At 71.3% G+C, this 56,225-nt stretch carries 55 protein-coding genes and 1 pseudogene (1 of these 56 running past the window's edge); 37 read left to right on the top strand and 19 right to left on the bottom strand.

What is annotated here, in order from left to right:
* The 4 genes from ACF1CT_RS00560 to mutM all read left to right on the top strand — a co-directional run.
* On the top strand, positions 1–478 hold the 3' portion of the coding sequence (locus ACF1CT_RS00560) for a YceD family protein (RefSeq protein WP_391781543.1). 194 nt of this gene lie to the left of the window's left edge; 478 of the gene's 672 nt are visible here — the last part of the coding sequence; the start codon falls outside the window, past its left edge; its stop codon occupies positions 476–478.
* A 2-nt stretch (positions 479–480) separates the two neighbouring features.
* Positions 481–654: a 50S ribosomal protein L32 gene (rpmF, locus tag ACF1CT_RS00555; protein WP_003965982.1), complete on the top strand. Its 174-nt coding sequence runs from the start codon at positions 481–483 to the stop codon at positions 652–654.
* A 19-nt stretch (positions 655–673) separates the two neighbouring features.
* Positions 674–1,498, top strand: coding sequence for a ribonuclease III (gene rnc, locus ACF1CT_RS00550; protein WP_391781542.1), 825 nt, complete (start codon positions 674–676; stop codon positions 1,496–1,498).
* A 129-nt stretch (positions 1,499–1,627) separates the two neighbouring features.
* Entirely contained in the window at positions 1,628–2,488 is an 861-nt protein-coding gene (gene mutM, locus ACF1CT_RS00545) for a bifunctional DNA-formamidopyrimidine glycosylase/DNA-(apurinic or apyrimidinic site) lyase (RefSeq protein ID WP_391781541.1), read from the top strand.
* Between the two features lie 34 nt (positions 2,489–2,522).
* On the opposite strand, the gene ACF1CT_RS00540 is transcribed toward mutM, so the two are convergent.
* Together ACF1CT_RS00540 and ACF1CT_RS00535 are read right to left on the bottom strand one after the other, a co-directional pair.
* Entirely contained in the window at positions 2,523–2,711 is a 189-nt protein-coding gene (locus ACF1CT_RS00540) for a hypothetical protein (protein WP_391781540.1), read from the bottom strand.
* 27 nt (positions 2,712–2,738) lie between these two features.
* A complete protein-coding gene (locus ACF1CT_RS00535; protein ID WP_391781539.1) occupies positions 2,739–3,665 on the bottom strand; it encodes a CAP domain-containing protein in 927 nt (308 codons plus the stop codon).
* Positions 3,666–3,872: 207 nt separating this feature from the next.
* On the opposite strand from ACF1CT_RS00535, the gene ACF1CT_RS00530 reads away from it, so the two are divergent.
* From ACF1CT_RS00530 to ACF1CT_RS00515, 4 genes are all read left to right on the top strand, one after another.
* The gene (locus tag ACF1CT_RS00530) at positions 3,873–4,154 is read left to right on the top strand and encodes an acylphosphatase (protein WP_391781538.1); all 282 of its coding nucleotides are present in this window, start codon (positions 3,873–3,875) and stop codon (positions 4,152–4,154) included.
* A gap of 437 nt (positions 4,155–4,591) precedes the next feature.
* The gene (locus tag ACF1CT_RS00525; RefSeq protein WP_391781537.1) at positions 4,592–4,804 is read left to right on the top strand and encodes a hypothetical protein; all 213 of its coding nucleotides are present in this window, start codon (positions 4,592–4,594) and stop codon (positions 4,802–4,804) included.
* Positions 4,805–5,150: 346 nt separating this feature from the next.
* A complete protein-coding gene (locus ACF1CT_RS00520; protein WP_391781536.1) occupies positions 5,151–8,894 on the top strand; it encodes an AAA family ATPase in 3,744 nt (1,247 codons plus the stop codon).
* Positions 8,895–9,025: 131 nt separating this feature from the next.
* Complete coding sequence (locus ACF1CT_RS00515) at positions 9,026–10,444, top strand: sugar porter family MFS transporter (protein WP_391781535.1); 1,419 nt, start codon at positions 9,026–9,028, stop codon at positions 10,442–10,444.
* Positions 10,445–10,471: 27 nt separating this feature from the next.
* On the opposite strand, the gene ACF1CT_RS00510 is transcribed toward ACF1CT_RS00515, so the two are convergent.
* On the bottom strand, positions 10,472–11,437 hold the full coding sequence (locus tag ACF1CT_RS00510; protein WP_391781534.1) for an LLM class flavin-dependent oxidoreductase: 966 nt from the start codon (positions 11,435–11,437) through the stop codon (positions 10,472–10,474).
* A 211-nt stretch (positions 11,438–11,648) separates the two neighbouring features.
* On the opposite strand from ACF1CT_RS00510, the gene ftsY reads away from it, so the two are divergent.
* Complete coding sequence (gene ftsY / locus ACF1CT_RS00505) at positions 11,649–12,860, top strand: signal recognition particle-docking protein FtsY (protein ID WP_391781533.1); 1,212 nt, start codon at positions 11,649–11,651, stop codon at positions 12,858–12,860.
* Between the two features lie 240 nt (positions 12,861–13,100).
* Here ftsY and ACF1CT_RS00500 read toward each other — a convergent pair whose 3' ends face one another.
* A complete protein-coding gene (locus ACF1CT_RS00500; RefSeq protein ID WP_391781532.1) occupies positions 13,101–13,760 on the bottom strand; it encodes a bifunctional DNA primase/polymerase in 660 nt (219 codons plus the stop codon).
* Between the two features lie 445 nt (positions 13,761–14,205).
* Between ACF1CT_RS00500 and ACF1CT_RS00495 the strand changes: the two genes are divergently transcribed.
* The 6 genes from ACF1CT_RS00495 to ftsH all read left to right on the top strand — a co-directional run bounded on the left by ACF1CT_RS00495 (position 14,206) and on the right by ftsH (position 24,300).
* Positions 14,206–15,681 carry a hypothetical protein gene (locus ACF1CT_RS00495; RefSeq protein WP_391781531.1) on the top strand — a complete coding sequence of 492 codons (1,476 nt, stop codon included), beginning with the start codon at positions 14,206–14,208 and terminating at the stop codon, positions 15,679–15,681.
* A 440-nt stretch (positions 15,682–16,121) separates the two neighbouring features.
* Positions 16,122–17,486, top strand: a complete 1,365-nt coding sequence (locus ACF1CT_RS00490) for an ammonium transporter (RefSeq protein WP_391781530.1) — start codon at positions 16,122–16,124, stop codon at positions 17,484–17,486.
* Positions 17,483–17,821 (top strand): P-II family nitrogen regulator, encoded by a 339-nt coding sequence (locus ACF1CT_RS00485; protein WP_391781529.1) that lies wholly within the window; start codon positions 17,483–17,485, stop codon positions 17,819–17,821. Before ACF1CT_RS00490 ends, ACF1CT_RS00485 begins: the two co-directional genes overlap by 4 nt.
* 208 nt (positions 17,822–18,029) lie before the next feature.
* Positions 18,030–20,513: a [protein-PII] uridylyltransferase gene (locus ACF1CT_RS00480; RefSeq protein WP_391781528.1), complete on the top strand. Its 2,484-nt coding sequence runs from the start codon at positions 18,030–18,032 to the stop codon at positions 20,511–20,513.
* Positions 20,514–20,661: 148 nt separating this feature from the next.
* Positions 20,662–22,209 carry a signal recognition particle protein gene (gene ffh, locus ACF1CT_RS00475; RefSeq protein ID WP_391781527.1) on the top strand — a complete coding sequence of 516 codons (1,548 nt, stop codon included), beginning with the start codon at positions 20,662–20,664 and terminating at the stop codon, positions 22,207–22,209.
* Positions 22,210–22,386: 177 nt separating this feature from the next.
* On the top strand, positions 22,387–24,300 hold the full coding sequence (gene ftsH, locus ACF1CT_RS00470; protein ID WP_391781526.1) for an ATP-dependent zinc metalloprotease FtsH: 1,914 nt from the start codon (positions 22,387–22,389) through the stop codon (positions 24,298–24,300).
* A 99-nt stretch (positions 24,301–24,399) separates the two neighbouring features.
* Here the strand turns inward: ftsH and ACF1CT_RS00465 are convergent, their stop codons facing one another.
* Complete coding sequence (locus ACF1CT_RS00465) at positions 24,400–25,272, bottom strand: class I SAM-dependent methyltransferase (RefSeq protein ID WP_391781525.1); 873 nt, start codon at positions 25,270–25,272, stop codon at positions 24,400–24,402.
* Positions 25,273–25,850: 578 nt separating this feature from the next.
* Here ACF1CT_RS00465 and ACF1CT_RS00460 point away from each other — a divergent pair.
* From ACF1CT_RS00460 to ACF1CT_RS00380, 17 genes are all read left to right on the top strand, one after another.
* Entirely contained in the window at positions 25,851–26,444 is a 594-nt protein-coding gene (locus tag ACF1CT_RS00460; protein WP_072487235.1) for a hypothetical protein, read from the top strand.
* A gap of 158 nt (positions 26,445–26,602) precedes the next feature.
* Positions 26,603–27,040 carry a 30S ribosomal protein S16 gene (rpsP, locus tag ACF1CT_RS00455; RefSeq protein WP_391781524.1) on the top strand — a complete coding sequence of 146 codons (438 nt, stop codon included), beginning with the start codon at positions 26,603–26,605 and terminating at the stop codon, positions 27,038–27,040.
* Positions 27,041–27,042: 2 nt separating this feature from the next.
* Entirely contained in the window at positions 27,043–27,282 is a 240-nt protein-coding gene (locus tag ACF1CT_RS00450) for an RNA-binding protein (RefSeq protein WP_005311361.1), read from the top strand.
* Positions 27,283–27,360: 78 nt separating this feature from the next.
* Positions 27,361–27,975, top strand: a complete 615-nt coding sequence (rimM, locus tag ACF1CT_RS00445) for a ribosome maturation factor RimM (protein ID WP_391781523.1) — start codon at positions 27,361–27,363, stop codon at positions 27,973–27,975.
* Positions 27,975–28,796, top strand: coding sequence for a tRNA (guanosine(37)-N1)-methyltransferase TrmD (trmD, locus tag ACF1CT_RS00440; RefSeq protein ID WP_391781522.1), 822 nt, complete (start codon positions 27,975–27,977; stop codon positions 28,794–28,796). The genes rimM and trmD overlap by 1 nt, the downstream gene beginning before the upstream one ends.
* Positions 28,797–28,957: 161 nt before the next feature.
* The gene (gene rplS, locus ACF1CT_RS00435) at positions 28,958–29,308 is read left to right on the top strand and encodes a 50S ribosomal protein L19 (protein ID WP_391781521.1); all 351 of its coding nucleotides are present in this window, start codon (positions 28,958–28,960) and stop codon (positions 29,306–29,308) included.
* 45 nt (positions 29,309–29,353) lie between these two features.
* Positions 29,354–30,124: a signal peptidase I gene (lepB, locus tag ACF1CT_RS00430; RefSeq protein ID WP_391781520.1), complete on the top strand. Its 771-nt coding sequence runs from the start codon at positions 29,354–29,356 to the stop codon at positions 30,122–30,124.
* The gene (lepB, locus tag ACF1CT_RS00425) at positions 30,117–31,217 is read left to right on the top strand and encodes a signal peptidase I (protein ID WP_391781519.1); all 1,101 of its coding nucleotides are present in this window, start codon (positions 30,117–30,119) and stop codon (positions 31,215–31,217) included. Before lepB (ACF1CT_RS00430) ends, lepB (ACF1CT_RS00425) begins: the two co-directional genes overlap by 8 nt.
* Positions 31,117–32,010: a signal peptidase I gene (lepB, locus tag ACF1CT_RS00420; RefSeq protein WP_391782144.1), complete on the top strand. Its 894-nt coding sequence runs from the start codon at positions 31,117–31,119 to the stop codon at positions 32,008–32,010. The genes lepB (ACF1CT_RS00425) and lepB (ACF1CT_RS00420) overlap by 101 nt, the downstream gene beginning before the upstream one ends.
* Positions 32,011–32,060: 50 nt before the next feature.
* Positions 32,061–32,798 (top strand): signal peptidase I, encoded by a 738-nt coding sequence (gene lepB, locus ACF1CT_RS00415; RefSeq protein WP_391781518.1) that lies wholly within the window; start codon positions 32,061–32,063, stop codon positions 32,796–32,798.
* Positions 32,788–33,276, top strand: coding sequence for an NUDIX hydrolase (locus tag ACF1CT_RS00410; protein WP_391781517.1), 489 nt, complete (start codon positions 32,788–32,790; stop codon positions 33,274–33,276). Before lepB (ACF1CT_RS00415) ends, ACF1CT_RS00410 begins: the two co-directional genes overlap by 11 nt.
* A 63-nt stretch (positions 33,277–33,339) precedes the next feature.
* Complete coding sequence (locus ACF1CT_RS00405; RefSeq protein ID WP_043444228.1) at positions 33,340–33,648, top strand: DUF2469 domain-containing protein; 309 nt, start codon at positions 33,340–33,342, stop codon at positions 33,646–33,648.
* 127 nt (positions 33,649–33,775) lie between these two features.
* Positions 33,776–34,132, top strand: coding sequence for a YraN family protein (locus ACF1CT_RS00400; RefSeq protein WP_391781516.1), 357 nt, complete (start codon positions 33,776–33,778; stop codon positions 34,130–34,132).
* Entirely contained in the window at positions 34,132–35,754 is a 1,623-nt protein-coding gene (locus tag ACF1CT_RS00395) for a YifB family Mg chelatase-like AAA ATPase (RefSeq protein ID WP_391781515.1), read from the top strand. Before ACF1CT_RS00400 ends, ACF1CT_RS00395 begins: the two co-directional genes overlap by 1 nt.
* Positions 35,751–37,091 carry a DNA-processing protein DprA gene (gene dprA, locus ACF1CT_RS00390; protein WP_391781514.1) on the top strand — a complete coding sequence of 447 codons (1,341 nt, stop codon included), beginning with the start codon at positions 35,751–35,753 and terminating at the stop codon, positions 37,089–37,091. Before ACF1CT_RS00395 ends, dprA begins: the two co-directional genes overlap by 4 nt.
* A gap of 251 nt (positions 37,092–37,342) precedes the next feature.
* Positions 37,343–38,179, top strand: a complete 837-nt coding sequence (gene whiG / locus ACF1CT_RS00385; RefSeq protein WP_391781513.1) for an RNA polymerase sigma factor WhiG — start codon at positions 37,343–37,345, stop codon at positions 38,177–38,179.
* 119 nt (positions 38,180–38,298) lie between these two features.
* On the top strand, positions 38,299–38,865 hold the full coding sequence (locus ACF1CT_RS00380; RefSeq protein WP_391782143.1) for a TetR/AcrR family transcriptional regulator: 567 nt from the start codon (positions 38,299–38,301) through the stop codon (positions 38,863–38,865).
* A gap of 272 nt (positions 38,866–39,137) precedes the next feature.
* Here ACF1CT_RS00380 and ACF1CT_RS00375 read toward each other — a convergent pair.
* A pseudogene (locus ACF1CT_RS00375) lies at positions 39,138–39,728 on the bottom strand (peptidoglycan DD-metalloendopeptidase family protein); the annotation flags it as partial.
* Positions 39,729–40,005: 277 nt separating this feature from the next.
* On the opposite strand from ACF1CT_RS00375, the gene rpsB reads away from it, so the two are divergent.
* The 5 genes from rpsB (at position 40,006) to ACF1CT_RS00350 (ending at position 44,640) form a co-directional block, all read left to right on the top strand.
* On the top strand, positions 40,006–40,929 hold the full coding sequence (gene rpsB / locus ACF1CT_RS00370) for a 30S ribosomal protein S2 (protein WP_391781512.1): 924 nt from the start codon (positions 40,006–40,008) through the stop codon (positions 40,927–40,929).
* 99 nt (positions 40,930–41,028) lie between these two features.
* Positions 41,029–41,865 carry a translation elongation factor Ts gene (tsf, locus tag ACF1CT_RS00365; protein ID WP_391781511.1) on the top strand — a complete coding sequence of 279 codons (837 nt, stop codon included), beginning with the start codon at positions 41,029–41,031 and terminating at the stop codon, positions 41,863–41,865.
* A gap of 160 nt (positions 41,866–42,025) precedes the next feature.
* The gene (gene pyrH, locus ACF1CT_RS00360) at positions 42,026–42,802 is read left to right on the top strand and encodes a UMP kinase (protein WP_391781510.1); all 777 of its coding nucleotides are present in this window, start codon (positions 42,026–42,028) and stop codon (positions 42,800–42,802) included.
* A gap of 180 nt (positions 42,803–42,982) precedes the next feature.
* The gene (gene frr / locus ACF1CT_RS00355; RefSeq protein WP_391781509.1) at positions 42,983–43,540 is read left to right on the top strand and encodes a ribosome recycling factor; all 558 of its coding nucleotides are present in this window, start codon (positions 42,983–42,985) and stop codon (positions 43,538–43,540) included.
* Positions 43,540–44,640 (top strand): phosphatidate cytidylyltransferase, encoded by a 1,101-nt coding sequence (locus ACF1CT_RS00350; RefSeq protein ID WP_391781508.1) that lies wholly within the window; start codon positions 43,540–43,542, stop codon positions 44,638–44,640. The genes frr and ACF1CT_RS00350 overlap by 1 nt, the downstream gene beginning before the upstream one ends.
* Before the next feature lie 206 nt (positions 44,641–44,846).
* Here the strand turns inward: ACF1CT_RS00350 and ACF1CT_RS00345 are convergent, their stop codons facing one another.
* The 13 genes from ACF1CT_RS00345 to ACF1CT_RS00285 all read right to left on the bottom strand — a co-directional run bounded on the left by ACF1CT_RS00345 (position 44,847) and on the right by ACF1CT_RS00285 (position 55,581).
* The gene (locus tag ACF1CT_RS00345) at positions 44,847–46,109 is read right to left on the bottom strand and encodes a tyrosine-type recombinase/integrase (RefSeq protein WP_391781507.1); all 1,263 of its coding nucleotides are present in this window, start codon (positions 46,107–46,109) and stop codon (positions 44,847–44,849) included.
* 70 nt (positions 46,110–46,179) lie between these two features.
* Positions 46,180–46,422, bottom strand: coding sequence for a helix-turn-helix transcriptional regulator (locus ACF1CT_RS00340; RefSeq protein ID WP_391781506.1), 243 nt, complete (start codon positions 46,420–46,422; stop codon positions 46,180–46,182).
* Positions 46,423–46,888: 466 nt separating this feature from the next.
* Positions 46,889–48,370, bottom strand: coding sequence for an ATP-binding protein (locus ACF1CT_RS00335; protein ID WP_391781505.1), 1,482 nt, complete (start codon positions 48,368–48,370; stop codon positions 46,889–46,891).
* 3 nt (positions 48,371–48,373) lie between these two features.
* Complete coding sequence (locus tag ACF1CT_RS00330) at positions 48,374–49,228, bottom strand: bifunctional DNA primase/polymerase (RefSeq protein WP_391781504.1); 855 nt, start codon at positions 49,226–49,228, stop codon at positions 48,374–48,376.
* 195 nt (positions 49,229–49,423) lie between these two features.
* Entirely contained in the window at positions 49,424–49,891 is a 468-nt protein-coding gene (locus ACF1CT_RS00325; RefSeq protein ID WP_391782142.1) for a hypothetical protein, read from the bottom strand.
* 177 nt (positions 49,892–50,068) lie between these two features.
* A complete protein-coding gene (traB, locus tag ACF1CT_RS00320; protein WP_391781503.1) occupies positions 50,069–52,075 on the bottom strand; it encodes a plasmid transfer protein TraB in 2,007 nt (668 codons plus the stop codon).
* Between the two features lie 68 nt (positions 52,076–52,143).
* The gene (gene traA / locus ACF1CT_RS00315) at positions 52,144–52,725 is read right to left on the bottom strand and encodes a plasmid transfer protein TraA (protein ID WP_391781502.1); all 582 of its coding nucleotides are present in this window, start codon (positions 52,723–52,725) and stop codon (positions 52,144–52,146) included.
* Positions 52,726–52,741: 16 nt separating this feature from the next.
* Entirely contained in the window at positions 52,742–53,134 is a 393-nt protein-coding gene (locus ACF1CT_RS00310; protein ID WP_391781501.1) for a DUF3307 domain-containing protein, read from the bottom strand.
* Entirely contained in the window at positions 53,124–53,474 is a 351-nt protein-coding gene (locus ACF1CT_RS00305; protein ID WP_391781500.1) for an RRQRL motif-containing zinc-binding protein, read from the bottom strand. Before ACF1CT_RS00305 ends, ACF1CT_RS00310 begins: the two co-directional genes overlap by 11 nt.
* Complete coding sequence (locus ACF1CT_RS00300) at positions 53,471–54,508, bottom strand: DUF2637 domain-containing protein (protein WP_391781499.1); 1,038 nt, start codon at positions 54,506–54,508, stop codon at positions 53,471–53,473. Before ACF1CT_RS00300 ends, ACF1CT_RS00305 begins: the two co-directional genes overlap by 4 nt.
* On the bottom strand, positions 54,505–54,786 hold the full coding sequence (locus ACF1CT_RS00295; protein ID WP_391782141.1) for a DUF6303 family protein: 282 nt from the start codon (positions 54,784–54,786) through the stop codon (positions 54,505–54,507). The genes ACF1CT_RS00300 and ACF1CT_RS00295 overlap by 4 nt, the downstream gene beginning before the upstream one ends.
* The gene (locus ACF1CT_RS00290; protein WP_391781498.1) at positions 54,786–55,109 is read right to left on the bottom strand and encodes a hypothetical protein; all 324 of its coding nucleotides are present in this window, start codon (positions 55,107–55,109) and stop codon (positions 54,786–54,788) included. The genes ACF1CT_RS00295 and ACF1CT_RS00290 overlap by 1 nt, the downstream gene beginning before the upstream one ends.
* Before the next feature lie 19 nt (positions 55,110–55,128).
* Positions 55,129–55,581 carry a protein kilB gene (locus ACF1CT_RS00285; RefSeq protein ID WP_391781497.1) on the bottom strand — a complete coding sequence of 151 codons (453 nt, stop codon included), beginning with the start codon at positions 55,579–55,581 and terminating at the stop codon, positions 55,129–55,131.
* Positions 55,582–56,225: the final 644 nt, after the last annotated feature.

Below are 56,225 nucleotides of genomic sequence, written 5' to 3'. Positions count from 1 at the left end.
GCTCCGCCTCGAATCGGTCATGGAAGGGGTGCTTGTCACAGGCACCGCCCGTGTGTCGGCCGAGGGGGAGTGCGTAAGGTGTCTGGAGCCGCTGCGCCAAGAGGTCGTGGCGGAGTTCCAGGAGATGTTCTCGTACCCTGACGCCGACGACCGGGGCCGTGCGATCAAGCCGGAACCGGGCGACGACGCCGAGGACGACGAGGACAGGCTCTTCGTCGAGGACGGCTTGTTCGACCTCGAACCCGTGCTGCGTGACGCGGTGGTGCTCGCACTGCCGATGCAGCCGGTGTGCCGGGAATCCTGTGCCGGTCTGTGTTCCGAATGCGGAATCAGGCTGGACGAGAACCCCGGTCATCACCACGATGCCGTCGACATGCGTTGGGCGGCATTGCAAGGACTCGCCGACACCGTTCAGGACGGCGAGAAGGACAACATGGGCGGCGCCGAAGCGGGCGTCGACGAGAAGCAGGAGAAGTAGCCGTGGCTGTTCCGAAGCGGAAGATGTCGCGCAGCAACACGCGCCACCGCCGGTCGCAGTGGAAGGCTGCGGTCCCCACCCTGGTTTCGTGCGAGCGTTGCCAGGAGCCGAAGCTGCAGCACATCGCGTGCCCCAGCTGCGGCACGTACAACAAGCGCCAGGTCCTCGAGGTCTGAGCGGCTGGTGAGAGGCTCGATGTCTGAGTTGTCCAACGGCAAGAAGCAGGCAGACAACGTCAACACAGCCTCGTCCCACACGCTTCTGGAAGGGCGGCTCGGGTATCACCTTGAGTCCGCCCTTCTGGTGCGTGCGCTGACCCATCGCTCGTACGCGTACGAGAACGGCGGTCTGCCCACCAACGAGCGGCTCGAATTCCTCGGGGACTCGGTGCTCGGCCTGGTGGTCACGGACACGCTGTACCGAACCCACCCCGACCTGCCCGAAGGCCAACTGGCCAAGTTGCGGGCCGCGGTGGTCAACTCGCGTGCGCTTGCGGAAGTGGGCCGCGGCCTCGAACTCGGTTCGTTCATCCGGCTCGGCCGCGGTGAAGAGGGCACGGGTGGCAGGGACAAGGCGTCCATCCTCGCCGACACGCTCGAAGCGGTGCTCGGCGCGGTCTATCTCGACCAGGGCCTCGACGCGGCCTCGGAGCTGGTTCACCGGCTCTTCGACCCGCTGATCGACAGGTCCTCCAACCTCGGTGCCGGCCTGGACTGGAAGACCAGTCTCCAGGAGCTCACCGCGAGCGAGAGCCTCGGCGTCCCCGAGTACCTCGTCACGGAGACCGGCCCGGACCACGAGAAGACCTTTACTGCTACCGCTCGCGTCGGTGGTGTCTCGTACGGCACCGGCACCGGCCGTAGCAAGAAGGAAGCGGAGCAGCAGGCGGCGGAGTCCGCCTGGCGCGAGATCAGCGCCGCCGCGGAAGCGCGGGAGACGGCGGCGAAGGCCGTCGCCGACGGAGGGGCCGCCGACACCCCTGCCGACCCGTCGTCGTCCGCGGACGTCGCTCCGGCCTGACCCGAGAACCCCCCGGTGCCCCGCGCACCGGGGGGTTTTCCCTGCCCGGATATTCTTTTCGTCCCACCGGTCCACCGGTCGGGCGGTTCTTTTCGCCGCCCCCTTCCGTCCAGTCCCAGGAGCGACGCCGTGCCCGAGCTGCCCGAGGTCGAAGTCGTCCGGCGGGGACTGGAGCGCTGGGTCTCCGGCCGTACGGTCGCGGACGTCGAGGTACTGCACCCGCGTGCCGTCCGCCGTCATCTCGCGGGCGGCGTGGACTTCGCGGCCCGGCTCCGCGGTGCAGGGCTCGGGACGGCCATGCGCCGGGGCAAGTACCTGTGGGTGCCGCTGAACGACGCGTCCAGCTCGCTGCTGGGGCACCTCGGCATGAGCGGCCAGCTCCTCGTGCAGCCGCAGGACGCGGCCGACGAGAAACACCTGCGCGTCAGGATCCGCTTCGACGACGCGCTCGGCACCGAGCTGCGCTTCGTCGACCAGCGCACCTTCGGGGGCCTCTCGGTCCACGGGAACACCTCCGACGGACTGCCCGACACCATCGCGCACATCGCCCGCGACCCCCTGGACCCGGCCTTCGACGACGCGGCGTTCCACGCCGCCCTGCGGCTGCGCCGCACGACGATCAAGCGCGCCCTGCTCGACCAGTCGCTGATCAGCGGGGTCGGCAACATCTACGCGGACGAGGCGCTCTGGCGCGCCAGGCTGCACTACGACCGGCCGACCGCGACCCTGACCCGCCCGAAGTCCGCCGAGCTGCTCGGCCACGTCCGCGACGTGATGAACGCGGCGCTCGACCAGGGCGGCACCAGCTTCGACAGCCTCTACGTCAACGTGAACGGCGAGTCCGGATACTTCGACCGCTCGCTGGACGCGTACGGACGGGAGGACGAGCCCTGCCACCGGTGCGGCACGCCGATGCGCCGCCGGGCGTGGATGAACCGCTCCAGCTACTACTGCCCACGCTGTCAGCGACCGCCGCGCACGGGGTCCTGACACGGGCCCGGCGAGGCGCCCCGGCTCCGCCGGTTCAGCGCTTCAGCGCCCGGTACCTCCTGAGGAGAGCCGTGATCCTCGCGTGGTCGGCGTCGCCGTTGAGCTCCACGAGAAGATCATCGGGGCAGAGCTCGTAGTGATCGCCCCACCATCGGCGCCCCTTGTTGTCCCAGACGCGGTACCCGCCCGGGACACCTCTGGCCACGTACCGTCTCCGGCTCATGCGGTCCTTCCGCGGTCTGCGGGAATCTCAGTAGCCGAAGTCCTGTGTCCACCAGGGGCCGCCCGGGCCGATGTGCACACCCACGCCGAGCGTCCTGAAGTCGCAGTTGAGGATGTTCGCCCGGTGGCCGTCGCTGTGCATCCAGGCGTCCATCACCGCCGCCGCGTCGGCCTGGCCGCGGGCTATGTTCTCGCCGCCGAGCCCCCGCACCCCGGCCTTCGAGGCGCGGTCCCAGGGGGAGCGGCCGTCGGGATCGGTGTGGTCGAAGAAGCCGCGGGCCGCCATGTCCGCGCTGAAGTCCTGGGCGAGCGAGGCAAGCGGGGCGGCGGCCGTCACGGGGCTGCAGCCGACCTTCGCACGCTCCTGGTTGACCAGGGCGAGCACGGCCGCCCGGGCCGAGGTGACGGCCGGAGCGGCCGTGGACCTGCGGGCGGCAGGGGCGGACGAGCCGGGGGCGTGCGACGCGGCCGACGACTTACCCGAGGCCGCCGGGGCGCTTCCCGTGCCGCCCGCCGAGGAGGGGGCCGAGGCCGGGGAGCGGGAGGACGCCGTGTGTCCGGCGGGCGCCCCGGTGGGAGGACCGGACGACGGGGACCCGGCGGGGGACCCCGCCTTCGTCGGCCCGTCGGTGCGCCCGGTGCCCCGGTCGGCGGCCGTGCCGGAGCGGTCGGTGGGGGAGGCTGTGGAGTCGTCCCGGTCCCGTTGGTCCGGGCCGGCCCCGGTGCGCACCCGGTCGGCGGGCGAGGCGCCCCCGATCGCATGGCCGTCACCACCGGGGAGCAGCCCCGAGGCGACGGCCACGGCTCCGACGGCGAGGGCGGCGGACACCCCGATCAGCCCGGTGCGAACGGGCGCGCCGGAACGCTTCCCATGGCGGGCCCGCCGGTGGGCCGGGTCCTCCGCGGCGCGGCCCTGAACGGTGGGGGTCACGGCGGAGCGACTGTGGCGTCCCATGTGCTGAGCCCTTCCGACGGTCTGGACGCCGCCTCCGGCGTCAACACACCTCACCCGTTGGAGTGAGATCATGTGCGATCGGACTGTACGCCATGGCCCTCCGGCAGGAGGTGCTCCACGGGCGATCGGACGGATACGGCCCGGGGAGCAGGAGCGGGACGGGCTCGCTCCGCCCCCTCTCGCTCCCCGGGCCGTTAGCGTTCGGGCATGGACGAAGACGTACGACTCACGGCGTGGGTGCGCGGCCGGGTGCAGCGAGTGGGATTTCGGTGGTTCACCAGGGAGAACGCCCTGGAGATCGGTGGGCTCACCGGGTTCGCCCTCAACCTCGACGACGGCAGGGTGCAGGTCGTGGCCGAGGGGCGGCGTGAGAATTGCCACCGCCTGCTGGAGTGGCTGCGCTCGGACGACACACCCGGGCGCGTGGACGGAGTCACTGAGATATGGGACACGCCGCGCGGTGGATATGACGGCTTCGCGATCCGTTGATCCGGCCCGGTTCGCGATCTTTCCGGGGAATTTGTTCGATCCGTGTTCGATGGGTGGCGGGCGGTGACGGGAGGATGCGCACGGCCGCGTACACATGAAATGACCTGCGGAATGTCCGAGTGGTTGCCAAGAATCGGTCGGCATGTCAGGCTGCGGCGGTAAGGATGATCTCCACGCCCCCGAGGGCCCGCAGGAGAGTCGCGCCGCTCGATCATTGGGCCGCGCGCCCCCGGGCCGCCCGGCTCTACAGGGCGTGATCGTGTTGACCGTCAAACTTTTTGGTGAGACGCTGAAATCCCCGCGCACCCGAGCTGTTCGGCAGAGCTGTTCGGCAGCAGAACAGCAGTGAATGAAGAGCGATGTCGAGCGCCGCGGGTGCGATTCCCTCACGACCCACACCGCATCGGTCGGTCACTCAGTGTGGAGGACCATCCATCATGGCAAAGGCGCTTCTCGGTTACGTCGGCGGTTCCGACCCGCGACTCCTCGCCGAGATGCGACGGCTCCAGCAGCGCGTGCAGGACCTCGAATCCGAACTCGTACGGATTCAGCACGAGAACGACGCGCTCAACGCCGCCGCCCAGCACCAAGAGTCGCTGCTCGACACCATGGACATCGACGTACCTCGGGCGGAGCCGGCGCTCACCTGACCGAATGGCCCTCGGGCCGGTCGGGCTGCTCGCGTCAGCCGTTTCGAGATCATCACCCGGATCGTCGCCGGATCACTGAAGATCACAGTTCTTGATCTGTCACCCAGGTGACATGTCCTCGGTCCGTCGTGTGCCGCCGTACGAACGAGATCGCACGCGCAACACGCAGCAGGATTCACAAGGGGCGCTCCGGCGTCCCTTATTTCTTTCCCCCGAAGGCATCGAGGCCGATCGGCCCGTCGGCCCTGCGCGGGACCGCCCCGGACGTACACCCCTTCCCTTACCGTCTGGTGTGCCCTGCACCCTCATCGGTGAAACCGAGACCGAAAAGGTAGAGTCCGGCGGCGTGCATCTCAAGGCCCTGACCCTGCGTGGTTTCAAATCGTTCGCCTCCGCCACGACTCTGCGGTTCGAACCAGGTATCACGTGTGTCGTCGGCCCCAATGGGTCGGGAAAGTCCAATGTGGTGGACGCGCTCTCCTGGGTGATGGGGGAACAGGGCGCCAAATCCCTGCGCGGCGGCAAGATGGAAGACGTGATCTTCGCGGGGACCACCGGCCGGCCGCCGCTCGGGCGGGCGGAAGTCTCTTTGACGATCGACAATTCCGACGGCGCACTGCCCATCGAGTACGCGGAAGTGACGATCACTCGGATCATGTTCCGCAACGGCGGCAGTGAATACCAGATCAATGGTGACACCTGCCGGCTCCTGGACATCCAGGAACTCCTCTCGGATTCCGGTATCGGCCGCGAGATGCACGTGATCGTAGGCCAGGGCCGACTGGACTCCGTGCTCCACGCCGACCCGTCCGGACGACGCGCGTTCATCGAGGAAGCGGCGGGCGTCCTCAAGCACCGCAAGCGCAAGGAGAAGGCGCTGCGGAAACTCGACGCGATGGGGGCCAACCTGGCCCGCGTCCAGGACCTGACCGACGAACTGAGACGGCAGCTGAAACCGCTGGGCAGACAGGCGGCGGTGGCGCGCCGGGCCGCGGTGATCCAGGCCGATCTGCGCGACACCAGGCTGCGGCTGCTCGCCGACGACCTGGTCGGGCTGCGGGCCGCGCTGCACAGCGAACTCGCCGACGAGGCGGCGCTCAAGGGGCGCAGGGAGGCCGCCGAGACGGAGCTCAAGGCCGCCCTGGTGTACGAGGCGGAGCTGGAGGACGAGGTGCGGCGGCTGGCACCGCGACTCCAGCGGGCCCAGCAGACCTGGTACGAGCTGTCGCAGTCGGCCGAACGGGTGCGCGGCACGATCTCACTGGCCGATGCCCGGGTGAGGAGCGCCGACGCCCCCGTCGAGGAGGAGCGGCGGGGGCGCGATCCGCAGGACATGGAGCGGGAGGCCGCCCGTATCCGGGAGCAGGAGGCGGAACTGACGGCCGCGCTGGAGGCGGCCGAGCACGCCCTGGAGGACACCGTCGCCCACCGTGCCGAGCTGGAGGGGGAGTTGGCCGCCGAGGAGCGCGGGCTGAGGGATGCCGCCCGCGCCATCGCCGACCGTCGCGAAGGACTCGCCCGCCTCGGCGGGCAGGTCAACGCGGCCCGCGGCCGGGCCGCTTCGGCCCGGGCCGAGATCGACCGGCTCGCCGCCTCGCGCGACGAGGCGCGGGAGCGGGCCGTCGTCGCCCAGGAGGAGTACGAACAGCTCAAGGCCGAGGTCGAGGGGCTGGACGCGGGAGACGCGGAGCTGGGCGAGCGGTACGCCGCCGCGAAGCAGGAGCTCGCGGAGGCGGAGTCGGCGCTCTCCGGGGCCCGGGAGACCGCCACCGGGGCCGAGCGGAAGCGGGCGGCGATGGCGGCCCGCCACGAGGCGCTGGCCCTGGGGCTGCGCCGCAAGGACGGTACGGGCGCGCTGCTCGGCGCGCGGGACCGGCTGTCCGGTCTGCTCGGACCCGCCGCGGAACTGCTGACGGTGGATCCGGGGCACGAGGTGGCCGTGGCGGCCGCCCTGGGCGCCGCGGCGGACGCGGTCGCGGTGACGGATCCGGCAACGGCGGCGGAGGCGATCCGGCTGCTGCGCAAGCAGGACGCGGGACGGGCCGCGCTGTTGTTGGGCGGAGTGCGGGCAGGGGTGCCCGACCAGCACGGTGGTTCCGGTTCCGGTTCCGGGGCTGATGGCGTGGGCCCGGCGGGTGGCGCCGGTGACGGTGATGAGGCTGGCGGGGCCGCCGCCGCGCAGGTGCCCGCGCAGGAACAGGCACCGGCACGGGAACGGGCCGGGGAGGACGGGGCCCGTGTCCTCGCGCGGGTTTCCGTCGCGGGTGCGGCCGGGGCCGCCGACGGGTCGCCGCCGCCCGTGGCGGACCTCGTTCGCGGCCCCGCCGAACTGGTGGGCGCCGTGCGCCGGCTGGTGCGGGACATGGTGGTCGTCGCCACCCTGGAGGACGCCGAGGACCTGGTCGCGGCCCATCCGGGACTGACGGCCGTGACCGCGGAGGGGGACATCCTCTCGGCCCACTTCGCCCACGGGGGATCCGCCGGGGCGCCGAGCCTCCTCGAAGTACAGGCGTCGGTCGACGAGGCGGCCGTCCGGCTGGAGGAACTTGCCGGGCGGTGCGCGGAGTCCGCCGATGCCCTGCGGCTCGCCGAGGAGCGGCGGCGCACCTGTGCCGGACGGGTCGAGGAACTGGGGGAGCGGCGCCGGGCCGCCGAGCGGGAGAGGTCCGGGGTGGCGCAGCAGCTCGGGCGGCTCGCGGGACAGGCCCGGGGCGCCGCGGGCGAGGCCGAGCGGACGACCGCGTCCGCGGCCCGTGCCCAGGAGGCCCTCGAACGGGCGACCGAGGAGGCCGAGGAACTCGCCGGACGGCTGCTCGTGGCCCAGGAGTCGCCGGTGGAGGAGGAGCCGGACACCTCCGTGCGCGACCGGCTCGCCGCCGATGGGGCCGACGCCCGCCAGACCGAGATGGAGGCCCGCCTCCAGGTGCGTACCCACGAGGAACGGGTCAAGGGTCTCGCGGGCCGTGCGGACTCCCTCGACCGGGCGGCCCGCGCCGAACGCGAGGCCCGGGCCCGCGCCGAGCGGCGCCGCGCCCGGCTGCGGCACGAGGCGGCGGTGGCCTCGGCCGTCGCCGCCGGGGCCCGTCAGCTGCTCGCCCACGTCGAGGTGTCCGTGGAACGGGCCGAGCGGGAGCGGGCCGTGGCCGAGACGGGGAAGGCGGAGCGGGAAAGGGAACTGGCGGCCGAGCGCGTCCGCGGCCGCGCGCTCAAGGACGAGCTCGACAAGCTCACCGACTCGGTCCACCGGGGCGAGGTGCTCGGTGCCGAGAAGCGGCTGCGGATCGAACAGCTGGAGGCGAGGGCGCTGGAGGAGCTGGGGGTCGAGCCCGCCGGCCTGGTCGCCGAGTACGGTCCCGACCAGCTCGTCCCGCCGTCGCCTGCCGCGGCGGGCGAGGAGCTGCCGGACGACCCCGAGGACCCGCGCAACCGGCCGAGGCCGTTCGTCAGGGCCGAGCAGGAGAAGCGGCTGAAGTCGGCCGAACGGGCGTATCAGCAACTCGGGAAGGTGAATCCGCTCGCCCTGGAAGAGTTCTCGGCACTGGAGGAGCGGCACAAGTTCCTCTCCGAGCAGCTGGAGGACCTGAAGCGGACCCGGGCCCATCTGGTCCAGGTCATCAAGGACGTCGACGAGCGGGTCGAGCAGGTGTTCACCGAGGCGTACCGGGACACGGCCCGTGAGTTCGAGGGCGTCTTCTCACGGCTCTTCCCGGGCGGCGAGGGGCGGCTCGTCCTGACCGACCCGGACAACATGCTCGCCACCGGTGTGGACGTCGAGGCCCGGCCGCCGGGCAAGAAGGTCAAGCGCCTCTCACTGCTGTCCGGCGGGGAACGCTCGCTCACGGCGGTGGCGCTGCTGGTCTCGATCTTCAAGGCCCGGCCGAGCCCCTTCTACGTGATGGACGAGGTCGAGGCGGCGCTCGACGACACCAACCTGCAACGGCTGATCCGGATCATGGAGGAGCTCCAGGAGAGCTCGCAGCTCATCGTGATCACGCACCAGAAGCGGACGATGGAGGTCGCCGACGCGTTGTACGGCGTCTCGATGCAGGGCGACGGCGTCTCCAAGGTCATCAGTCAGCGACTGCGCTGAGGCCGGTCCGGTTCCCGGCCTGCCTCCGAGTGGTGGAGGCCGGGAAGTTGTGCGGCACTGGGAAGAGCGCGCTCCCCGCGGGAGCGCGCTCTTCCCGTACCTGACGACGCGGCCCGGCATCAGGAGTTCACGTGACCAGCACAGAGCGGGGGCCGGTGTCCGGCGCCCGGGCGGCCCAACCGGACCACCTCGGCCATGTCGTCTTCATCACGGCCGCCGCCGCCATGGGCGGCTTCCTGTTCGGTTACGACAGCTCCGTCATCAACGGCGCGGTGGAGGCGATCCGCAGCAGGTACGCCATCGGTCCGGCGACCCTCGCCCAGGTCATCGCCATCGCCCTGATCGGCTGTGCGATCGGCGCTGCCACGGCGGGACGCATCGCCGACCGCATCGGCCGCATCCGCTGCATGCAGATCGCCTCCGTGCTCTTCACCATCAGTGCCATCGGTTCCGCGCTCCCGTTCGCGCTGTGGGACCTGGCGATGTGGCGGATCATCGGCGGGTTCGCCATCGGCATGGCGTCGGTGATCGGCCCGGCGTACATCGCCGAGGTCTCGCCGCCCGCCTACCGCGGTCGTCTCGGCTCCTTCCAGCAGGCGGCGATCGTCATCGGCATCGCCATCTCGCAACTGGTCAACTACGGCATCCTCCAGATCGCGAACGGGGACCAGCGCGGCCGGATCGGCGGCCTGGAGGCATGGCAGTGGATGCTCGGTGTGATGGTCGTCCCCGCCGCCCTGTACGGGCTGCTGTCGCTGGCGATCCCCGAGTCGCCGCGGTTCCTGATCTCGGTCGGGAAGAAGGACCGGGCCCGCCGGATCCTCGCGGAGGTCGAGGGAGGGAACGTCGACCTCGACGCCCGGGTGGCCGAGATCGAGACCGCCATGCGCCGGGAGCACAAGTCCACGTTCAGGGACCTGCTCGGCGGGCGCGTCGGCTTCCTGCCCATCGTCTGGGTCGGCATCGGTCTCTCGGTCTTCCAGCAACTCGTCGGCATCAACGTGGCGTTCTACTACTCGGCGACGCTCTGGCAGTCCGTAGGCATCGACCCGACGGCCTCGTTCTTCTACTCGTTCACCACGTCGATCATCAACATCATCGGCACCGTCATCGCGATGACACTGGTGGACCGGGTGGGACGCAAACCGCTCGCACTCGCCGGATCCACCGGCATGGCCATCGCCCTCGCCTTCGAGGCCTGGGCCTTCTCCGCCCCGCTCGTCGGCGGCAAACTGCCCCACGTGCAGGGCGTCGTGGCGCTCGTCGCGGCCCATGTGTTCGTGCTCTTCTTCGCCCTGTCGTGGGGCGTCATCGTCTGGGTCTTCCTCGGCGAGATGTTCCCGAACAGGATCCGCGCGGCGGCCCTGGGGGTCGCCGCCTCCGCGCAGTGGCTCGCCAACTGGGCGATCACCGCCAGTTTCCCGAGCCTGTCCGCCTGGAACCTGTCGGCGACCTACGTCATCTACGCCTGCTTCGCCACGCTCTCGATTCCGTTCGTGCTCGCCTTCGTGAAGGAGACCAAGGGGAAGGCGCTGGAGGAGATGGGCTGACCGCCCCGCCCGCCCGGCCGGGTGCGGTCAGCTCGCGACCGCCTCGCAGAACAGCCGGAGGCTGCGCCACCCCTCCTCGACCGGCATCCCGCCGCACAGCGGATGCAGGACCAGACTGTCGAGTTCGCCCGCCGCCCGGACGCACTCCTTCGGCGTGACGACCCGGTAGACCCCCTCGTCCCGCAGCTCCGCCACCGACGTCGCCCCCGAGCGCACCGCCGAGCGGATGCCCCCGGACTGCCAGGAGGCGTAGGTGCGCGCCTCGTGCAGGAAGTGACCGCCGTACTCGGCCCATGTCCGGTCCGGGTCCTCGGACACATGGAGCAGCGGTGTCTCGGCCGACGGCATCATGCAGAAGCCGTCCGTCCCGAACTCCGCCCGCCGCTCGTGGTAGTACGCCTCCAGCTCCGGCAGGTGCGCGCTCGGGAAGAACGGCAGCCCGAACCGTGCCGCCCGCCGTGCCGCCGCCCGCGAGCTGCCGCCCACCAGCAGCGGCGGATGCGGCCGGGTGTACGGACGCGGCGTGACCCGGACGGTACGGCCCCGGTACGGGAACGGCTCCCCGGTCCACGCCCGGACCAGGGTCTCCAGGAGTTCGTCCTGGAGCCTGCCGCGGCTGCTCCACTCCACGCCCGCCCGTTCGTACTCCTGGGGCCGGTAGCCGATGCCCGCCACCGTGATCAGCCGGCCCGCGCCCAGCAGGTCCAGGACCGCGATGTCCTCGGCCAGCCGCAGCGGGTCGTGCAGCGGGCCGATGATCGCCGAGACGGTGACCGCGATGCGGCGGGTGGCGCCGAGGACCGATCCCGCGAAGACGAAGGGGGAGGGCAGCCAGGAGTTCTCGGCACCGTGGTGCTCCTCGGTCTGCACGGTGTCGATGCCGTGCTCGTCGGCGTACCCGGCCATCTCCAGTGCGGCCCGGTACCGGGCCGAGAGCGACTCGGGGGTGGCGGCGGGATCGACGAGATTGAACCGGACCACTGTGAAGGCCATGACGCGCGTCCTCTTCGTCCGTCGGACTCGGCGGGCCGGACACTAGCTGACGCGGCGTCAGAAGTGTAGGGGCGCGTCGCTCCGCCGTCCGTCGCCGCCTCCGGCTCCGGGGCCGGACGGGCCGGGGCGGCCGTGATGACCCGTACGCGTACGGTCACGGGTCCGTACCTTCTGCGACTCCTCACCGTTCGTGACCGATACTGGGCGGGTTATGGAATTCGTCATCCTTGCTGTAGTCATCGCCCTGGTCGCGGTCGGCGTGATCAGCGGGCTCGTGGTCAGCGGCCGCAAGAAGAAGCAGCTGCCCCCGGCGCCGCCGAGCACGCCGACCATCACTCCTCCCGCCGAGCCCCATGTCGGTGAGGAAGCCGAGACGCCGCGCGAAGAACCGCGCCGCACCATCGAGGAGGTAGCTCCCCCCTCGGCCGAGGCCCCCGCCGAGGAAGCCCCCGAGGCCGTCGAACCGGAGGCACCGGCCGCCCCCGCCCTCGAAGTACCCGAGCCCACCGCCGGCCGGCTGGTACGGCTGCGCGCCCGGCTCGCCCGCTCGCAGAACACCCTCGGCAAGGGGCTGCTCACGCTCCTCTCCCGCGACAACCTCGACGAGGACACCTGGGAGGAGATCGAGGACACCCTCCTGACCGCCGACGTCGGCGTCACCCCCACCCAGGAGTTGGTGGAGCGGCTCCGGGAGCGTGTCCGAGTGCTCGGCACCCGCACCCCCGAAGGGCTGCGCGCGCTGCTGCGCGAGGAACTCCTCACCCTCCTGGGCACGGACTTCGACCGTGCCGTCAAGACCGAGAGCGGTCTCGACACCCCCGGCGTCGTGATGGTCGTCGGCGTCAACGGGACCGGCAAGACCACCACCACCGGCAAGCTGGCCCGGGTGCTCGTCGCCGACGGCCGCAGCGTCGTGCTCGGCGCCGCGGACACCTTCCGGGCCGCCGCCGCCGACCAGCTCCAGACCTGGGGCGAGCGCGTCGGTGCCCGCACCGTGCGCGGACCCGAGGGCGGGGACCCGGCGTCGATCGCCTTCGACGCGGTGAAGGAAGGAATCGCCGAGGGCGCCGACGTCGTCCTCATCGACACCGCGGGCCGGCTGCACACCAAGACCGGTCTCATGGACGAGCTCGGCAAGGTCAAGCGGGTCGTGGAGAAGCACGGGCCGCTCGACGAGATCCTGCTCGTCCTCGACGCCACGACCGGACAGAACGGCCTGGTGCAGGCCCGGGTGTTCGCCGAGGTCGTCGACATCACCGGCATCGTGCTCACCAAGCTCGACGGCACCGCCAAGGGCGGCATCGTCGTCGCCGTCCAGCGCGAACTGGGCGTACCGGTGAAACTCGTCGGTCTCGGCGAGGGGCCGGACGACCTGGCGCCGTTCGAGCCGGAGGCGTTCGTGGACGCCCTGATCGGGGACTGAATCGCTCCTCCGCGTCCGGGCGAAGGGCCCGACCGCCGCCGCACACGCGGCCGGTCGGGCCCTTCGCCGTTCGCACCGTCGGAGCGTTCGCGCAGTCGGGCCGGGGGGCGGCGCACCGAGGGGCGGCTGGGCGGACGGGCGCGCACCGGGCGGCGTCTGTTTTCCGGTCGAAGGTCACCCGGCAGGCCTGAGAACCTGCAGGGTGGCCCCTTGGCCGGTCGAAGGCCACCCGACAGGCTCTCAGCCGTCGAGCGGCGCGCGATGGCAGCTGTAGGCCAGCGTGCCCAGCAGCAGCCGGGCCGGCGGCGGCGAGGCCGCGGTGTCCAGCACCGGCGGGCGCAGCCACCGGGCGGGTCCCCGCCCTCCCTCGTCGGACGGCGGGGCGGTGATGTGGCAGCCGGGCCCCAGCGCCCGCAGATCCAGACCCGCGTCGTCCCACCCCATCCGGTACAGCAGACGCGGAAGCTCGGCGGCGGCGCCGGGCGCCACGAAGAACTGGGCCCGCCCGGACGGCGTCACCGTGACCGGCCCCAGCGGCAGCCCCATGCGCTCCATGCGTGTCAGGGCCCGGCGCCCGGCCGTCTCCGCGACGTCCAGGACGTCGAAACCGCGGCCCACCGGCAGCAGCACGGCGGCGCCCGGCACCCGGGTCCAGACGTCCGTCGCGGCGTCGAGCGAGGCGCCCGGGGGCACCTCGGGCACGAACTTCAGTGGATGGGCGCCGGGGGAGGGGCACCGTTCCTCGCCGCACGAACAGCGGCCGGCCGCGGCCCGTGCTCCCGGCACGACCGCCCAGCCCCACAGTCCCGTGTACTCCGCCACCGCCGTGCATTCGGCCGCACGGCCGCGGCGCCGTGAGCCGGTGCGCATCTCACGGATGCCGCCGATCGTGAAGCCCATGCCCCCTCCAACGGGTCCGACTCATCGGTGGTTACGACGACGGAGCGAAGGCACGGCACTCCGTCGTCGCGGTGATCCGTGGTGCGCCGGTGCACGCGGGGTGGTGCGTCGCGGGTCGCGCGCCTGTTCATGCATCGCTGCGGCCACGTTGATCGATCGTGTGTCAAGTGAATCGCGAGCGGTGGCGTCGGCGTTCGCCCAAAGGGGTGGCGAATGGTGGCGTTTCCGCAGGCGCCCTCGCGGAGAGGGTGATCGTAGGATTACCGTCGGTACACGAAACCATGGAAGTATGTGCGCCCACGGGTATGCCGGAGGCAATCCGATTTCCTGTTCGATCGTGCGCAACCTTCGTATGGGCGGCATCGCAACAGGGCATTCTGATAAAGGTTCGCGCGACGGCGTTCAACGGGATCGCGACGGTATTCGGCGGGATGGGGGCGTTCCAGTGAGTGGCAGCGGCGCAGGCGATTCGAATGCCGGTAAGCGCCCCAACGGGCAACTGGGCTCGTGGTTCGCGCGCAGCGGCTGGTCGAAGGGCGAGCTGGCGCGACAGGTGAACCGCAGGGCGCGCCAGATGGGTGCCCATCACATCAGCACCGACACCTCCCGGGTGCGGCGCTGGCTGGACGGTGAGCAGCCGCGCGAGCCGATCCCGCGCATCCTGTCCGAGCTGTTCTCCGAGCGTTTCGGCTCCGTCGTCGCCGTGGAGGATCTCGGGCTGCGCTCCGCGCACCAGTCACCGTCCGTGGCGGGGGTCGACCTGCCCTGGGCGGGCCCGCAGACCGTCGCCCTGCTCAGTGAGTTCTCCCGCAGCGACCTCATGCTCGCCCGGCGCGGTTTCCTCGGCTCCTCGCTCGCCCTCGCCGCGGGGCCCGCCCTCGTCGAGCCCATGCAGCGCTGGCTGGTGCCGGTGGCGGCGGCCGCGCCGACGGAATCCGACGCGTCCGCGACGGCCCGACGCCCCTCCAGGCTCTCCGGTCCGGAGCTCGATCTGCTGGAGTCGACCACCGCGATGTTCCGCCAGTGGGACGCGCAGTGCGGCGGCGGCCTGCGCCGCAAGGCGGTGGTCGGTCAGCTCCATGAAGTCACCGACCTCCTGCAGGAGCCGCAGCCGGAGGCCACCGCCAAGCGGCTCTTCCGGTGCGCGGCCGAGCTGGCCGAGCTGGCCGGCTGGATGAGTTACGACGTGGGGCTCCAGCCCACCGCCCAGAAGTACTTCGTTCTGGCGCTCCACGCGTCGAAAGAGGCCGGGGACAAACCGCTCGGTTCGTATGTTCTGTCCAGCATGAGCCGTCAGATGATCCACCTGGGGCGGCCCGACGACGCCCTGGAGCTCATCCACCTCGCGCAGTACGGCAGCCGGGACTGCGCCACCGCCCGCACCCAGGCCATGCTGTACGCGATGGAGGCGCGCGCGTACGCCAACATGGGCCAGCCCAGCAAGTGCAAGCGGGCCATCCGGATGGCCGAGGACACCTTCCAGGACGCGGGTCTCGACGACGGGCCCGAACCCGACTGGATCCGCTTCTTCTCCGAGGCCGAGCTCAACGGCGAGAACTCCCACTCGTTCCGCGACCTCGCCTATGTCGCGGGCCGCAGCCCCACGTACGCCACGCTCGCCGAACCGCTGATGAACAGGGCGGTCCAGCTCTTCAGCGACGACGACGAGCACCAGCGCTCCTACGCGCTCAACCTGATCGGCCTCGCCACCGTCCACCTCCTCAAACGCGAGCCCGAACAGTCCACGGTGCTGGCCGAGAAGGCGCTGAGAGTCGCCAGGAAGATCCGCTCCGAGCGCGTCAACACCCGGCTCCGCAAGACCGTCGACACCGCCGCCAGGGACTTCGGGGACATTCCCGAGGTCGCCAGGCTCACCGACCTCCTCACCGATCAGCTGCCCGAAACCGCCGAAGCGGTCTGAACGGCGGCGCCCCCGCCCCGGCCACGACGACCACCCCGCACACATCGACTTCGGCTCCCCCATCGCCAGGTCGCCGGGTGGCCGTCGTGGCCGGTTCGTCCTTTCCCCGCTGCCCGCCGGCGGCCGTGCTGCCCCCCGGGCCGGTGCGGCAGCACGCGGGGAGCCGGGGCCGGGGGCGGGTACGACGTCGACCCGGCGGGTCCGTCGCCGACCGGGTCCGTCGCCCGTGGCACCGCCGGTTCATGGGGCCGTAACACGCCGTACCTCTTCGTCACCGACGCGAAACACCGTGCGGCGTCGCCGGAAACCGTGCCGGGTGAATGTCGGGGGAAACGCGCCGGGCGAATCCCGCCGCGCACGACGGTCCGCCCCTTCCCCCGCGGCCCGCACGTGCTCCCGCCCGGCCCGCCCGCGGCCGCACCGACGACGAGGAGACGCCGATGCCCCCAGGCATGACGACGCTTGCCGCAGACCCCCCGGCACTGTCTGCCGCCAACACCGGGTTCATGCTCATCTGCTCGGCCCTGGTGATGCTCATGACTCCGGCTCTCGCCTTCTTCTACGGCGGAATGGTCCGGGTCAGGAGCACCCTCAACATGCTGATGATGAGCTTCATCAGCCTCGGGATCGTCACGGTCCTGTGGGTGCTCTACGGATTCGCCGTCGCGTTCGGCACGGACATCGGCTCCGTCGTCGGCTGGAGCCCGGACTACCTCGGGCTCAGTGGGATCGGCGTCACCCAGCTCTGGGACGGATACACGATCCCGGTCTACGTCTTCGCCGTCTTCCAGCTGATGTTCGCCGTCCTCACCCCGGCACTGATCAGCGGTGCCCTCGCCGACCGGGTGAAGTTCACCTCCTGGGCGCTGTTCATCACGCTGTGGGTCACCGTCGTGTACTTCCCGGTCGCCCACTGGGTCTGGGGCGCGGGTGGCTGGCTCTACGAACTCGGCGTCATCGACTTCGCCGGCGGCACGGCCGTCCACATCAACGCGGGCGCCGCGGCGCTCGGCGTGATCCTCGTCATCGGCAGGCGCGTCGGCTTCGGCAAGGACCCGACGCGGCCGCACAGCCTGCCCCTGGTGATGCTCGGTGCCGGGCTGCTCTGGTTCGGCTGGTTCGGCTTCAACGCCGGCTCGTGGCTGGGCAACGACGATGGCGTCGGGGCGGTCATGTTCGTCAACACCCAGGTCGCCACCGGAGCCGCGATGCTCGCGTGGCTCGGTTACGAGAAGCTGCGCCACGGCTCCTTCACCACTCTGGGCGCCGCCTCCGGCGCGGTGGCGGGCCTCGTCGCCATCACGCCGTCCGGCGGCGCGGTCAGCCCGCTCGGCGCGATCGTGGTCGGTGCCGTCGCCGGCGTGCTCTGCGCCATGGCCGTCGGACTGAAGTACCGGTTCGGCTACGACGACTCCCTGGACGTCGTCGGCGTCCACCTCGTCGGAGGCATCGTCGGTTCCCTCCTCGTCGGACTCCTCGCCACCGGCGGAGTCCAGTCCGACGCCAAGGGGCTCTTCTACGGCGGGGGCCTCGACCAGCTCGGCAAGCAGGCGATCGGGGTCTTCGCCGTCCTCGCGTACTCCCTTGCCGCCTCCGCCGCCCTCGCCTTCCTCCTGGACCGGACCATCGGGATGCGGGTGGACGAGGACGACGAGATCTCCGGCATCGACCGGGCCGAACACGCCGAGACCGCGTACGAGTTCAGCGGGGCGGGCGGCGGAGCGGCGTCGCGCGTCACAGCCGCCGTCCCGGCGACGGCACCGGCCGCCACGACAGCACCACGGACGAAGAAGGTGGACGCATGAAGCTCATCACCGCGGTCGTGAAGCCGCACCGGCTCGACGAGATCAAGGAGGCCCTCCAGGCCTTCGGCGTCCAGGGCCTCACGGTCACGGAGGCCAGCGGGTACGGACGGCAGCGCGGTCACACCGAGGTCTACCGGGGCGCCGAGTACACCGTCGACCTCGTCCCCAAGGTCCGCGTCGAGGTGCTCGTCGAGGACGAGGACGCCGAACAGCTCATCGACATCGTGGTGAAGGCGGCCAGGACCGGCAAGATCGGTGACGGCAAGGTCTGGAGCGTGCCGGTCGACACCGCGGTCCGGGTCCGGACCGGCGAGCGCGGCCCGGACGCGCTCTGATCCGGTCGCGGCCCGGGTTCCGCGGGCCGCGACCGGACGCCCGGACACGGGCTGATCGCCCATGACGCCGGCCGCCGCCGACGCGGCGCCCGCACCGGGCCCGAAGCCCCCCGGACACGCCCGAACCGCCGACGCGGCGACCGCGGCGGGTCGGCGACCCGCCGGACACACCCGAACCGTCGGCGGTTCCGAAACGAAAGGCGGCCGGATGACGAACACCGAAACACCCCCCGCGTCCGGCGCCCCGGAGCCGGGCGGCTACGCGGCGGCCCGACTGCGCCTGCTCCAGGACACCGGACGGTCCGGACCGTCGCGCCGCACCGCCCTCGCCTCGCTCACCGACACATGGCTCGCGGCGCTGTTCACCGCCGCGGCCGACCGGGCGGGCGTCCGCGGCGCCGCCCTCGTCGCCGTCGGCGGCCACGGCCGCGGCGAACTCTCCCCGCGCAGCGACCTCGACCTGCTGCTCCTGCACGACGGCAAGGCCGGTACCGGAGCCGTCGCCGCCCTCGCCGACCTCCTCTGGTACCCCGTCTGGGACCTCGGCCTCGCCCTCGACCACTCCGTACGCACCCCCGCCGAGGCCCGCCGGACGGCCGGCGAGGACCTGAAGGTCCAGCTCGGGCTGCTCGACGCCCGGCCGGTCGCCGGAGACCTCGCTCTCGTCGCCGCCCTGCGCACCGCCGTACTCGCCGACTGGCGCGACCAGGCCCCCCGGCGTCTGCCCGCCCTCGCCGACCTCTGCCGCGAACGCGCCGAACGCCACGGCGAACTCCGCTTCCTCCTGGAACCCGACCTCAAGGAGGCCCGCGGCGGACTGCGCGACACGACCGCGCTGCGGGCCGTCGCCTCCTCCTGGGTCGCCGACGCCCCGCGCGAAGGCCTCGCCGAGGCCCGCCGCACCCTCCTCGACGTCCGCGACGCGCTCCACCTCACCACCGGCCGCGCCACCGACCGCCTGGCCCTCCCGGAACAGGACCAGGTCGCCGGTGCCCTCGGCGTGCTCGACGCGGACGCCCTGCTCCGGCAGGTGTACGAGGCCGCCGGCACCGTCGCGTACGCCGCCGACGTCACCTGGCGCGAGGTCGACCGCGTCCTGCGCGCCCGTTCCGCACGCCCCCGGTCGCGCGCGCTGTTCGGCGGCGGACGGACCACCGCCGGTGAACGCACCCCGCTCGCCGACGGCGTTGTCGAATCCGACGGCGAGGCCGTCCTCGCCCGTACCGCCCGCCCCGAGCACGACCCCGTGCTCGTCCTGCGCGCCGCCGCGGCGGCCGCCCGGGCCGGACTCCCGCTCTCCCGCCACGTCGTGCGCCGCCTCGCCACCACCGCCCGCCCGCTCCCCGTGCCCTGGCCGGCCGAGGCCCGGGAGGAACTCGTCACCCTGCTCGGCGCGGGCCGGGCCGCCGTCCCCGTCTGGGAGGCGCTCGAAGCAGAGGGACTGATCACAAGGCTGCTCCCGGACTGGGAACGCGTCCGCTGCCGCCCCCAGCGCGACCCCGTCCACACCTGGACCGTCGACCGCCACCTCGTCGAGACGGCGGTGCGGGCCTCCTCGCTCACCCGGCGGGTCGGCCGGCCCGACCTCCTGCTCGTCGCCGCCCTGCTGCACGACATCGGCAAGGGACGGCCCGGGCCCGGCGACCACTCCGTCACCGGAGAGGTCATCGCCCGGGACACCGCAGCCCGGATCGGCTTCGACCGGCACGACGCCGAGGTGATCGCCACCCTCGTGCGCCACCACCTCCTGCTCGTCGAGACCGCGACCCGGCGCGACCTCGACGATCCCGCGACCATCGACGCCGTCGCCGAGGCGGTCTCCTCCCCGGCCACCCTGGAACTCCTGCACGCCCTCACCGAGGCCGACGCCCTCGCCACCGGCCCCGCCGCCCGGTCCGCCTGGCGCGCCTCCCTCGTCGCCGACCTCGTCCGGCGCGTCGCCGCCGTGTCGGACGGCAGCGCCCCGGCACCACCGGAACCGCGCGGGCCGAGCGCCGAGGAGGAACGGCTCGCGGTCGAGGCGCTGCGCACCGGCGGTCCCGCACTCGCCCTGCGCACCCGGACAGCGGCACCGGACGGGTACGACGCATCGTCCGGGGACGGCGAACCCGAACCCGTCGGGGCCGAACTCCTCGTCGTCCTGCCCGACCGTCCCGGGGCCCTGCCCACCGTCGCGGGCGTCCTCGCCCTGCACCGTCTCACCGTGCGCGCCGCCGAACTGAGCGCCCCGGACCTCCCCGTCGAGGTGACCGGCGGCGCCCCCGGCGGCCTGCTGCTGCTCCGCTGGCGGGTCGCTGCCGAGTACGGCGCCCTGCCGCGGGCCGACCGGCTCCGGGCCGACCTCGTGCGCGCCCTGGCGGGCCCGTCGGACATCGGCGCCCGTCTCGCCGGGCGCCGGGCCGCCCACCCGCGCCGCCGCGGGGCGGAGGCCCCGCCGCCCAGGGTGACGGTCGCCGCGGCGGCCTCGCGGCGGGCGACGGTGATCGAGGTACGGGCCCAGGACGCACCCGGGCTGCTGCACCGGATCGGCCGCGCACTGGAACGGAGCGGGGTACGGGTGCGCAGCGCGCACGTGTCGACGCTGGGCGCGAACGCCGTGGACGCCTTCTACGTCACCCGGGACGACGGCACTCCGCTCCCGGACCCGGAGGCGACGGCCCTGGCGCGTTCGCTGGAGGACGCGCTCCGGTGAGGTGCCGCGCGGCCCCGCCGGCCGGCGGAGCGCCGCCCGCCCCCTGCGCGCCCCGGGCGAATACGGCGGGCAAGGGCGTCCGCCCGCCCGGGCCGGTTACCCTAGGAGCGATCCGTACCGCCCCCGACCCCGAGGACCGACGAGCGCCGTGTTCGATACTCTCTCCGACCGCCTTGCCGCGACTTTCAAGAACCTCCGGGGCAAGGGCCGCCTGTCCGAGGCGGACATCGACGCCACGGCCCGCGAGATCCGTATCGCCCTGCTCGAAGCGGACGTCGCGCTGCCCGTCGTCCGGTCCTTCATCGCGAACGTCAAGGAGCGGGCGCGCGGCGCGGAGGTCTCCCAGGCGCTGAACCCGGCCCAGCAGGTCGTCAAGATCGTCAACGAGGAGCTCGTCTCGATCCTCGGCGGCGAGACCCGGCGGCTGCGGTTCGCCAAGAACCCGCCGACCGTGATCATGCTCGCGGGTCTCCAGGGCGCCGGGAAGACCACCCTGGCCGGAAAGCTCGGCCGCTGGCTCAAGGGGCAGGGCCACTCCCCGCTGCTCGTCGCGTGCGACCTCCAGCGCCCCAACGCGGTCAACCAGCTCAGCGTGGTCGCCGACCGGGCCGGTGTCGCGGTGTACGCACCCGAGCCGGGCAACGGCGTCGGCGATCCGGTCCAGGTCGCCAAGGACTCCATCGAGCACGCAAGGTCCAAGCAGTACGACGTGGTGATCGTCGACACCGCCGGCCGCCTCGGCATCGACCAGGAGCTGATGCAGCAGGCCGCGGACATCCGCGACGCCGTCAGCCCCGACGAGATCCTCTTCGTCGTCGACGCGATGATCGGCCAGGACGCGGTCAACACCGCCGAGGCGTTCCGCGACGGCGTGGGCTTCGACGGTGTGGTGCTGTCCAAGCTCGACGGCGACGCCCGCGGTGGCGCGGCCCTGTCGATCGCGCACGTCACGGGCAAGCAGATCATGTTCGCGTCGAACGGTGAGAAGCTCGACGACTTCGACGCCTTCCACCCCGACCGCATGGCGTCCCGCATCCTCGACATGGGTGACCTGCTCACCCTGATCGAGCAGGCGGAGAAGACCTTCAGCCAGGAAGAGGCCGCCAAAATGGCCTCCAAGCTGGCGTCCAGCAAGGGCAAGGACTTCACGCTCGACGACTTCCTGGCCCAGATGGAGCAGGTCAGGAAGATGGGCTCCATCTCCAAGCTGCTCGGGATGCTGCCCGGCATGGGGCAGATCAAGGACCAGATCAACAACATCGACGAGCGCGACGTGGACCGTACCGGCGCGATCATCAAGTCGATGACCCCCAAGGAGCGGGCCGAGCCGACGATCATCAACGGCTCGCGCCGGGCGCGCATCGCCAAGGGGTCCGGCGTCGAGGTCAGCGCCGTGAAGAACCTCGTGGAGCGCTTCCTCGACGCGCGCAAGATGATGTCGAAGATGGCACAGGGCGGCGGCATGCCCGGCATGCCGGGGATGCCCGGCATGGGTGGTGGCCCCGGCCGTCAGAAGAAGCAGGTCAAGCAGGCCAAGGGCAAGCGCAAGAGCGGCAACCCGATGAAGCGCAAGGCCGAGGAGCAGGCGGCGGCGGCCCGTCGTGCCCAGGCGGCACAGGGCGGTGCGCCCGGCCTTCCGGCCCCGGGCGACAAGGACTTCGAGCTGCCGGACGAGTTCAAGAAGTTCATGGGCTGATCGCCCCGCGGCCCGGATGAGGGGCACCCGCCGTCGGCGGGTGCCCCTCACTCGTGTGTGCCGGGCGTCCGCGGGGGCATCCGTCCCCCTGTGGGCCCACTGGGCGGGCCCACGAAGGGCTTCGGCGGGTTTTCTCCTCTAATGTCGCATTCAACGGCCGTCGGCAGAGGAGCCCGCGTGACCAGTCCCGTACCTCCCCGCGATCGAACCGACCAGCCGTGGCGTTCCGAGGGGGCCCCACCGCCCCAGCCGCCGGGCCGGAAGATGCCGGGAGGCTGGGGCGGACTGCTGCTGACCGCGCTCGTCGTCTACCTGATCGCCAACCTGGTGCTGTCCTTCTTCAACGGCGCCGAGGAACGGACGATCGCCTACACGGAGTTCAGCAAGCAGGTCACCTCGGGCAATGTCGCCAAGATCTACTCCAAGGGCGATTCCATCGAGGGCCAGCTCAAGAAGGAATCGAAGGTTCCGGGAACCGACGAGAAATACACCAGGTTCGTCACCCAGCGCCCCGCCTTCGCGGACGACAACCTCTGGGCGGAGCTGGTCAAGGACGACGTCATGGTCACCGCGGAGCCGGTCGTCCAGCAACGCAGCTTCCTCGCGAACCTGCTGATCTCGCTGGCCCCGATGCTGCTGCTCGTACTGCTCTGGGTCCTCGTCGCCCGGCGGATGGCCAGGGGCATGGGCGGCGGGCTCGGCGGCTTCGGGCGCAAGGCCCCGCCCAAGCCGGTCGCACTGGAGGGTGCCACGCGCACCACGTTCCAGGACGTGGCCGGGATCGACGAGGTCGAGGGCGAACTCAACGACGTCGTGGACTTCCTGAAGAACCCGCAGGCATACCGCAGGATGGGTGCCCGGATGCCCGGGGGAGTGCTCCTCGCCGGGCCGCCCGGCACCGGCAAGACGCTGCTGGCCCGGGCCGTCGCGGGCGAGGCCGGTGTGCCGTTCTTCTCGGCGTCGGCCTCCGAGTTCATCGAGATGATCGTCGGCGTCGGCGCGAGCCGGGTGCGGGAACTCTTCGCCGAGGCGCGCAAGGTCGCCCCCGCCATCGTCTTCATCGACGAGATCGACACCATCGGGCGGGCCCGCGGCGGCGGCTCCGGCATGGGCGGCCACGACGAACGCGAGCAGACCCTGAACCAGATCCTCACCGAGATGGACGGCTTCTCCGGCTCCGAGGGCGTCGTGGTCCTCGCCGCCACCAACCGCGCGGACGTCCTCGACCCCGCGCTCACCCGGCCCGGCCGCTTCGACCGGATCGTCCAGGTCAGCCCGCCCGACCGGAGCGGCCGGGAGGCGATCCTGGAGATCCACACCCGGCAGATCCCGCTCGGCCCCGATGTGAACCTGGCCCAGGTGGCCGCCACGACCCCCGGCATGACCGGCGCCGATCTGGCCAACCTCGCCAACGAGGCAGCGCTCCTCGCCGTCAAGCGCAGACAGACCGAGGTGAGCCGGTCGGACTTCTCGGACGCCCTGGAAAAGGTCCAGCTGGGCGCGGAACGCTCCCTGGTCATGTCCGACGAGGACCGCCGCAGGACCGCCTACCACGAGAGCGGACACGCCCTGCTCGGCATGGTCCAGCCGGGGGCCGACCCGGTCCGCAAGGTCACCATCGTGCCGCGCGGCCGGGCCCTGGGCGTCACCCTCTCGACGCCGGAGGCCGACAAGTACGCCTACACCGAGGACTACCTGAGGGGCCGCATCATCGGCGCGCTCGGCGGGATGGCCGCCGAGCAGGTGGTGTTCGGCGTGATCACCACCGGAGCGGAGAGCGACCTGGAACAGGTCACCCAACTGGCCCGCGGCATGGTCGGCCGCTGGGGCATGAGCCACAAGGTGGGCCGGCTGACGGCCATCCCGGGCGACGCGCAGCAGGCGTACGGACTGTCGGCCGCCCCCGCGACGCTGGACGCCGTGGACGGCGAGATGCGACGCATCGTCGACGAGTGCTACGAGACGGCGTGCCGGCTCCTGCGCGAGAACCGGGACCGGCTGGACGCGCTGGCCGCGGCGTTGCTGGCGAACGAGACCCTGGACGAGGCAGCGGCCTACCGGGCGGCCGGCATCGCCCGCCTGGCCAAGTAGCGCGGGCCCCGGGGGCGGGAGGACAGCGGAAGCGGCACCCGCACGCACGGCTCGAACGGTCACCGCACGGATGGCTCAGAAGGTCACCGCACGCACGGCTCAGACGGTGCACACGAGGTAGCGGAAGACGTTCGGCATCCGGACCGTGCCGTCCGGGCGCCGGTGCGGGCGCAGGGCTCGCGCCACGTCCTCGGCGACCCGCTGCGGATCCGTCGCCCGTACCGCCGTGTCGAACATTCGCGTGGACAGCAGTCCGCGTACCGCGCTGCCCAGGTCCGGGTAGTCGAACGGGCAGGCGACCCGCCCGGAGCCGTCCGGCCGCAGACCGGCCCGGAACGCCACCTCTTCGAGGTCGTCCCGGCGCGACGGACGCCAGCCCCCCGGGCGGGGTTTGCGGATCCCGTCGGACCCCCGGCCCCCCACCCGGAGCACGGGCGCTGTCGCGCACCGCTCCGGCGGGCCCCACCCGGTCAGGACGACCGTGCTGCCCCGGGCGGCCAGGGGCACCGCTGCGCGCAGCGCGCCCACCAGCCGCTCGTCGTCGCCGTCCGAGCAGCCGATCGGCGTGAACGCCGTGATCAGGTCGTACGGGATGCCGTCCGCCGGAGCCGCCGCGGACGGGTCACCGTCCAGGAGCCGGTGGCCGTCCGCCGGGGAAACGACCTCGCCCGGACCCGGCAGCAGCCGGGTCCGGGCGAGCGCCAGTCGGTCCGGGTCGGTGTCGACGCCGGTGACGCGCGCTCCGCGTGCCGCCGCGATCGACAGGGCGAGACCGGAGCCGCAGCCGAGGGAGAGGACCCGGGCGTCGGCCCCCACTTCGAGCCGCTCGTACACCGCCTCGTACAACGGCGCGAGCATCCGTTCCTGGATCTCCGCCCAGTCGCGGGCGCGGGTGCCGGGGTCCGTCGCGGCGGCGGCACCGGTGGTGGCCGTGACCGTGCGGCTGTGGTGCCGGACGAGCGTTGGTGTCATGGAAGCGCCCCTATCCGCCGGGAGGTCGGTCCTGTCCGATCGGTCGTGCCCGAGTGGATGCCCCTGGTCGCGACCGCGACCGCTCCCCGTCGGTGGACCGGGGAAGCGCGCGCCCGCGCGCACGCCCCGAGGGCGCCGACGCGCCCGGAGGAAACCGCTCCGGGGGACGGACGCCCGTCGACGGGCGGGAGCCGATGGGCGGGCGTCCGGAACCGGTGCCGCCCGCGCCTCCCCCAGTCTGACCCGACATCCGGAGCCGGGCACTTCGAGAGCCGCGCGCGACACCGCACCCGCTGCGGAGGACCGCCCGGCAACCCGCGTACGGTGGCCCTCCACGCGTCGCTCCACGCGGCCGTCCACGCGTCCCGCCGCGTGCCCGTCTACGCGCCCGGACGTCCGTCTACGCGTCCGGGCGTACGCATCACTACGTACCACCTTGGCGTGAGCTGTGAGAGTTCTCCGTAGATCTGCGCACCCGCCCTCGTCGGGACGCATCAAGGGCAACTGACTGGTACGTGCAAATTATTTGGGATGGCCCGGAATCGGAACACCGGGGCGTTCGCGCTCGTTGTCACGACGTGAGCACGACACCACCTGTACTTGCCGCAGAGCTGGCGCAGGCGTGGGCCGATATTCAGCGGTACCACCCCGAGCTGCCGGATCTAGCCGCTCCCGAGTCCCTGATCGGAGAGTCCTCGTCCGCCTGTGGCGCCGAACTCTCCTTCGAGCGACTGCTCCACGAGGCAGTCCATGGCATTGCCGCCGCGCGAGGTGTCCGCGACACCTCTCGGGCAGGCCGCTATCACAACCGTAGATTTCTCGCGATCGCCGAGGAGCTGGGTCTCGACCACGCCGAGGAGCCCCACCCCAGCAGTGGCTTCTCGCTGGTCGCCCTCAACCCGGAGGCCAAGCGCCGCTACCGGCCGACCATCGAGCGGCTGCAGCGTGCGCTCAAGGCGCACACGGTCGCGACCGCCGCCGACACCAAGCGTTCGTTCCGAGGCCCGGCGGCCCGGCACGGTTCCTCCGGAGGAGGCGTCCGGGTCAAGGCCGTCTGCGACTGCGGACGCAACGTACGCGTCGTCCCGTCGGTCCTGGCACAGGCTCCGATCGTCTGCGGCGGATGCGGGAAGCCGTTCCGCATCCCGGAAGCAGCGGTCGCTGTGGGGTGACCTCATGAGGTGTGGCACAATGGCTAGCTGTACTCGACAGTCGCACAGGACCCCTCTCTCCTCCGGCTGACGCGTCCATCGGGCACCCGAGTACCGCAAACCCCACGTGGCATCTTCGTTGTGCCCAACCACGTCATAGACCAGGAGACACCACTTCCGTGGCAGTCAAGATCAAGCTGAAGCGTCTGGGCAAGATCCGTTCGCCTCACTACCGCATCGTCGTCGCCGACTCCCGTACCCGCCGTGACGGCCGGGCCATCGAGGAGATCGGCCTGTACCACCCGGTGCAGAACCCCTCGCGCATCGAGGTCAACTCGGAGCGCGCGCAGTACTGGCTGTCCGTCGGCGCCCAGCCGACCGAGCCGGTTCTCGCGATCCTGAAGCTCACCGGTGACTGGCAGGCGCACAAGGGCCTCCCGGCCCCCGCGCCGCTGCTGCAGCCGGAGCCCAAGACCGTCAAGCGCGCCCTGTTCGAGAGCCTGGGCGACGGCGACGAGGCCAAGGGCGAGGCCATCACGCAGAAGGCCAAGAAGTCCGACAAGAAGGCGGACGAGGCTGCTGACGCGGCCGCGCCCGCCGAGTCGACCGAGGCCTGAGCATGCTCGAGGAGGCTCTCGAGCACCTCGTGAAGGGCATCGTCGACAACCCTGACGACGTGCAGGTAGCCTCGCGCAACCTGCGTCGCGGTCGCGTGCTGGAGGTCCGGGTCCATCCCGACGACCTCGGCAAGGTGATCGGCCGCAACGGCCGTACCGCTCGCGCGCTGCGGACCGTCGTGGGCGCCATCGGCGGCCGTGGTATCCGCGTCGACCTCGTCGATGTGGATCAGGTTCGCTGACAAGTTGAACACCGGCACGGGCCGGGGAGGGCCATGCGCCCGCCCCGGCCCGTCGTCGTATGACAGGAGAGACACAAGGTGCAGTTGGTAGTCGCGCGGATCGGCCGTGCCCACGGCATCAAGGGCGAGGTCACCGTCGAGGTGCGTACGGACGAGCCGGAGCTGCGGCTCGGGCCCGGAGCCGTGCTCGCGACCGATCCGCCCACCGCCGGACCGCTGACGATCGAGACCGGCCGGGTGCACAGCGGACGGCTGCTGCTGCGCTTCGAGGGCGTGCGCGACCGTACGGCCGCCGAGGCGCTGCGCAACACGCTCCTGATCGCCGAGGTCGACCCGGCGGAACTCCCCGAGGAACCCGAGGAGTTCTACGACCACCAGCTCGTCGACCTCGACGTGGTCCTCGCCGACGGTACCGAGATCGGCCGGATCACCGAGATCGCGCATCTGCCGTCGCAGGACCTGCTCATCGTGGAGCGGCCGGACGGCGGCGAGGTGATGATCCCGTTCGTCGAGGAGATCGTCACCGAGATCGACCTGGAGGAACAGCGTGCGGTGATCGCCCCGCCACCGGGGCTGATCGACGAGAGCGAGGCCGTGATCGCCTCCTCGCGCGACGAGGACGCGACGGACACGGCCGGGAGCGAAGGGACTGCCGACGGGGCCGAGGCGCCCGGGACCGGGAAGGACGCCTGATGCGGCTCGACGTCGTCACGATCTTCCCCGAGTACCTGGAACCGCTGAACGTCTCGCTGGTCGGCAAGGCCCGTACGGGCGGCCGGCTCGACGTGCACGTCCACGACCTCCGGGACTGGACCCACGACCGGCACCACACGGTCGACGACACTCCGTACGGCGGCGGCCCCGGCATGGTCATGAAGACCGAACCCTGGGGAGAGGCGCTGGACGACGTCCTGGCGAGCGGTTACGAGTCCGGGGCGCACGCACCCGTGCTCGTGGTGCCCACGCCCAGCGGTCGCCCGTTCACCCAGGAACTCGCCGTCGAACTCTCCGAGCGCCCGTGGCTGATCTTCACCCCGGCCCGCTACGAGGGCATCGACCGTCGGGTGACGGACGAGTACGCGACCCGCGTACAGGTCGTCGAGGTGTCCATCGGCGACTACGTCCTGGCGGGCGGGGAGGCCGCGGTGCTGGTGATCACGGAGGCGGTGGCCCGGCTGCTGCCCGGAGTGCTCGGCAACGCCGAATCCCACCGGGACGACTCCTTCGCCCCCGGGGCGATGGCCGATCTGCTGGAGGGGCCCGTCTACACCAAGCCGCCCCAGTGGCGGGGCCGCGGCGTTCCGGACGTCCTGCTCAGCGGTCATCACGGGAAGATCGCGCGCTGGCGCCGGGACGAGGCCTTCCGGCGCACCGCGCTCCACCGGCCCGACCTCATCGAGCGCTGCGAGGCGAACGGCTTCGACAAGAAGGACCGCGAGATCCTCTCCATCCTGGGCTGGTCCCCGGAGCCGGGGGGCCGATTTTGGCGCAGGCCCGAAGCCGTGGAAGAATAGGCGGCTGCTGTACGTCCGTCGTGCGCCCCTGCCACAGGGGGAGCGGCCACCACGTCCTCATGCGCATGGGGACGGCCCAGACGTCCGACCGGTGCGAGCGGCAACCCATCCTCACTACCTCCCGTCGATGACCTGTGGCATCGGCGAAGAAAGCAGACAACATGTCTTCCCTGCTCGATGGCGTCAACGCCGCGTCGCTGCGTTCCGACCTCCCGGCGTTCCGCCCCGGCGACACCGTCAACGTCCACGTGCGAGTGATCGAGGGCAACCGCTCCCGTATCCAGCAGTTCAAGGGCGTCGTCATCCGTCGTCAGGGTGCCGGTGTCAGCGAGACCTTCACGGTCCGCAAGGTCTCCTTCAGCGTCGGCGTCGAGCGCACCTTCCCGGTGCACAGCCCGATCTTCGAGAAGATCGAGCTCGTCACCCGCGGTGACGTCCGTCGCGCCAAGCTGTACTACCTCCGTGAGCTGCGCGGCAAGGCCGCGAAGATCAAGGAGAAGCGCGACAACTGAGCTGACTCCCTGGTCCACAGGTCAGACCGTTAAGCTCTGGCCCCGATGGACACGGAAGCCAAGCACCCGGAGCGCGATCGCTCCTCCGCACCCGCAACGGGGCCGGAGGAGGGATCGCGCTCCTCGCGTATGCCGTCCCGGACGGCCACTTCGATCTCCTGGCGGCGGACCGCCGTGCTGGGTGCCGCCTGCTCGGCCTTCGTCCTGCTTCTCAGCGCGTTCGTGGTGCGGCCCTACCTGATCCCCAGCCGTTCGATGGAACCCACGTTGCACGTGGGGGACCGGGTGATGGTGAACAAGCTGGCGTACCGTTTCGGCTCCGGGCCGCACCGCGGCGACGTGGTGGTCTTCGACGGCACCGGATCCTTCGTGCAGGAGCCGCCGCGGGAGAACCCCGTCGCCGGACTGCTGCACCGGGCGGCGGCCTCCCTGGGCCTGGCGGAGCCCGCCGAGACCGACTACGTGAAGCGGGTGGTGGGTGTGGGAGGGGACCGGGTGGTCTGCTGCGACCGGCGCGGGCGGATCGAGGTGAACGGCCATCCGCTCGCGGAGGACTACCTGCACCCGGGGGACGAGCCCTCCCGGGTGCGCTTCGACATCGTCGTGCCCGAGGGCACCCTGTGGATGATGGGCGACCACCGCAGCAATTCCCGCGACTCGCGCGATCATCTGGGAGAGCCGGGCGGCGGCATGGTCCCGGTCGGCCGGGTGATCGGCAGGGTGGACTGGATCGGCTGGCCGCTGCGCCGGATGGGTTCGCTGCCGGACAGCGCGGCCTTCACCGGCGTACCGGCGCCGGGCGGGGCCCATGGGTAGCCCGGACCGGCGACCGGACGAGGACGAGCCGGAGGCCGGTGCCGCCTCGGTGCCCGCCGCCTCCCCGGCGCCGGGGGCGGAGCGGCCGTCCGAGAGGGACCGGCCGTCCCGGGCGGAGCGCCGGCGAGATGCCCGCTCGGCCGAGCGGCGGCGCCGCAGGTCGACGCTCCGGGAGATGCCCCTGCTCGTCGTCGCGGCACTGGTGATCGCCCTGATCCTCAAGACCTTCCTGGTGCAGGCCTTCGTGATCCCGTCCGGATCCATGGAGCAGACCATCCGGATCGGCGACCGGGTGCTGGTGGACAAGCTGACGCCCTGGTTCGGATCGCGGCCCGAGCGCGGCGACGTGGTCGTCTTCAAGGACCCCGACAAGTGGCTGAGGAACGAGAACGCGGGCCGGAAGGAGTCGCCCGTCGTCGTCAAGCAGGTGAAGCAGGCGCTGACATTCGTCGGACTTCTGCCGTCCGACGACGAGCAGGACCTGATCAAGCGCGTGGTCGCGGTCGGCGGCGACACGGTGACATGCTGTGACAAGGACGGCCGGATCGCCGTGAACGGTGTGCCCCTCGACGAGCCCTATCTGTACGCGGGCAATCCGCCCTCCCTCATCAAATTCGAGGTAAAGGTTCCGGCCGGGCGGCTCTTCGTGATGGGCGACCATCGCTCCGATTCCGCCGATTCGCGCTACCACCTGGACGAGCCGGGCCACGGAACGGTTCCCGAGAACGACGTCGTGGGGCGGGCGGTGGTCATAGCCTGGCCGTTCTCCCACTGGCGAAAACTGGAGGAACCGGCAACATTCGACTCGGTCCCGGACGCGCGCACTGGGACGGCCGCCGCGTCGGGCCGGTCGAATAGTGTGGTGTCCGAGGATCCCGACGGAATGATCCCTCTCCCGACCCCTGCGGAACTCCCGCTCGTTATGGGAGTGGTGGGCCTGCACCGGTTGGGGTGCAGGCGGTGGCACGGAGTAAGGAGTGGATGTGGGGGACTTGGCGGTCGGCGCACGATCCGGACACGAACCCGAGGACAGGCCGGAGCATTCGGATCACGCCGAGTCCGCCGGGGCGACGGCGGAGGGTGCGGTGGGTGACGGCGACGGCAGGGGACAGCAGAAGCCGCGCTCCTTCTGGAAGGAGCTGCCCCTGCTCATCGGTATCGCGCTGGTCCTCGCACTGCTGATCAAGACGTTTCTGGTGCAGGCGTTCTCGATCCCCTCGGAGTCGATGCAGAACACGCTGCAACGGGGTGACCGGGTGCTGGTCGACAAGCTGACCCCGTGGTTCGGCTCGGAGCCCGAGCGCGGCGAGGTCGTGGTCTTCCACGACCCGGGCGGCTGGCTGGACGACACCCAGGCACCCGAGCCGAATGTGGTGCAGAAGTTCCTCAGCTTCATCGGACTGATGCCGTCCGCCGAGGAGAAGGACCTGATCAAGCGGGTCATCGCGGTCGGCGGCGACACGGTGGAGTGCAAGAAGGACGGGCCGGTCGTGGTGAACGGCAAGGCCCTGGACGACAAGCCGTTCATCTTCCCGGGGAACACCCCCTGCAACGACGAGCCGTTCGGCCCGATCACCATTCCCGAGGGCCGGATCTGGGTGATGGGCGACCACCGCCAGAATTCCCTCGACTCCCGCTACCACCAGGAACTGCCGGGAGGTGGCACGGTCTCCAACGACGAGGTGGTCGGCCGGGCCATCGTCGTGGCATGGCCGATCAACCGCTGGGCGACCCTGCCCATCCCGAAGACCTTCGACCAGCCGGGCATCAACACGAAGGTGAACGCGGCGATGAGCCTGGCCCCCGGCGCGCTCGGCGTGGCCGGCGCGGTGCCTCTCGTGCTCTGGCGCCGCAGGAGGCTGACCCGGGAGCGTACCGCCGGGTAGGGTGCCGACTCGGATCAGCGATTGTCGATCTCCGATGCGGGGGCGCTGGGATGAGTGGAACAGGACGTACGGGTGACGGCCGCGGTCGGCTCGGCAGCATGCTGTCGGGGCTGGCCGTGGCCGTCGGCTGTGTGCTCTTCCTCGGTGGTTTCGCCTGGGCCGCCGTGGTGTACAAGCCCTACACCGTGCCGACCGAGTCGATGACCCCGACGGTGCACGCCGGTGACCGGGTGCTCGCCGAGCGGATCGACGGCAGTGAGGTCCGCCGCGGCGACGTGGTGGTCTTCACGGATTCGGCGTGGGGCGACATGCCCATGGTGAAGCGGGTCGTCGGGGTCGGCGGCGACACGATCGCCTGCTGCGACAGGGGTCGGCTCACGATCAACGGCAAGGCCGTTGAAGAACCGTATCTGCAGGGGAAGGACCCCGCCTCGACGGACAGCTTCACGGCCGACGTGCCGCAGGGGCAGCTCTTCCTGCTCGGTGACGAACGCAGGTCGTCCCTGGATTCACGGGTCCACCTGAACGACAGTGGACAGGGATCCGTACCGCGCGACGCGGTGCGGGCCCGGGTGGACGCCATCGCCTGGCCGATGGACGGGATGGTCGAGCGGCCGGAGGCCTTCGCCTCCCTGCCCGGCGGAGTCTCGTCGCCCGGGCCGCTGCGGCTGCAACTGGCCGCCGTGGTGACGGGTGTGGTGCTCATCCTCGCCGGTTCCGCGTACGGCCCGATCGCGGCCCGGTCGGCACGGCGTGCGCGGGAAAGGACGACGAACGGTGCACGTTGAGAAGCGGAAGGTCGCCCGTGTGGTGCTCCTGGACCCCGACGACCGCATTCTCCTGATGCACGGATACGAACCGGAGGATCCCCAAAGCACCTGGTGGTTCACTCCGGGAGGCGGTCTGGAGGGTGACGAGACCCGGGAGGCGGCCGCACTGCGCGAGCTCGCCGAGGAGACCGGCATCACCGACGCCGAACTCGGGCCCCTGCTCTGGCGACGGCAGTGCTCCTTCCCCTTCGACGGGAGGCGCTGGGAACAGGACGAGTGGTACTACCTGGCCCGCACGACCCGGACCGCCACCGACACCCGAGGACAGACCGGACTGGAGCGGCGCAGCATCGCGGGGCTGAGATGGTGGACCTCCGCCGAACTGTCGGCGGCGCGTGAGACGGTGTACCCGACCAGGCTCGCCGAGTTGCTGCGCACGCTGCTCGACGAGGGTCCTCCGCGTACGCCGATGGTTCTGCCCCCCGAATCCGCCTGAGGGCCCGGGGAGCCGTTCCCTGGCGCACAATGGGGGGACGCACGGCTGAAGGGGAACATGCCAATGAGCGCCGAGGACCTCGAAAAGTACGAGACCGAGATGGAGCTGAAGCTCTACCGGGAGTACCGAGACGTCGTCGGTCTGTTCAAATTCGTGATCGAGACCGAACGGCGCTTCTACCTCACCAACGACTACGAGATGCAGGTGCACTCGGTCCAGGGCGAGGTGTTCTTCGAAGTGTCGATGGCGGATGCCTGGGTCTGGGACATGTACCGGCCCGCACGCTTCGTCAAACAGGTACGCGTGCTGACGTTCAAGGACGTCAACATCGAGGAGCTCAACAAGAGCGATCTCGAACTTCCGGGTGGCTGAGACGTCTCCACCGGAGGGCTGATTCGCACGTACGGGTGGCCGGGATATCCACAATCCCGGAGTTGTCCACCAAGATCCACCAACCGGGGCCGAACCCGTCAGAGTCGGCCCCGGAGGTGGTGCCGATATGAACGCACGGGGCGCACTCGGGCGGTACGGCGAGGATCGGGCGGTGCGGCTGCTGACCGACGTCGGCATGTCCGTGCTGGAACGGAACTGGCGCTGCCGCGCCGGTGAGATCGACATCGTCGCGGTCGACGGTGACGTACTCGTGGTGTGCGAGGTGAAGACCCGCAGAGGCGGTGTCTTCGAGCATCCGATGGCCGCGATCACACCGCGCAAGGCGGAACGGCTGCGCCGTCTGGCCGGGATCCGGCTGCACCGGTGCGGCGGGCCGCCGGGCGGGGTCCGCATCGATCTGGTCGGTGTGCTGCTGCCCAGGCGCGGGGCACCCGTGGTCGAGCATGTGCGCGGGGTGGCCTGATGGGGTTCGCGCGGGCGTGTTCGGTGGCGCTGGTCGGCGTCGAGGGTGTGGTGGTGGAGGTCCAGGCCGACCTGGAGGCGGGGGTGGCCGCGTTCACCCTGGTGGGCCTCCCGGACAAGAGCCTGGTGGAGAGCCGGGACCGGGTGCGGGCCGCGGTGGTGAACTCCGGGGCCGAGTGGCCGCAGAAGAAGCTCACGGTGGGGCTGTCGCCCGCGTCCGTGCCCAAGGCCGGCTCGGGGTTCGATCTGGCGGTCGCCTGCGCGGTGCTGGGGGCGGCGGAGCGGATCGATCCGGAGTCCATCGCCGATGTGGTGATGATCGGGGAACTCGGGCTGGACGGCCGGGTGCGGCCGGTGCGCGGTGTCCTGCCCGCCGTGCTCGCCGCGGCGGAGGCAGGCTATCGCGAGGTCGTCGTGCCCGAGCAGACCGCGGGCGAGGCGGCGTTGGTGCCCGGCGTCTCGGTGCTCGGGGTGCGCAGCCTGCGGCAGCTCATCGCGGTGCTCTGCGACGAACCGGTGCCGGACGAGCGGAAGGACGACCGGGGGCGGCCGGACGCGATGCTGGCCGGGCTGCTGGTGCCCGGCGCGGGTACCGGCACCGGCCTCGTCCCCGGACCCGGCCGGGGCGACGGCCACGCGCCCGATCTGGCGGACGTGGCGGGACAGGAACGGCCCCGCATGGCGCTGGAGGTCGCCGCGGCGGGCGGCCACCACCTGATGTTGTCCGGTCCGCCGGGCGCCGGCAAGACGATGCTGGCCGAGCGCCTGCCGGGGATCCTGCCGGAGCTGACCAGGAAGGAGTCCCTCGAAGTCACCGCGGTGCATTCCGTGGCGGGGCTCCTGCCGCCCGGGGAGCCGCTGGTCACCCGCGCGCCCTACTGCGCGCCGCACCATTCGGCGACGATGCAGTCGCTGGTCGGCGGGGGCAACGGGCTGCCGAGGCCCGGTGCGGTGTCCCTGGCCCATCGGGGAATCCTCTTTCTGGACGAGGCGCCGGAGTTCTCCGTACGGGCGCTGGACGCGCTGCGCCAGCCGCTGGAGGCCGGGCACGTGGTGGTGGCACGGAGCGCCGGCGTGGTGCGGCTGCCCGCGAGGTTCCTGATGGTCCTGGCCGCCAACCCCTGCCCGTGCGGCCGGCACTCGCTCGGCGGCGACGGCTGCGAATGCCCTCCCTCGATGGTCCGGCGCTACCAGGCCAGGCTGTCCGGGCCGCTGCTCGACCGGGTGGACCTGCGCGTGACCGTCGACCGGGTCGGACGCAAGGACCTGATGGGGCAGGGCGGCAGAGGGGAGTCGACGGCCGTCGTCGCGGCCCGGGTCCGGGAGGCCCGGGCGCGGGCGGCGGACCGGCTGACCGGCACCGGGTGGAGCACCAACAGCGAGGTCCCCGGTCACGAACTGCGGACCCGGCTGGTTCCGGCGCCGGGCGCGCTCCTGGAGGCGGAACGGGACATGGAACGCGGCCTGCTCACCGCCAGAGGGCTGGACCGCGTCCTCAGGGTGGCCTGGACGGTCGCCGATCTGCGCGGTGCCGACCGCCCGGACGGTTCCGATGTCGCGGTGGCGCTGGAACTGCGCACCGGAATCCCCCGGGGGGCCGCGGTGCGGGCCGGTGCGTCATGACGGCGGGTGCGGAGCACGGACGAGAGAGGTGGGCTCGCCGCCTCCCGGAGAGCGCCGCGGGACCGGGACGGGAACCGGAATCGGGACAGGGACCGGAATCGGGACGGGGACCGGAGCCGGGAGCGGGACGGGAACCGGGAGGGGGAACGGCGTGCGAGTCCGGTGCGGAGCCGGGTAAGGGGACCGGCGATCGGGAACGGCTGGCGCGGGCCGCACTGACCCGCGTCCTGGAGCCCGGGGACGAGCGCGCCGGCCGCTGGCTGCGCGAGCACGGGGCCGTCGAACTGCTGCGACGGCTCACCGCCGGGGACGCGACCGCGCGACGGTTGGACGGAATGACCACGAAGCGCCTCGACGGGTACCGGCTGCGGGCCGAACACGGCAAGCCCGAGGAGGACCTGGCGGCCGTCGCCGCGCTCGGCGGGCGCTTCGTGTGCCCCGGCGAGCTGGAGTGGCCCAGCCAGCTCGACGACCTGGGCGATGCCCGGCCGATCGGTCTCTGGGTGCGGGGGCCGCGTGACCTGCGTCTCTGGGCGCTGCGTTCGGTCGCCGTGGTCGGCGCCCGCGCCTGCACACCGTACGGGGCCCATATGGCGGCGAGCCTCGGCGCGGGCCTCGCGGAGTCGGGATGGGTGGTCGTGTCGGGGGCGGCGTTCGGGGTGGACGGGGCGGCACACCGCGGCGCGCTCGCCGTCGACGGGGCGACGATGGCCGTCCTGGCCTGCGGGGTGGACGTCGCCTATCCCAGGGGACACGCCGAGTTGATCGGACGCATGGCCAAACAGGGACTCGTCGTCGGCGAGTTGCCACCGTCCGGTCATCCGACCCGCAGCAGATTCATCCTGCGGAACCGGGTCATCGCCGCGTTGACGCGGGGAACAGTCGTGGTGGAGGCCGAACACCGAAGCGGTTCGCTGGTGACCGCGCGCAGTGCCCAGCGGCTCGGCCGCTTCACGATGGGGGTGCCGGGCCCGGCCACCAGCGGGTTGTCCGCGGGGGTCCACGAGCTCCTTCGGGGCGAGGGCGTCCTGGTGACGAGCGCCTCGGAAGTCGTCGAACTGGTGGGTGAGATCGGCGACCTGGCCCCCGTCCGCGGTGGCCCCGTGCGGGCCCGGGACCTCCTCGACGCCGAGTCCGCCGCCGTCCTCGACGCGCTGCCGTACCACGGGACCGTCGGCGGCCGGGACGTGGCGCGCGCCGCCGGGACCAGCACCGACGAAGCACTCGGCCGACTGTACGAACTGCACTCACTGGGGTTCGTCGAACGACAGGGCGACGGATGGCAGTTGACGCGACGGCCGACACGCAATGGCGACGCGCGGCGAGGCGGTACTTGACCTGGCGCATTCGGGTGAAAAGGTGATGCCGACGACCTCGGCCGGTCCCTCGGCGCGCCCCCGGGGCCGACGCGTGCCGCGACGGCCCCGGACCGCGGCCATGTCCGATCGGCCGGAATCGTACGGCGCCGATCCGCCGCCCTGCGCGGACCGCGACGACTCAGTCACGCTACGCTCACAAGGATTCCGCATCAGGCACAAGTCCCCCGATCCCAGCACTTCACAGCAGACAGAACGGCTCAAGGCACCACATGCCCCAGCACACCTCCGGGTCTGACCGCGCGGCAGTACCACCGGCTGCGCGTGGCACTGTGCGCCCCTCTGCCCCCTCCTCTCTCGACGAGTTGTGGCGTTCGTACAAGTCCACGGGCGACGAGCGGTTGCGGGAACAGTTGATCCTGCACTACTCGCCGTTGGTGAAATACGTCGCGGGCAGGGTGAGCGTGGGCCTGCCCTCCAACGTCGAGCAGGCGGACTTCGTCTCCTCCGGTGTGTTCGGACTGATCGACGCGATCGAGAAGTTCGACATCGAGCGCGCGATCAAGTTCGAGACCTACGCGATCACACGCATCAGGGGCGCGATGATCGACGAGCTCCGGGCGCTCGACTGGATCCCCCGATCGGTGCGTCAGAAGGCGCGGGCCGTGGAACGTGCCTACGCCACGCTGGAGGCGCAGTTGCGGCGGACCCCCTCCGAGCCGGAGGTCGCCGCGGAAATGGGCATCGCGCTGGAGGAACTGCATTCGGTTTTCAGCCAGTTGTCACTGGCCAACGTGGTCGCGCTGGAGGAGCTCCTGCACGTCGGCGGCGAGGGCGGGGACCGGCTGAGCCTGATGGACACGCTGGAGGACACCGCAGCCGACGATCCGGTGGAGGTCGCCGAGGACCGTGAGCTCAGACGACTTCTCGCCCGGGCGATCAACACGCTCCCGGAGCGGGAGAAAACCGTGGTCACGCTCTACTACTACGAAGGCCTGACGCTCGCCGAGATCGGCAACGTGCTCGGCGTCACCGAGAGCCGGGTCAGCCAGATTCACACCAAATCGGTGTTGCAACTGCGTGCGAAGCTCGCCGACGCCGGTCGCTGAGAGCACCGTCGGCCGACGCCGTCCATGGCCGCTTCGGCCAATCATTCGGGGGGCGCGCGCACCCGCTCGAACACCGGTCGCCGTAAAGTGGACGTGTGCCCAGGATTCGAGCGGCCTCGGTGGCCGAGCACCGGACCATGCAGCGCGGCGCCCTCCTGGACGCCGCACGCTCCCTGCTGTCCGAGGGAGGGACGGAGGCGTTGACCTTCCCCGCCCTCGCCGAACGTACGGGCCTCGCCAGGTCCTCTGTCTACGAGTACTTCCGCTCCCGGGCGGCCGTCGTCGAGGAGCTGTGCGCCGTCGACTTCCCCGTCTGGGCGGCGGAGGTCGAGAACGCGATGGAGCAGGTCGCCACGCCCGAGGCGAAGATCGAGGCCTATGTGCGCCGACAGCTCGACCTCGTCGGGGACCGGCGGCACCGGGCCGTCGTCGCGATCTCCGCGAGCGAGCTGGACGCCGGCGCACGCGAGAAGATCAGAGCCGCGCACGGCGGGTTGATCGCCATGATCGTCGAGGCGCTCGGCGAACTCGGCCACGAGCAGCCGAGGCTCGCGGCGATGCTGTTGCAGGGCTCGGTCGACGCAGCGGTCCGGCGTATCGAACTCGGTGTGGCGGAGGAGCCGGACGTGATCGCGGACACCGCCGTCGCCATGATCCTGCGCGGCGTACGCGGCGTACGGGACTGAGACCGCCGCCGTACGGCGGCGAGCACGACGCCGGGGGCGGCGAGCCCGCCCCCGGTCTTCCCGGTCTCCTCCGCTCCCGTCACTTCTTCGGCCCCCGCCACTTCTTCGGCCTTCCCGGACCCGTCGGCCGACGGGCCGGGTTCCGGGACGCCGAACACCGGCAGCAGCCGGGACGGGCCGCGCCGCAGCAGTCCGGGCGGCAGCAACGACAGTGGATCCAGGTACGCGTCACCGCGCCGCAGCCCCCAGTGCAGACAGCCCGACGCGCAGTGGAACGGTCCCGGCCCCAGTACCGCCACGGCCTGCCCGGCCGTCACCCGGTCGCCCTCGGCGACGAGCGCGCGCACCGGCTCGTACGTGATCCGCAAGGGCGGGTCGCCGGTCCCGGCCACCTCGATCGTCACCACCCCGCGCCCCGCCACCGGCCCCGCGAAGGCCACCCGGCCCGAGGCCGCGGCCAGTACCGTCACGCGCGGTTCCGCGGCGAGATCCACGCCGCGGTGGCCACGCCCGTAGGCGTGAGCCGGTGGCTCCCAGCCCCGGACGACCGCAGGACGCCCGGCGAGCGGCCACGTCCGGCCGACGGTCGGCGTCGGCGCGAGGACGGAACCTTCGGGGGCGGGCCCGGACGGGGGCGTCGGCGCGGACGCCCGGGCGGTGCCCGGGGACGCGGACGTCGTGGCCCCGGCCGTGACGTCCCGGATGCCGCACAGCAGCACGAGAAGCGCCGCCGTCGCCACGGCGGCGGCGCGGCGGAGCCCCGTTCCGCGGCGGGAACCGGGTCGGGAGTCGGGCCGGGAGGGGCGGCGGAGGCAGCGGCGGGAGAGCCGGCGGGAGGCGGTCGGACCGGGGGTGTGTCGCATGACGGAACCGTCCCGCACCACCGCGATCGCGGGGGATCATGGACCGGATCTGTGGACGGCCGGCCCGTTGTGGACAGCGCCGTCACCCGGCACCCGAGCCGTCCCGTACACTTCCTATGGCGATCCGGGTCACCGGGTCGACTTCGCACGCCCCGCCACCTCCCTCTCAGCGGACGGTGGCCGCGCTCCTCGGTCCCTCGTGGCACGGCGCGTCGGGGCGTCAGGCGCGACGGCAATCCTGCCGACGCGACAACCGAGTACCTCAAGGAGTACGGCCATGGCCGTCGTCACGATGCGGGAGCTGCTGGAGAGCGGCGTCCACTTCGGTCACCAGACCCGTCGCTGGAACCCGAAGATGAAGCGCTTCATCTTCACCGAGCGCAACGGCATCTACATCATCGACCTGCTCCAGTCGCTGTCGTACATCGACCGCGCCTACGAGTTCGTCAAGGAGACCGTCGCGCACGGCGGCTCCATCATGTTCGTCGGCACCAAGAAGCAGGCCCAGGAGGCCATCGCCGAGCAGGCGACGCGCGTCGGCATGCCGTACGTCAACCAGCGTTGGCTCGGTGGCATGCTCACCAACTTCTCCACCGTCTACAAGCGCCTTCAGCGCCTGAAGGAGCTGGAGCTCATCGACTTCGAGGACGTGGCCGCCTCCGGCCTCACCAAGAAGGAGCTCCTGGTCCTCTCCCGCGAGAAGGCCAAGCTGGAGAAGACCCTCGGTGGTATCCGCGAGATGCAGAAGGTGCCGAGCGCTGTCTGGATCGTCGACACCAAGAAGGAGCACATCGCCGTCGGCGAGGCTCGCAAGCTCAACATCCCGGTCGTCGCGATCCTGGACACCAACTGCGACCCCGACGAGGTCGACTACAAGATTCCGGGCAACGACGACGCGATCCGCTCCGTCACCCTGCTCACCCGCGTGATCGCCGACGCCGTCGCCGAGGGCCTCATCGCCCGTTCCGGTGCCGCCACCGGTGACTCGAAGCCGGGCGAGAAGGCCGCCGGCGAGCCGCTCGCCGAGTGGGAGCGCGACCTGCTTGAGGGCGACAAGAAGGCCGACGCCGAGGTGCAGTCCTCCGCCGAGACCGAGAAGGTCGCCGACGCCGAGAAGCCCGCCGAGGCCGCCGCCGAGGCTGCTGTCGAGGCCACCGAGAAGCCGGCCGAGGCCCCGGCCGCGGACGCCGAGCAGGCCTGACACCCGTCACGGCTGATGACGGCGGGGGCAGGTGCCACAAGCACCGCCCCCGCCGTCCACCCGTAGATCTTTCAGACTTCGAGAGAGAAACCCAGACTCATGGCGAACTACACCGCCGCTGACGTCAAGAAGCTCCGCGAGCTGACCGGCGCCGGCATGATGGACTGCAAGAAGGCGCTCGACGAGGCCGAGGGCAACGTCGACAAGGCCGTCGAGGCGCTCCGTATCAAGGGCCAGAAGGGCGTCGCCAAGCGCGAGGGCCGTTCTGCCGAGAACGGCGCCGTCGTCTCCCTCATCTCCGAGGACAAGACCTCCGGCGTTCTGCTGGAGCTGAAGTGCGAGACGGACTTCGTCGCCAAGGGCGAGAAGTTCCAGAACGTCGCCAACACGCTCGCCGCCCACGTCGCCGCGACCTCCCCGGCCGACCTGGAAGCGCTGCTCGCCTCCGAGATCGAGGCCGGCAAGACCGTCCAGGCGTACGTCGACGAGGCCAACGCCAACCTCGGCGAGAAGATCGTCCTGGACCGCTTCGCGCAGTTCACCGGCGGTTTCGTGGCCGCGTACATGCACCGCACCATGCCCGACCTCCCGCCGCAGGTCGGCGTCCTTGTCGAGCTGGACAAGGAGAACGCCGAGGTCGCCAAGGACGTCGCGCAGCACATCACCGCCTTCGCCCCGAAGTACCTCAGCCGCGAGGACGTCCCGGCCGAGACGGTCGAGAACGAGCGCCGCGTCGCCGAGGCCACCTCGCGCGAGGAGGGCAAGCCGGAGGCCGCCCTCCCGAAGATCGTCGAGGGGCGGGTCAACGGCTTCTTCAAGGAGGTCGTCGCCCTGGAGCAGGCGTTCGCCAAGGACAACAAGAAGTCGGTCCAGAAGGTTCTGGACGAGGCCGGTGTCACCCTGAAGCGCTTCGCGCGCATCAAGGTCGGCATCTGAGTCCGTCCGCGAACAACGGTGGACCCCGGACGGGGTCCGGTGCAGTCGTCGGCCGCACCCATGCCGTACGACCGCAGATCTGACGAGGAGGCCATTGCCGCGGAGGGACACCAGACCCACCGGCAATGGCCTCCTTCGTATGTGCACGAGGAGAATCCCCATGAACAAGGGCGCGGACAACGCCACAGGTGACGACAAGCGCGACGACGGCAAAGTGCCCGGACGCTTCATGCTGAAGCTGTCCGGAGAGGCGTTCGCCGGTGGCGGCGGACTCGGTGTCGACCCCGACGTCGTCCACGCCATCGCCCGGGAGATCGCGGCGGTCGTCCGTGACGGCGCGGAGATCGCGATCGTCATCGGCGGCGGCAACTTCTTCCGCGGCGCCGAGCTCCAGCAGCGCGGCATGGACCGGGCCCGGTCCGACTACATGGGCATGCTCGGCACGGTCATGAACTGCCTGGCGCTCCAGGACTTCCTGGAGAAGGAGGGCATCGACTCCCGCGTCCAGACCGCCATCACCATGGGGCAGGTCGCCGAGCCCTACATCCCGCTGCGCGCCGTGCGCCACCTGGAGAAGGGCCGCGTCGTCATCTTCGGCGCCGGCATGGGGATGCCGTACTTCTCCACGGACACCACGGCCGCCCAGCGCGCACTGGAGATCGACGCGCAGGCGCTGCTGATGGGCAAGAACGGGGTGGACGGGGTCTACGACTCCGACCCGAAGGCCAACCCGGACGCGGTGAAGTTCGACGCGCTCGAATACGGCGAGGTGCTCGCCCGCGATCTCAAGGTCGCCGATGCCACCGCCATCACGCTCTGCCGAGACAACGATCTGCCGATCCTCGTCTTCGAACTGACCGCGACCGGCAATATCGCCCGCGCGGTCAAGGGTGAGAAGATCGGCACGCTCGTGAGCGACCGGAGCACCCGGGCCTGAACGAACCGGGGAACCTTCCCGGGAAGCCGCGGGGAAGGTTCGGGGCCTGCGGGGAACACCCACTACGCCCCCCGAAGGATGGACAACGGCCTGCCGGTCGGACACCGTGCAGGTGAGGACGCGACGCAGACCCGCGGGCCCGAGCACGCCGGGCCCACTCAAGACACGCAGGAGCACGTGGTGATCGAAGAAACCCTCCTTGAGGCCGAGGAGAAGATGGAGAAGGCCGTCGTCGTCGCGAAAGAGGACTTCGCCGCGATCCGCACCGGCCGCGCGCACCCGGCGATGTTCAACAAGATCGTCGCCGATTACTACGGCGCGCTGACCCCGATCAACCAGCTCGCCTCGTTCTCGGTGCCCGAGCCCCGCATGGCGGTCGTGACGCCGTTCGACAAGAGTGCGCTGCGCAACATCGAGCAGGCCATCCGCGACTCGGACCTCGGCGTCAACCCGAGCAACGACGGCAATATCATCCGGGTGACCTTCCCGGAGCTCACCGAGGAGCGCCGCCGCGACTACATCAAGGTCGCCAAGGCGAAGGCCGAGGACTCCAAGATCTCCATCCGGGCCGTGCGCCGCAAGGCCAAGGAGGCCCTCGACAAGATGGTCAAGGACAAGGAGACCGGCGAGGACGAGGTGCGTCGCGCCGAGAAGGAGCTCGACGACACCACCGCGAAGTACGTCGCACAGGTCGACGAGCTGCTGAAGCACAAGGAAGCCGAGCTGCTCGAAGTCTGATGAACGACTCTTCCTGGGGTGCCCCGCAGGGGGCCGGCCACCGGGGTGCGCCCGAGATGTGGGCCGCCCCGGCGGGTCCTGTCCACGATGAGCGGGGCGCCCAGCAGACTCGGCCCATGCCCATCGTGCCGGACATGTCCGACGCAGGCAGAGACGACGCAGGCAGAGACGCAGATGACCGTGAAGACCGGGACCGGGGAGCCGCACGCCTGAGCGGCGGCCTCCCGGTCCGCGACGAGAAGCCGCAGGAGCCCATGTCCACCGCGCCCCCGCCCCCGCAGAAGAAACGTGCGGGCCGTGATCTGCGAGCCGCCATAGGGGTCGGTGTGGGGCTCGGCGCCGTCATCGTCGCCTCGCTGTTCGTCGTGAAGGCCGTCTTCGTCGGCGTGATCGTCGTCGCCGTCGTGGTGGGCCTGTGGGAGCTCACCTCCCGGCTGTCGGAGCGCAAGGGCATCAACGCGCCGCTCGTGCCGCTGGCGGTCGGCGGCGCGGCGATGGTGGTGGCCGGTTACACGAAGGGCGCCGAGGGCGCCTGGGTGACCGTGGCGCTGACCGCGCTCGCGGTGCTCGTCTGGCGGATGACGCAGCCGCCGGAGGGCTACCTCAAGGACGTCACGGCCGGCGTGTTCGCCGCGTTCTACGTGCCGTTCCTGGCCACCTTCGTCGCCATGCTCCTGACCGCGGACGACGGACCGCAGCGGGTGCTCACCTTCCTGCTGCTGACCGTGGTCAGCGACACGGGGGCGTATGCGGTCGGCTGGCGCTTCGGCAAGCACAAGCTCGCACCGCGCATCAGCCCGGGCAAGACCCGTGAGGGGCTGTTCGGGGCCGTCGCCTTCGCGATGGTCGCGGGCGCGCTGTGCATGCAGTTCCTGATCGACGGCGGTGCCTGGTGGCAGGGACTGCTGCTCGGGCTCGCGGTGGCCGTCAGCGCCACCCTCGGCGACCTGGGCGAGTCGATGATCAAACGGGACCTCGGCATCAAGGACATGGGCACGCTGCTGCCGGGGCACGGCGGGATCATGGACCGGCTGGACTCGCTGCTGCCGAGCGCCCCCGTGGTCTGGCTGCTGCTGGTGCTGTTCGTGGGTTCCGGCTGATCCGTACAGGACGGTTCGCCGCCCTGACCTGGGCATTCATGTGTGGGGCCCGCCGCCCTGAGGACGTTGTCCACAGGGCGGCGGGCCCTCGTCGTTCGGTCTGCGACACTGGATGAACCATGCCTAAGCCCGGAGAACTGGCGGCGATTCGGCAGCGAATGGCCCCTGACCAGGACGTTTAGTGTTCGTCAGGGGCCGTTCGCGTGCTATTGGGCCGTCTCTGGGCCGTCGGGCCCCTCAGAGGCAGGCAAGAACAGCCCGTCAATGGCGTTCCGGGTCCGTTCCTGGCTCGACGGCATGAGGTGCGCGTACACGCGCAGTGTGAGCGCGGGATCGGTGTGCCCCAGGTACTGGCTCACGGCCTTGATGCTCTCGCCAGCGTCCAGAAGCACCGAGGCATAGAAGTGTCTCAGGGCATGCATGCCATGCTCGCGCGCGGACCCGTGCTTGCCGTCCGGCCCGGCGTCCGGGATGAGGCCGGCGACCGCGAGCGCGGGCTTCCACTCCTGGATGTTGAAGTTGCTGCGCCATACGACCCCGCTCGCGCTGTTCGTGAACAGAAGGCGGGCCGAGACCTTCGGACCATCTGGCTTCCGCCACGGCAGCGTGATCTCAACCGGTTTGAAGGTGTCCATGTGGACGCGCAGAGCCCTAGCCACCGACGGCGGCAGCGGTACGTCACGTTCCCGGTTGCACTTGGGCGGGGCGAACACCGCCTTCCCTCGGATGAGCTTCACCTGCCGGACCACACGCAGGATGCCGCCCTCGAAGTCGACCGCTTCCTCAGCGAGACCCACGATCTCACCCTGCCGGAGTCCGCACCCCGCCCCGGTGTCCACCATGGTCTGGTACCGCTCAGGGAGCGCCGCGCGAACTGCGTGCACCTGGGCAGGCAGCCACGGCACGACGCGGCGCCGCTCGACTGCGGGCGGGCGGACAGACTTCACGGAGCACGGGTTGCGCGACAACAGGCCGTCGTCCACGGCCGCGCTCAGTACCGCTCGTACGTCGCCGTAGATGTTGCGCGCGTATGCGCCGCTCACAGCGGGGTTCGACTCCAGGGCACTGACGAGTCCGCGGATGTGCTCGGGGCGGAACGAGTCGAGCGGACGAGTGCCGAGAACGGGGAACGCGTGCAGCCGCAACCGCTGTTCCGTCACGATCTGACTGGACACGTCGGCGGTATGAGCCGTGAGCCACTTCTCGGCGTACCCCTTGAACGTCACCCTGGCGGCGCGGGGGTCGACGTACTGACCTCGCGACATGTCGGAAGCGACGTTGGCGAGCCAGTTTTCAGCGAGCCGCTTCTGTCGGTCCGGGAAGCTCTTCGACTTCTCGGTGCCGTCGGGGCCGACGTAGCGGGCACGGTAGCGAAGTCCGAGCCCGTGCCGGTCGGTCTTCACTCGGACGGCCTTGCCCTCGGCGGTGGTCTCGCTCTTGAACCAGCGGTCTTGGATGTGACCGGCCAAAGGATGCTCCTGTGGGCATGCGGCAGGGGCGCGACCCGCGCGGGTCGCGCCCCTGCCGGTTGGTGGGGTGTCAGGCGGCGGCGGTTTCGGTGTTGCTCTCGACCCAGCCACGGACGGCAGCGGGGTCGTAGCGCAGGTACTTTCCGATGCGGATGGCGGGCGGGCCGACTCCGGTCTTGCGCCAGGTGTAGAGCGTCTCGATGCTCGGCAGGCTGAACATCTCGATGAGGTCTTCGGGGGTGAGATAGCGGTCTGGCAGTCCGGCGCGCAGAGTCGTCTGCGGGTCTGCCTCTGGGATGCGTTTCGGGGCCACGATGCGACTCCTTGGCGGGAAGCCGGGGCTTCGAGCGGTGGGCATTTCGGGGCGCACCTGTCCGAGGTGCGGATTCCTGCGTCACCGCGTCACCCGCGTCATCCGGGCCTGCGACCTGCGGCTTTGGGTGACGCACCGGATCGGGTGTGCGTCACCCGTGCGTCACCTCCTGCGCCACCGGTGACGTGCGGGGTGACGCGGGTGACGCAGGGGTGACGCAGGATTTGCTGTCTGCGTCACCCCTGCCGGTGCAGGTCAGGGGCCGGTTTCCGTCCCGGGTGACGCGGGTGACGCAGACCTTCCCTACTTAGGAAAAGGGAGGGGTGTCTGTAGTAGTGCAGGTGACCCTTCAGACGAGGTGAGGGGCCCTCCGGGCACGTCCCTTGAGCGGCTTACGCCGGACAAGCAAGAGGAGCACCCGGGCGGGCGTGCTCCTCTTGCTTGTCCGGGTGACCGGGTGGCGTGGTCAGAACGCCGCTGCCTGCTGCGGGGGCGGGGGCGGGGATGCGGCCTGGCGGGTCATTTCGAGGTAGCGGCCGGTTTTGGTGCGTCCGCTGTCGATGAGAACACCCCGGGCCGCAAGGGTGGGCTGGAGGCGCTTGAGCCGGTCGGAGAGCACTTTGCCCGTGGTCGGCCACCCTTTCGGCAGGGGGCGCAGTTCGTCGCCGCTGTAGAGGCGGCTCAGACAGTGCAGCCACTCCGTGGACGTCATCCGCTGCTCGCCGCCGGGTTCGAGGCTGTCGGCGTGCTGGAGGACGGTCTGCGCCAGCAGGTCGCCCTCGATGACGTCGTCGTTGAGGTCGTCCAGGACCGCCCGGTATGCGGGCAGAGCCCCCAGCCCCGTGGCGACGTCGAGCTGGGCGCAGAGGTGGGCGAAGTCGGCCATCCGCAGATCAGTTGGTGTCTCCGCGGTGGCGGCACGCACTTTGACCGTGAGGTCGAGGAGCGACCCGAGGATGACAGGCAGTGCCTCTTCGTACTCCGTCCAGAGCTCGGCCTCGGTCCGCCGCACCCGGGGCCGCTCCAGACGCAGTGGCAGCAGCCGTTCGGCGAGGTCGGGGCGGATCACTCCGACGTCGATGCCGGTCAGGAGCAGGGGGCGGCGGTAGCGGGCCCGGTGCACGTCCCCGTCGGTGAAGAGAGCCCTTTTCACGGACTCGGCTCCGGTGACGATGCAGCACATGGCGTCGGACAGGTCCGGGGTCATGTGGGAGAGGTTGTCCAGGGCGGTGACCCATCCGGCGGCCACGGCCGCGATCAGGTTCTCCTCGTCCTTCGGGGCCCGGCGCAGGTCCCCGCTCATGCCTTCCACGATCCGCACCAGCATCCGCCCGCCCGTGGATTTCCCCGCTCCCTGCGGCCCGGTGAGGAACGGGGCCGGGACGGGGACGGACGGTCCGAGGCAGCCGATCAGCCATGCGATGGCGAGGCATTCGGTTTCGGCGCCCGCGAAGTTGCAGAGCCTGAGCAGCAGGTCGATTCCCTTGCCGTCGGTGTCCTTGACGGGCAGGGGCAACTCGCCCGTGAGCTGGGTGCGTCGCCAGCACACCTCGCGCGGGTCGGGGACGGTGATCTCCCAGCCGGTGGGGTGGATGCGGACGGACTGCCCATCGGCGCGGCCCAGGTCGAGCCAGGTGGCTCCGTCGAATCCGGGGGCGACGCGGATGTGGACCGTCTGGGTGGCCTCGGTCAAGGCGAGGGCTTCGATCAGGTCCAGAGCTTCCTTCAGCGAGGTTCCGTTGAAGACTCCGACCTTGTCCTTGTACATGCCGACCATGAGTTCTTGGCGGTGGCTGCCCGTGGTGCCCTGGGAGCGGATGGGGCGGGCGACGGGGTGGCCGTTGCGCTGGGCGTAGACGGTTCCGTCTGCGGTCCGGAAGTACCGGAAGTGCCGCTGCGCGTAGTCGGTGATGACCTCGCGTGCCGGGTTCTTCTCGTCCTCGGACACGCCTCACATCCCCAGCGCGGTGAGGGCGTTGGCCCATGCGTCGGCGCAGTGCCGGGGACTCTCGCCCCTGGCCTGTGCGGCGGCGAACAGCCGTTCGACGTGCATGTCGGTCAGGCAGCCACACCGGCCATGGACGGACAGCACGGCGAGAAACGTCCGGTAGACGGTCGCGTGGATCGCACTGCGGGCCTCAGTGATGCGCTGCTCAGCCATGACGATCCCGCGCTCCAGGTAGGCCGGTGTGCGGTGAGGACACTCCCCGCCCCCGGCCAGGCCGGGCACCGTCACGGTCACGGGCCGGACGGGCGGCGGCTTCTTCACGGACAGCGCGCGCACGGCGTCCGGGAGGGCGGTCATGGTGCCGGTGCCGGGGCCGAGCCAGCGGGCGTAGGACATGCGGGATTTGATGTCCACGCCAGGGCGTACGCCGTTCGCGGAGGGCATGGTGCCCGCGTAGATCCAGTGCTGTCCCCGGGTGGTGGGGACGGTGCGGGTGGGCGGCAGGTGCCGGGTGGCCCAGGCGATGGCGTCGGCGTTGTCGAGGTCGACGACGGTGAGGCGGACACCGCCGGGGTGGTAGGCGATTGCCGTCGCCTCGCGCCACGCGCGTGCCCAGGCCGGGGAGGTGATGACGCCGGGGTCGGTGGTGGCGGCGGCCCAGGCATGGCACGGCCGAGGGCAGACACAGGAGCCCGGGACTCGCATGTTCGGTCGGCCGCCGCACGCGTTCCTGGCGCAGTCGGGGCAGTTCCCGAACGGGGCCTTGTGGATGCGTAGCGGCAGGACGGGCACGCCCGCTGCCGCCAGGTCGAGGGCGGACGTCAGGTGGTCTCGCCGGATCGGGCTCGGATGGGTCATGCTGAACTCCTCCAGTGAGTTGTGCTGGACGACGGCGGCCCCGGATCTTGGTCGGATGGGGGCCGCCGTCGGCGTGCTATCGGGGGGCGAGGGTTCAGGCGGTGGCCCGCCGCAGCACCACGACCGTGGCGTCGTCGCGGTACGGCTCCCCGGTTTCCTCGTCGGTGTCGTCGGTGGGGTCGCACAGGTCGCAGATCACGGGGCCTCCTGGTTGGTGGTTTTGGCCCACACGCCTCGGGTGGTGGTGTGGGTGCTGTGGTGGTCTTGGTGGACGGGGCCGGTGTAGTGGTGGTGGTGTTCGGTGTGGGTGTCGGCCCGTGCGTGGCCGAGGGAGCGCAGGAGGGATCCGGCGGCGAGGACGAGGGCGACGGGTCCGGCGGCGCCGAGGGCGAGGGTGACCGGGTCGACCTGGCCGAGGGTGTAGAGGACGAGGGAGGTGGCGCCGCCGACGGACAGGGCGGCGACGCTGCCGGTGAGCATCAGGGCGCTGGCGTCGGTGGCGCGCTGGGACATCGGCGGGCGTCCGGGCTGGGCGACCGGGGGTGTGGTGCCGTACCGGGGCAGCAGGGTGGTGTCGCGGTAGGTGGTGGGAGGTACGGGTGCGGGCCGGTAGGCGTCGGTGATGATCCGCTCGGCTTCGGCCGCGGCCTCGGCGTCGGTCATCCGAGGTTCGGGACGGTTCACGGGGTGGTCCTTCGGGACGTGGCGGGCCCGTGCCAGGACGTGGCGCGGGCCCGCTCGGGCGTGTGTCAGCCGGGTGTCAGGCCCTGGTGTCAGGGCGCGTGACACCCGCTCCCGCCTAGGGGTTTGGGTGTCACGGGTGCGTGACGGTGTCAGGCGTCACGCAGGTGTCAGGGCGGGGACGATCCGCCACCGGCCGGTCTGGTTCGTCGGCTCCAACCGGCCCTCCATCGCGGCGTCCCGGAGCCGCGCGGAGACCCATGGGCGGCTGTAGTCGTTGGCGTCGCACCAGTCCATGAAGTCCTTCGGTCCGACGACCATCTGCCCGGCCGCCTCGAACTCGTCCAGTGCCTGGGCAAACAACGTGCGGGCTTCCTCGGGGGACGGTTTGCGGCCGGTGTCCTGGCCGAACAGCGGGGCGTCGTCGCCCTGCTGGGCCGGGGGAAGGTCGGTCTCGGGGTCCATGGCGGCGTCCTCGGGGGCAAGCCGGGTGCCGGTCTGGATGTCGTCGTCCTGGTCCGGCACGGCAACCTGCTCCGTCTCGTCGGTTTCGGTGGGGCGGCCGGTGTACGCGTTGCCGACGACCGCTTTCGCGGCCCCGGCGGTGACTGGGTCGGCGGTGGCGCCGTTGCGGACGGCCCACTGCGCGAGCATTTCCATGACCGCCGTGGCGGCCTGGGTGAACTGCCGGGTGCGGGCCGGGGACGCGTAGCGGTCGGGGTCGATGCCGCCCGCGACGACGTAGCAGTAGCCGGGCCGCCGGTTGCCCCACGCACCGGGGTGGGCTCCGGCGTCGATGACCGTGTCAGGGAGGCTGAACCCCTCGTCCCTCGGGTCGCAGCCGAGCGCGATGACCGAGGGGAGTGAGGCCCGGGTACTCGTCGACATCTGGTCATACGACGGGCGCTGGAGCGAGATGAACAGTGAGCACCCGGCGGACCGGGCCTCCTGGGCGATGCCGGTGAACGCGTCGTCGCCGAGCGCCCGCAGCGAGTTGGCGGCCTCCTCCATCCACGCCACGAGGTAGGGCATGCCCTCGCACCCGCACCCGCCGTCCTGCTGGCAGGAGTGCGCCGGGTCGGTCTGCTGTTCGGCGGCCTGCGGGGTCCACTGCCGGTAGGAGTGCTTCCCGAGCCACCCGGTCCGGGCCGGGATCACCTGCTGGAGCGCGGCGACCATCGCCTCGGTACCGGCCCCGCCTTCCACGGCCCAGTCGTAGGCGGGCAGCAGCGGCCGGAAGTCCTGGAACGCCTTGGGGTCCGACAGCCACATGATGACGTCGCGGCGGGACAGGATCTCCGTCTGCAAGTTCAGGGCGGTGTCGCCCTTCCCGGAGCCGGTGCCCCCGGCGATGAGGAAGTGCTGGGCGTTGCGCCCCTGCTCCGGATCGCCGGGCAGCCACACCATCAGCGGGGAGCCGTCGTCGTACCGGCCGATGACCAGCGGGTCCATGATCGAGCCGCCCGGGAGGGAGGGGCCTTCCCACACCTGGGGCTCGGTCAGCATGTCCCGGGGAACGATGACCAGCTCGCCACGACGTGCCGAGTCCGGATCGGGCTGGTAGCGGACCGCCGACTGCGGAAGATCGAGAGCGGATGCGATTCGTACGAGCGCCTTCGCGACGTCGTCGTTGGTCTGTTCCCCGCCCTCCAGGGCCAGGCTGGCGGTGACGCGGTTCGGTTCGACCTCGGTCCGGCCGATCATCGCCTTCGCAAGACCGACCTTGGCCAGCAGCCCCTTGTCGGCGGACTCGGCGGGCGCCGAACCGTCCGACGCCGTGCGCAGCGCCATCCGCACGTTCCAGGACAGGGCGAGGACGGCCCCGCCCATCAGGTAGGTGTCGGGCAGGATCCCGGCCAGGGGACCGGCGAGCGCGGCCCCGGTCATCCACCCGGCCCCGGCCGCGACCGTGATCGCGGAGTGCAGACGCCGCTGCGGGCTGGTCTCGCGCCCGGCCCACCACGTGGCTCCGGTCAGGGCCACGGCCGACAGGGTCAGGCCGACACCGGCACCGACCGAGTCCGCCCACAGCAGGTGGGCGCCCGATCCGGCGATTCCGATCCCGGCGACACCGAGCCACGGCGGCAGGTGGGGCTTGGCCCGGTGCAGGAGATACGCACCGACGCCGCGTCCGTGTGGTGTGCTGTGCTCGTCGTGGGTCCTCATCCGCCGTGCCATCCTCTCCATCTCCCGGTCCACGTCTCGTCCGTCCTGGTCAGCCCAGACCCGGCGGCTCACTGGGAGGTCCAGTTCATGCGCGGCTGCTGGCGCTTGCGGGCCTGGTGGCGGTGGGCGTTGAGCTCGCCCTCGTACTCCTGCTGGAACTGGGCGTAGCAGGCCGCGGCGAGCTTGGCGGCGTTGCGCAGCTCGTCCGCCGCGCGCTGCATCTTCCGGGAGACCTTGAACGCGCGGATCTTCGCGCCGCCCATCCGGCCGTCCGCGTCCGGGACCGTGCCCAGCACGGCCTTGAGGATCTCCGCACCCATCGCGACCTCGAAGGACAGCATCACGGCCGCGGCCCGCAGGCTGTTGCAGTAGTTGCGGATCTGCGCCGGGGAGGAGAACTCCGGCGCGGGCAGCAGGCTCTCCACGTGCTGGCGGGCCCCGGAGGCGGGCGCCGACGTCTTGCTGTTGTTGATCGTCAGGTTGATCGGCGGGACGAAGTTCGCGCCCATCGCGCCGACGAAACCGCCGGCGGCGGCGCCCGCCACCGAGGCGAACTTGTCGCCCTTGCCGGTTCCCCCGCTGCGGGGCGGCGGCGGAGTCCTCCGCGCCTGCTGCTGCCGGGAGCCGTTGACCCTGTTGGTGGTTGCCATGGTGGTGGTCCCCTTTTCAGGCGGAGAGGCAGAGAGCCGCGACGACGAGCGCGGCGATGTGGGCGGTCTGGTCGACGTGCGCGGCACCACCACGGGTGAACCAGTCCGTCGATCCGGTGTGCGTCATCCACCAGCGGACCGGCCAGCGCCGGTCGATGACCGCGTGCGTGGCACCGATCCACAGGAGCGCGGCCAGAGCGGGCAGCACCGGAAGCCGCCACCCGAGGACGGCCGTACCGAGCGCGAGGAGGAGGCCGCAGACGGTGACGTGGGTGGCGGTGTGGGTCAGGTTGGCCACCCAGCCCTTCCGGCCGGGACCGGCCTTGTGCCCGGCCTGGTGGTCGGTCTGCAGGCCGTAGTCGGCAATCAGGTGACCGACGTAGAGAAGGAACGCGATGTCAGCGAACACGGGACTCCCCTTCGGGGGTGGGGTTGTCGTGGCAGGCCACGCACATGCCGAGTGACCGCGGGATGCAGTACCCGGTGTCGCGGCGGCAGACCGGGCACGTGCAGCGGGCGCGCATGGCTGCGGCGAGCGCGGCCCGGCGGGCCGGGGTCATCGGCCGCACCGGCCGGGCCCGGTCGACCCGGTACAGATACGCGACCAGCGGACCCCGGCGCCGCCGCGGCCGTTCGAGCTGGGCAACGACCGGCTGACCACCGGGCCGCAGCCCCGCGGCGCGGAGCTGACGGCGAGTGGCCAGACCCTCCGGGGCCAGACGCCACCGGTAAACGGGGAGCGTGTTCATGCAGGGGCTCCCTCAAGGGCAGGGGTGGTCTTGGTGTCGCGCAGGTCCTGATAGCGGGCGGAGACCCATCCGGTCGACCAGCCGCACAGATCGGCGGCCGTACGCACCGGCAACCCGGACTCGAACGCGGCGGCGACAATCCGCCGGGCCCGGTCCTCGGGCAGCTTCTCGGTCACCGGCCCGCCAGACAGCAGCGCGGCACGCTCCTGCTCGGCCCGCTCGGCCTGTTCACGGCGTTCACGCTCACGCCGCTGTTGTTCACGCGCGGCCTCGGCGCGTTCACGGGCCTCACGCTCCCGACGCTCGTTCTCGTGCTGCCGGGCCGCCTCCTGTTCACGGCGTTCACGCTCGGCCCGCTGCTGTTCACGCTCCATCTCGGCGCGTTCACGGGCCTCACGTTCAGCCCGCTCCCGGCCCTCGGCCCGGGCCTGCTCCTCACCCCGGACCCGCTCATCGTGCTCACGCTGTTCACGAGCCAACACGGCCTCGTGCTCCCGCTGTTCACGCGCCAGCGCGGCCTTGTGCTCACGCTCCTCCCGGGCGCTGCGCTCGGCCCGCTCCCGGGCTTCGGTCCGGGCCCGCTCTCGGGCCTCCTTCTCCGCGTGTTCACGGGCGTTCAGCTCGATCACGGCGGCGGCGATGGCCCGGCGGTAGGCAAGACCGGTCTCCGCCGTGACGATCAGCAGGAGAGGCGCGACGGAGTGGACTGCCGCTCCGACCAGGTCTTTCTTCAGGGCGGAGTCGGCGACGTTCAGGGCCAGGGTCATGGCCCCGGTCATCCACCGCAGTGCGATGGGCCACCATCCGCCGTGCCCGCCGAGGCGGGCCAGGGTGGCATCCAGACGGACCACGATGACCACCGCGGCGTCCACGACGAGCGGCAGGATCGGGGCCGTCCACCGCCACGTATCGGGGGTGTGGCGGGCCGCGAGCGGGGTCACCGTGAGGATCGAGTACAGCATCGCCCCGCCCACGATCAGCCACGTCCCGGCCGACAGCGCCCGGTCCGCTGAACGAATCTGCCCGGCGTTCACGCCGCACCCCCGCCCCGTGAACACACACGGACGGAGGCCAGCAGCCGCACCGGCGACGTGTCGTCGTCGAGCGTCTCGCTGTACTCCCTCCACTCCCACTCGGCGCCCTCGGTGAACACGAAGCCGAGACCGGCGAGCGCCCGTGAACGCTCGGCCGGCGTCGGCACGGTGGGCGTCGGGCCGAAGTCGTGCTCCGGCCACCGCGACACCGGGCCCGGCAGGGTCACGTACAGGCGCCACCGCCCGCCACGGTTGGAGATCTGCGCGGTGTGCCCCATCACGCCGCCACCGCCGAACCAGCCGCACGGCCCTTCACCGAGCGGCGGACCGTCCGGCGCGGGCGCCGACCGTCCGACTGCCGCGTCTTCAGGGGCAGGGTCCGCAGCAGCGACTCGGCGTAGGCCGCAGTCTCCAGGTCGCTCTCCCGCAGCTCGGCGAGGACCTCGTGGGCAACGCCCAGCCGCGCCGCCCGCTCCATCACGGACTCGGCGGCCGGGCCGGTGAACAGCTCCACGTCGATCTCTTCGTAGTCGGCGTGCATCTCCTCCAGTTCCCGCTGCCGCTGAGCGGCTCGGGCGAGTGCTTCGCTGAAGCGGTCCATGGCTCCTCCGTCGTGTGGTTCAGGGGCGGGACAGGACGCGCGCCGCCGTAGCGGTCAGCGCGTCGGCCGCGCATACGGCCTTTTCGCGCCGCGAGGCCAGGACCTCGGTGGTCTGGGCGTGGCGCATGTCGTACGTGGCGCGGACGGCCGCGTCGATGTCGAGCCGAAGCGCCGGCAGGAGCACCGTGAGGGCGACCTGCGGGGCGGTAACGGCGGAGCGGGTGACGTGGCTCGCCTCGCGGGCCTCGGCCACCTCGCCCGGGGCCGCACCCGAGAGGCGCAGGTCCTCCCGCGTCCACATCGCGCGGCGGTGATCCGCCAGGGCGACGCTCAGGTCACCCAGGGCAGTCATGGCCCGGTCGCGCAGCGCCTGCCGACGCTGGGCCCTGACCGCGAAATACTGCTGGACACCGACCGTGGCGGCCCCCAGCACGGTGCCGATGACCGCGACAACAGCAGCGGCGATCTCCATCGGACGTTCCCCCTTCCGGGGCCGGACTCTCCGGCTCCCCTCAACCCCGCCCGTACAGCCGCAAAAAGCGGCCGGACGGGCAGGGCAGGCAACCGGCGCAGCAACCGCTGCGAGAGTGTCCCGACTCCGCGAATCACCGGGTATCCCGGCGGGGTCCGCGGACCGGGTGGACGCGAAGGGCATCGCTGCCCGTGCCGGTCCATGGCACGGGCAGCGCCCTGCATATTCGTAGGAACATCAGGACTCCACAGGTTGATGAAGCGGGGGTTGAGGTTCGGTTCTCCTGTTCGCACGGCGCTGCTCGGTCCGGGGAGATCCGAAATCCCGGACGTCTGAGGTGGCAGCTCCAAGGTGTGCCGCGCGGTTCTTTCGAGTCGGTGGCGTAGCCCCCATCCGGGTTGTCGGGCCCCGGTGTGACGGGGGCCCCTTCTCGGCCGACTGGTCTCCACTCGCCTCGGCCGGTGCTGTCACGGCCGTCGCGCTGCGGTGGATCACGCTATGGAGTTGCTGAGCAAGGTCTGTCCACGACGAAGTAGCCCTTTTCGGGCTGCGGTTCGCTGCGAACCTCCCTAGGGATATTTACTCAGATCTCCCTAGGGAGGTCAAGCGGGCATGAAAAAGGACCCGCGACAGCGGGTCCTTCG

This window comes from Streptomyces sp. NPDC014734, assembly GCF_043083325.1.
In the GTDB taxonomy this organism is placed as follows: domain Bacteria; phylum Actinomycetota; class Actinomycetes; order Streptomycetales; family Streptomycetaceae; genus Streptomyces.
The sequence above is the reverse complement of the archived record's forward strand: the minus strand, read 5'-3'. Positions and strand labels throughout refer to the sequence as shown.

Bases quoted from the DNA above. Each gene is read 5' to 3' on its own strand.
- rnc (WP_391781542.1), top strand. From the start codon at position 674: ATGTCTGAGTTGTCCAACGGCAAGAAGCAGGCAGACAACGTCAACACA.
- ACF1CT_RS00540 (WP_391781540.1), bottom strand. From the start codon at position 2,711: ATGAGCCGGAGACGGTACGTGGCCAGAGGTGTCCCGGGCGGGTACCGC.
- ACF1CT_RS00535 (WP_391781539.1), bottom strand. From the start codon at position 3,665: ATGGGACGCCACAGTCGCTCCGCCGTGACCCCCACCGTTCAGGGCCGC.
- ACF1CT_RS00530 (WP_391781538.1), top strand. From the start codon at position 3,873: ATGGACGAAGACGTACGACTCACGGCGTGGGTGCGCGGCCGGGTGCAG.
- ACF1CT_RS00525 (WP_391781537.1), top strand. From the start codon at position 4,592: ATGGCAAAGGCGCTTCTCGGTTACGTCGGCGGTTCCGACCCGCGACTC.
- ACF1CT_RS00510 (WP_391781534.1), bottom strand. From the start codon at position 11,437: ATGGCCTTCACAGTGGTCCGGTTCAATCTCGTCGATCCCGCCGCCACC.
- ftsY (WP_391781533.1), top strand. From the start codon at position 11,649: ATGGAATTCGTCATCCTTGCTGTAGTCATCGCCCTGGTCGCGGTCGGC.
- ACF1CT_RS00500 (WP_391781532.1), bottom strand. From the start codon at position 13,760: ATGGGCTTCACGATCGGCGGCATCCGTGAGATGCGCACCGGCTCACGG.
- ACF1CT_RS00490 (WP_391781530.1), top strand. From the start codon at position 16,122: ATGCCCCCAGGCATGACGACGCTTGCCGCAGACCCCCCGGCACTGTCT.
- ACF1CT_RS00485 (WP_391781529.1), top strand. From the start codon at position 17,483: ATGAAGCTCATCACCGCGGTCGTGAAGCCGCACCGGCTCGACGAGATC.
- ACF1CT_RS00480 (WP_391781528.1), top strand. From the start codon at position 18,030: ATGACGAACACCGAAACACCCCCCGCGTCCGGCGCCCCGGAGCCGGGC.
- ACF1CT_RS00465 (WP_391781525.1), bottom strand. From the start codon at position 25,272: ATGACACCAACGCTCGTCCGGCACCACAGCCGCACGGTCACGGCCACC.
- ACF1CT_RS00450 (WP_005311361.1), top strand. From the start codon at position 27,043: ATGCTCGAGGAGGCTCTCGAGCACCTCGTGAAGGGCATCGTCGACAAC.
- trmD (WP_391781522.1), top strand. From the start codon at position 27,975: ATGCGGCTCGACGTCGTCACGATCTTCCCCGAGTACCTGGAACCGCTG.
- rplS (WP_391781521.1), top strand. From the start codon at position 28,958: ATGTCTTCCCTGCTCGATGGCGTCAACGCCGCGTCGCTGCGTTCCGAC.
- lepB (WP_391781520.1), top strand. From the start codon at position 29,354: ATGGACACGGAAGCCAAGCACCCGGAGCGCGATCGCTCCTCCGCACCC.
- lepB (WP_391781519.1), top strand. From the start codon at position 30,117: ATGGGTAGCCCGGACCGGCGACCGGACGAGGACGAGCCGGAGGCCGGT.
- lepB (WP_391781518.1), top strand. From the start codon at position 32,061: ATGAGTGGAACAGGACGTACGGGTGACGGCCGCGGTCGGCTCGGCAGC.
- ACF1CT_RS00405 (WP_043444228.1), top strand. From the start codon at position 33,340: ATGAGCGCCGAGGACCTCGAAAAGTACGAGACCGAGATGGAGCTGAAG.
- ACF1CT_RS00400 (WP_391781516.1), top strand. From the start codon at position 33,776: ATGAACGCACGGGGCGCACTCGGGCGGTACGGCGAGGATCGGGCGGTG.
- ACF1CT_RS00395 (WP_391781515.1), top strand. From the start codon at position 34,132: ATGGGGTTCGCGCGGGCGTGTTCGGTGGCGCTGGTCGGCGTCGAGGGT.
- dprA (WP_391781514.1), top strand. From the start codon at position 35,751: ATGACGGCGGGTGCGGAGCACGGACGAGAGAGGTGGGCTCGCCGCCTC.
- whiG (WP_391781513.1), top strand. From the start codon at position 37,343: ATGCCCCAGCACACCTCCGGGTCTGACCGCGCGGCAGTACCACCGGCT.
- rpsB (WP_391781512.1), top strand. From the start codon at position 40,006: ATGGCCGTCGTCACGATGCGGGAGCTGCTGGAGAGCGGCGTCCACTTC.
- tsf (WP_391781511.1), top strand. From the start codon at position 41,029: ATGGCGAACTACACCGCCGCTGACGTCAAGAAGCTCCGCGAGCTGACC.
- pyrH (WP_391781510.1), top strand. From the start codon at position 42,026: ATGAACAAGGGCGCGGACAACGCCACAGGTGACGACAAGCGCGACGAC.
- ACF1CT_RS00350 (WP_391781508.1), top strand. From the start codon at position 43,540: ATGAACGACTCTTCCTGGGGTGCCCCGCAGGGGGCCGGCCACCGGGGT.
- ACF1CT_RS00330 (WP_391781504.1), bottom strand. From the start codon at position 49,228: ATGACCCATCCGAGCCCGATCCGGCGAGACCACCTGACGTCCGCCCTC.
- ACF1CT_RS00325 (WP_391782142.1), bottom strand. From the start codon at position 49,891: ATGACCGACGCCGAGGCCGCGGCCGAAGCCGAGCGGATCATCACCGAC.
- traB (WP_391781503.1), bottom strand. From the start codon at position 52,075: ATGAGGACCCACGACGAGCACAGCACACCACACGGACGCGGCGTCGGT.
- traA (WP_391781502.1), bottom strand. From the start codon at position 52,725: ATGGCAACCACCAACAGGGTCAACGGCTCCCGGCAGCAGCAGGCGCGG.
- ACF1CT_RS00305 (WP_391781500.1), bottom strand. From the start codon at position 53,474: ATGAACACGCTCCCCGTTTACCGGTGGCGTCTGGCCCCGGAGGGTCTG.
- ACF1CT_RS00295 (WP_391782141.1), bottom strand. From the start codon at position 54,786: ATGGGGCACACCGCGCAGATCTCCAACCGTGGCGGGCGGTGGCGCCTG.
- ACF1CT_RS00290 (WP_391781498.1), bottom strand. From the start codon at position 55,109: ATGGACCGCTTCAGCGAAGCACTCGCCCGAGCCGCTCAGCGGCAGCGG.
- ACF1CT_RS00285 (WP_391781497.1), bottom strand. From the start codon at position 55,581: ATGGAGATCGCCGCTGCTGTTGTCGCGGTCATCGGCACCGTGCTGGGG.